This window comes from Nonomuraea sp. NPDC049784 (assembly GCF_040659615.1).
Classification (GTDB): Bacteria; Actinomycetota; Actinomycetes; order Streptosporangiales; family Streptosporangiaceae; genus Nonomuraea.
The window spans coordinates 1-48053 of the sequence record NZ_JBFAMX010000022.1 but is presented as its reverse complement, the minus strand read 5'-3'; the positions used below and the strand labels follow the sequence as shown (position 1 = coordinate 48053).

General features: G+C 69.6%; 49 protein-coding genes, 1 tRNA gene and 1 pseudogene. 17 read left to right on the top strand and 34 right to left on the bottom strand.

The genetic code is table 11. The features are described 5' to 3' along the window. Window positions 1-9: 9 nt before the first annotated feature. A complete protein-coding gene (locus AB0J09_RS08550; protein ID WP_360687262.1) occupies window positions 10-858 on the bottom strand; it encodes a universal stress protein in 849 nt (282 codons plus the stop codon). A 428-nt stretch (window positions 859-1286) separates the two neighbouring features. Between AB0J09_RS08550 and AB0J09_RS08545 the strand changes: the two genes are divergently transcribed. The 3 genes from AB0J09_RS08545 (at window position 1287) to AB0J09_RS08535 (ending at window position 2888) form a co-directional block, all read left to right on the top strand. Further along, window positions 1287-1895: a hypothetical protein gene (locus AB0J09_RS08545; protein WP_360687259.1), complete on the top strand. Its 609-nt coding sequence runs from the start codon at window positions 1287-1289 to the stop codon at window positions 1893-1895. Window positions 1896-1949: 54 nt separating this feature from the next. Continuing rightward, window positions 1950-2237 carry a hypothetical protein gene (locus AB0J09_RS08540; protein WP_360687256.1) on the top strand — a complete coding sequence of 96 codons (288 nt, stop codon included), beginning with the start codon at window positions 1950-1952 and terminating at the stop codon, window positions 2235-2237. 234 nt (window positions 2238-2471) lie between these two features. Then, window positions 2472-2888: an Hsp20/alpha crystallin family protein gene (locus tag AB0J09_RS08535; RefSeq protein WP_360687253.1), complete on the top strand. Its 417-nt coding sequence runs from the start codon at window positions 2472-2474 to the stop codon at window positions 2886-2888. A 264-nt stretch (window positions 2889-3152) separates the two neighbouring features. Here the strand turns inward: AB0J09_RS08535 and AB0J09_RS08530 are convergent, their stop codons facing one another. From AB0J09_RS08530 to AB0J09_RS08475, 12 genes and pseudogenes are all read right to left on the bottom strand, one after another. Further along, entirely contained in the window at window positions 3153-3827 is a 675-nt protein-coding gene (locus tag AB0J09_RS08530; protein ID WP_360687250.1) for a recombinase family protein, read from the bottom strand. Beyond that, a complete protein-coding gene (locus AB0J09_RS08525) occupies window positions 3824-4174 on the bottom strand; it encodes a DUF6225 family protein (RefSeq protein ID WP_360687247.1) in 351 nt (116 codons plus the stop codon). Before AB0J09_RS08525 ends, AB0J09_RS08530 begins: the two co-directional genes overlap by 4 nt. Then, entirely contained in the window at window positions 4171-4386 is a 216-nt protein-coding gene (locus tag AB0J09_RS08520) for a hypothetical protein (protein ID WP_360687244.1), read from the bottom strand. Before AB0J09_RS08520 ends, AB0J09_RS08525 begins: the two co-directional genes overlap by 4 nt. Before the next feature lie 64 nt (window positions 4387-4450). After that, complete coding sequence (locus AB0J09_RS08515; RefSeq protein ID WP_360687241.1) at window positions 4451-4600, bottom strand: hypothetical protein; 150 nt, start codon at window positions 4598-4600, stop codon at window positions 4451-4453. 251 nt (window positions 4601-4851) lie between these two features. Then, window positions 4852-6390: a hypothetical protein gene (locus AB0J09_RS08510; RefSeq protein ID WP_360687238.1), complete on the bottom strand. Its 1539-nt coding sequence runs from the start codon at window positions 6388-6390 to the stop codon at window positions 4852-4854. Beyond that, complete coding sequence (locus AB0J09_RS08505) at window positions 6387-8306, bottom strand: hypothetical protein (protein ID WP_360687235.1); 1920 nt, start codon at window positions 8304-8306, stop codon at window positions 6387-6389. The genes AB0J09_RS08510 and AB0J09_RS08505 overlap by 4 nt, the downstream gene beginning before the upstream one ends. Further along, window positions 8303-11287, bottom strand: a complete 2985-nt coding sequence (locus AB0J09_RS08500; RefSeq protein WP_360687232.1) for a Tn3 family transposase — start codon at window positions 11285-11287, stop codon at window positions 8303-8305. Before AB0J09_RS08500 ends, AB0J09_RS08505 begins: the two co-directional genes overlap by 4 nt. 407 nt (window positions 11288-11694) lie before the next feature. Further along, window positions 11695-13128 (bottom strand): annotated as a pseudogene (locus AB0J09_RS08495) (NF041680 family putative transposase). 145 nt (window positions 13129-13273) lie between these two features. Next, window positions 13274-13456 carry a hypothetical protein gene (locus AB0J09_RS08490; RefSeq protein WP_360687229.1) on the bottom strand — a complete coding sequence of 61 codons (183 nt, stop codon included), beginning with the start codon at window positions 13454-13456 and terminating at the stop codon, window positions 13274-13276. A 654-nt stretch (window positions 13457-14110) separates the two neighbouring features. Further along, a complete protein-coding gene (locus AB0J09_RS08485; protein ID WP_360687226.1) occupies window positions 14111-14566 on the bottom strand; it encodes an SRPBCC family protein in 456 nt (151 codons plus the stop codon). 76 nt (window positions 14567-14642) lie between these two features. After that, window positions 14643-15014 (bottom strand): nuclear transport factor 2 family protein, encoded by a 372-nt coding sequence (locus AB0J09_RS08480; RefSeq protein ID WP_360687223.1) that lies wholly within the window; start codon window positions 15012-15014, stop codon window positions 14643-14645. Between the two features lie 213 nt (window positions 15015-15227). Beyond that, window positions 15228-16388: an FAD-dependent monooxygenase gene (locus AB0J09_RS08475; protein ID WP_360687221.1), complete on the bottom strand. Its 1161-nt coding sequence runs from the start codon at window positions 16386-16388 to the stop codon at window positions 15228-15230. 94 nt (window positions 16389-16482) lie between these two features. Between AB0J09_RS08475 and AB0J09_RS08470 the strand changes: the two genes are divergently transcribed. Beyond that, on the top strand, window positions 16483-17073 hold the full coding sequence (locus tag AB0J09_RS08470) for a TetR family transcriptional regulator (RefSeq protein ID WP_360687218.1): 591 nt from the start codon (window positions 16483-16485) through the stop codon (window positions 17071-17073). A gap of 164 nt (window positions 17074-17237) precedes the next feature. On the opposite strand, the gene AB0J09_RS08465 is transcribed toward AB0J09_RS08470, so the two are convergent. Further along, window positions 17238-17672 carry a MerR family transcriptional regulator gene (locus AB0J09_RS08465; protein ID WP_360687215.1) on the bottom strand — a complete coding sequence of 145 codons (435 nt, stop codon included), beginning with the start codon at window positions 17670-17672 and terminating at the stop codon, window positions 17238-17240. A 55-nt stretch (window positions 17673-17727) separates the two neighbouring features. Here AB0J09_RS08465 and AB0J09_RS08460 point away from each other — a divergent pair, with 55 nt between their 5' ends. From AB0J09_RS08460 to AB0J09_RS08450, 3 genes are all read left to right on the top strand, one after another. Next, the gene (locus AB0J09_RS08460) at window positions 17728-18657 is read left to right on the top strand and encodes an oxidoreductase (RefSeq protein WP_360687212.1); all 930 of its coding nucleotides are present in this window, start codon (window positions 17728-17730) and stop codon (window positions 18655-18657) included. Window positions 18658-19002: 345 nt separating this feature from the next. After that, entirely contained in the window at window positions 19003-19800 is a 798-nt protein-coding gene (locus AB0J09_RS08455; RefSeq protein WP_360687209.1) for a family 43 glycosylhydrolase, read from the top strand. A gap of 2 nt (window positions 19801-19802) precedes the next feature. After that, window positions 19803-20123, top strand: coding sequence for a hypothetical protein (locus tag AB0J09_RS08450; protein ID WP_360687206.1), 321 nt, complete (start codon window positions 19803-19805; stop codon window positions 20121-20123). Window positions 20124-20257: 134 nt separating this feature from the next. On the opposite strand, the gene AB0J09_RS08445 is transcribed toward AB0J09_RS08450, so the two are convergent. Both AB0J09_RS08445 and AB0J09_RS08440 read right to left on the bottom strand, forming a co-directional pair. Further along, window positions 20258-22684: a phosphoketolase family protein gene (locus tag AB0J09_RS08445; RefSeq protein WP_360687203.1), complete on the bottom strand. Its 2427-nt coding sequence runs from the start codon at window positions 22682-22684 to the stop codon at window positions 20258-20260. Between the two features lie 152 nt (window positions 22685-22836). Continuing rightward, window positions 22837-23004, bottom strand: coding sequence for a hypothetical protein (locus tag AB0J09_RS08440; RefSeq protein WP_360687200.1), 168 nt, complete (start codon window positions 23002-23004; stop codon window positions 22837-22839). A 137-nt stretch (window positions 23005-23141) separates the two neighbouring features. Here AB0J09_RS08440 and AB0J09_RS08435 point away from each other — a divergent pair, with 137 nt between their 5' ends. Both AB0J09_RS08435 and AB0J09_RS08430 read left to right on the top strand, forming a co-directional pair. Then, window positions 23142-24932, top strand: coding sequence for an AMP-binding protein (locus AB0J09_RS08435; protein WP_360687197.1), 1791 nt, complete (start codon window positions 23142-23144; stop codon window positions 24930-24932). 59 nt (window positions 24933-24991) lie between these two features. Beyond that, window positions 24992-25549 (top strand): acyltransferase, encoded by a 558-nt coding sequence (locus AB0J09_RS08430; RefSeq protein WP_360687194.1) that lies wholly within the window; start codon window positions 24992-24994, stop codon window positions 25547-25549. Here AB0J09_RS08430 and AB0J09_RS08425 read toward each other — a convergent pair. From AB0J09_RS08425 to AB0J09_RS08400, 6 genes are all read right to left on the bottom strand, one after another. Continuing rightward, window positions 25441-26670, bottom strand: a complete 1230-nt coding sequence (locus tag AB0J09_RS08425) for an FGGY family carbohydrate kinase (RefSeq protein ID WP_360687191.1) — start codon at window positions 26668-26670, stop codon at window positions 25441-25443. The genes AB0J09_RS08430 and AB0J09_RS08425 overlap by 109 nt on opposite strands. Before the next feature lie 138 nt (window positions 26671-26808). Then, window positions 26809-28287 (bottom strand): FGGY-family carbohydrate kinase, encoded by a 1479-nt coding sequence (locus tag AB0J09_RS08420; RefSeq protein ID WP_360687188.1) that lies wholly within the window; start codon window positions 28285-28287, stop codon window positions 26809-26811. After that, window positions 28287-29519: a sugar ABC transporter permease gene (locus AB0J09_RS08415; protein WP_360687185.1), complete on the bottom strand. Its 1233-nt coding sequence runs from the start codon at window positions 29517-29519 to the stop codon at window positions 28287-28289. Before AB0J09_RS08415 ends, AB0J09_RS08420 begins: the two co-directional genes overlap by 1 nt. Next, window positions 29516-30277, bottom strand: a complete 762-nt coding sequence (locus tag AB0J09_RS08410; protein WP_360687182.1) for an ATP-binding cassette domain-containing protein — start codon at window positions 30275-30277, stop codon at window positions 29516-29518. Before AB0J09_RS08410 ends, AB0J09_RS08415 begins: the two co-directional genes overlap by 4 nt. A gap of 10 nt (window positions 30278-30287) precedes the next feature. Then, window positions 30288-31382, bottom strand: coding sequence for a sugar ABC transporter substrate-binding protein (locus tag AB0J09_RS08405; RefSeq protein WP_360687179.1), 1095 nt, complete (start codon window positions 31380-31382; stop codon window positions 30288-30290). Between the two features lie 135 nt (window positions 31383-31517). After that, entirely contained in the window at window positions 31518-32483 is a 966-nt protein-coding gene (locus AB0J09_RS08400) for a sugar-binding domain-containing protein (RefSeq protein WP_360687176.1), read from the bottom strand. Window positions 32484-32663: 180 nt separating this feature from the next. On the opposite strand from AB0J09_RS08400, the gene AB0J09_RS08395 reads away from it, so the two are divergent. Beyond that, a complete protein-coding gene (locus AB0J09_RS08395; RefSeq protein ID WP_360687173.1) occupies window positions 32664-32984 on the top strand; it encodes a hypothetical protein in 321 nt (106 codons plus the stop codon). A gap of 4 nt (window positions 32985-32988) precedes the next feature. Here AB0J09_RS08395 and AB0J09_RS08390 read toward each other — a convergent pair whose 3' ends face one another. Beyond that, window positions 32989-33960 carry a LacI family DNA-binding transcriptional regulator gene (locus AB0J09_RS08390; RefSeq protein ID WP_360687265.1) on the bottom strand — a complete coding sequence of 324 codons (972 nt, stop codon included), beginning with the start codon at window positions 33958-33960 and terminating at the stop codon, window positions 32989-32991. An 80-nt stretch (window positions 33961-34040) separates the two neighbouring features. Between AB0J09_RS08390 and AB0J09_RS08385 the strand changes: the two genes are divergently transcribed. Together AB0J09_RS08385 and AB0J09_RS08380 are read left to right on the top strand one after the other, a co-directional pair. Continuing rightward, window positions 34041-35213: an MFS transporter gene (locus AB0J09_RS08385; protein ID WP_360687170.1), complete on the top strand. Its 1173-nt coding sequence runs from the start codon at window positions 34041-34043 to the stop codon at window positions 35211-35213. Window positions 35214-35225: 12 nt separating this feature from the next. Continuing rightward, complete coding sequence (locus AB0J09_RS08380; RefSeq protein WP_360687167.1) at window positions 35226-35894, top strand: (2Fe-2S)-binding protein; 669 nt, start codon at window positions 35226-35228, stop codon at window positions 35892-35894. Here the strand turns inward: AB0J09_RS08380 and AB0J09_RS08375 are convergent. After that, on the bottom strand, window positions 35863-36396 hold the full coding sequence (locus tag AB0J09_RS08375; RefSeq protein ID WP_360687165.1) for a cysteine dioxygenase family protein: 534 nt from the start codon (window positions 36394-36396) through the stop codon (window positions 35863-35865). The two genes, AB0J09_RS08380 and AB0J09_RS08375, sit on opposite strands and share 32 nt — an antisense overlap. Then, window positions 36393-37247, bottom strand: a complete 855-nt coding sequence (locus tag AB0J09_RS08370; protein WP_360687162.1) for an amidohydrolase — start codon at window positions 37245-37247, stop codon at window positions 36393-36395. The genes AB0J09_RS08375 and AB0J09_RS08370 overlap by 4 nt, the downstream gene beginning before the upstream one ends. A gap of 234 nt (window positions 37248-37481) precedes the next feature. Between AB0J09_RS08370 and AB0J09_RS08365 the strand changes: the two genes are divergently transcribed. Continuing rightward, window positions 37482-38471, top strand: a complete 990-nt coding sequence (locus AB0J09_RS08365) for a LacI family DNA-binding transcriptional regulator (RefSeq protein WP_360687159.1) — start codon at window positions 37482-37484, stop codon at window positions 38469-38471. Between the two features lie 355 nt (window positions 38472-38826). Here AB0J09_RS08365 and AB0J09_RS08360 read toward each other — a convergent pair whose 3' ends face one another. Together AB0J09_RS08360 and AB0J09_RS08355 are read right to left on the bottom strand one after the other, a co-directional pair. After that, window positions 38827-40161, bottom strand: coding sequence for an aromatic amino acid lyase (locus AB0J09_RS08360; protein WP_360687156.1), 1335 nt, complete (start codon window positions 40159-40161; stop codon window positions 38827-38829). 7 nt (window positions 40162-40168) lie between these two features. Then, the gene (locus AB0J09_RS08355) at window positions 40169-40549 is read right to left on the bottom strand and encodes a phage holin family protein (protein ID WP_360687153.1); all 381 of its coding nucleotides are present in this window, start codon (window positions 40547-40549) and stop codon (window positions 40169-40171) included. 134 nt (window positions 40550-40683) lie between these two features. On the opposite strand from AB0J09_RS08355, the gene AB0J09_RS08350 reads away from it, so the two are divergent. Then, entirely contained in the window at window positions 40684-40959 is a 276-nt protein-coding gene (locus AB0J09_RS08350) for a hypothetical protein (RefSeq protein ID WP_360687150.1), read from the top strand. Window positions 40960-41091: 132 nt separating this feature from the next. Here AB0J09_RS08350 and AB0J09_RS08345 read toward each other — a convergent pair whose 3' ends face one another. After that, the gene (locus AB0J09_RS08345) at window positions 41092-41868 is read right to left on the bottom strand and encodes an FAD:protein FMN transferase (protein WP_360687147.1); all 777 of its coding nucleotides are present in this window, start codon (window positions 41866-41868) and stop codon (window positions 41092-41094) included. Window positions 41869-41918: 50 nt separating this feature from the next. Further along, window positions 41919-42620: a hypothetical protein gene (locus AB0J09_RS08340; protein ID WP_360687144.1), complete on the bottom strand. Its 702-nt coding sequence runs from the start codon at window positions 42618-42620 to the stop codon at window positions 41919-41921. Between the two features lie 51 nt (window positions 42621-42671). Here AB0J09_RS08340 and AB0J09_RS08335 point away from each other — a divergent pair, with 51 nt between their 5' ends. The 3 genes from AB0J09_RS08335 (at window position 42672) to AB0J09_RS08325 (ending at window position 44342) form a co-directional block, all read left to right on the top strand. Beyond that, on the top strand, window positions 42672-43073 hold the full coding sequence (locus tag AB0J09_RS08335; RefSeq protein WP_360687141.1) for an OsmC family protein: 402 nt from the start codon (window positions 42672-42674) through the stop codon (window positions 43071-43073). A gap of 230 nt (window positions 43074-43303) precedes the next feature. Further along, window positions 43304-44227: a nucleoside hydrolase gene (locus tag AB0J09_RS08330; protein ID WP_360687138.1), complete on the top strand. Its 924-nt coding sequence runs from the start codon at window positions 43304-43306 to the stop codon at window positions 44225-44227. A gap of 41 nt (window positions 44228-44268) precedes the next feature. After that, window positions 44269-44342 (top strand) — tRNA-Lys (locus tag AB0J09_RS08325). On the opposite strand, the gene AB0J09_RS08320 is transcribed toward AB0J09_RS08325, so the two are convergent. The 5 genes from AB0J09_RS08320 to AB0J09_RS08300 all read right to left on the bottom strand — a co-directional run. After that, a complete protein-coding gene (locus tag AB0J09_RS08320; protein ID WP_360687135.1) occupies window positions 44308-45012 on the bottom strand; it encodes a hypothetical protein in 705 nt (234 codons plus the stop codon). The genes AB0J09_RS08325 and AB0J09_RS08320 overlap by 35 nt on opposite strands. A 19-nt stretch (window positions 45013-45031) precedes the next feature. Next, complete coding sequence (locus AB0J09_RS08315; protein ID WP_360687132.1) at window positions 45032-45661, bottom strand: response regulator transcription factor; 630 nt, start codon at window positions 45659-45661, stop codon at window positions 45032-45034. 3 nt (window positions 45662-45664) lie between these two features. Further along, window positions 45665-46855, bottom strand: coding sequence for a sensor histidine kinase (locus AB0J09_RS08310; RefSeq protein WP_360687129.1), 1191 nt, complete (start codon window positions 46853-46855; stop codon window positions 45665-45667). Continuing rightward, window positions 46852-47574 (bottom strand): ABC transporter permease, encoded by a 723-nt coding sequence (locus AB0J09_RS08305; RefSeq protein WP_360687126.1) that lies wholly within the window; start codon window positions 47572-47574, stop codon window positions 46852-46854. Before AB0J09_RS08305 ends, AB0J09_RS08310 begins: the two co-directional genes overlap by 4 nt. Then, window positions 47571-48053, bottom strand: a 483-nt coding sequence (locus tag AB0J09_RS08300) for an ABC transporter ATP-binding protein (protein WP_360687123.1), incomplete at its 5' end; no start/stop codon positions are given. The genes AB0J09_RS08305 and AB0J09_RS08300, both read right to left, overlap by 4 nt.

Genomic DNA, 48053 nt, shown 5'->3' with positions numbered 1-48053 from the left:
CGAGGAAGTTCATCGTGCGCCTCGGCGGCGGACAACGGCGACCGGGCAGTGAGCGTAGTGCAGCACGCCGTGGCTGACGGAGCCCAGCACCGCGGACACCATGCCGCCGTGCCCCCGGTTGCCCACCACGACCAGGTCCGCGTCCCTGGACGCCTCAGTTAGCGCCGCCACCGGATGAACGGAGGTGATGTCCTCGATCACGTTGACCTCGGGGTGCTTGGCCCGCCAAGGGACGAGTCGATCGCGAAGGAACTCGTACTGGGCTCGTTGTAGCCGGTCCAAGTTGAGCGAGACCGCATGAACGGGAACAGCGTAGGCGTAGACGGCGCGCAGGGCTGCTCGGCGCAGGGAAGCCTCGGCGAAGGCATGGGCCAGGGCGGGCTCGGAGGAATCGGTCTCGTCCACGCCTACCACGAGCTGTCCGCGTTCGGCCGCCCCCGCCCGTACCACGACGACCGTGCCGTGCGCGTGGCCCGCCACTCCCAGGCTCACCGAGCCGAGCAACGCGCTCGCGAACCCGCCCCGGCCGCGCGAGCCGACCACCAGCTCGGCGGCCGACTCCGCCCGCGCCCGCAGGTCCGCCACCGCCGATCCGGCCACCACCCTGGTGGCGACCTCGACGCCGGGCCATCCGGCCATGACAGTCTGAACCTTCTCCTCCAGCATCACCTCGGCGGCCTCTCCGAGCGTCTCCAGCAGGCCAGGGACCGGATAACGCGGAAGGTCGTAGGTGCCGCGTTCGATCACGTGCACGAGCTCAAGCCGGAGCCCCTTGCGTGCCGCGTCGTCGGCTGCCCACGCGAGGGCGGCGTCGGCGCCCGGCGAACCGTCAGTTCCCACGACGATGACGTCGTTCATGGTTGCGCCTTTCGCTAGCCGTCGAGAACCCTCCCGTGCCAACCTCCTGCCCGAAACGCGGCAAAGCCACGGCCAAGGCCCTCGAGACTGCGCTGTGGTCACGCCCTGATCAGCACCCTTTACCAAGAGCCTGGCCAAGCGAACTGGTGTCGAGGCACCTCTTGGAAGGAAGTGCCAAGCGCTCGTCCCGCAACACCTCGTCGACGGACTCCTCTTCGGCCAGGATCATGGCGAGCCGGTCGAGCGCGCCACGCTGGGCGGGCAGCAGGCTGATCGCGCGCTGCTCTCCGCCCGGCCCCAGCAGGCGGACGACCTCTTCGTCCGAGACGATCGCCCCGCGAGAATAGGTCCAAGGCCCCAGAGCGGCTGGGCCATATGCCCCTGTCGTGCCCGCTGTCGTCGCCGCAGAGTGATGAGGAGGGAGGTGCATGATGGGACTCGCGACTCAGTGGGTGGCACTTCGCATGCGACGGTACTGGCTGGGGCGGAATCCACTGCGCCGTCGCTCCGACCGGCTGGAGGCGGCAGGCGTGGCCGTCTCGTTGATTCTGCTGCTGTTCAGCGTCTGGCCCGCTGTCGTCATGGGGCGGCTGGCCTACGAGAACGGCCTGCAGGCCGAGCGAGCCGGTCCCGGCATCCGCCAGCAGGTGACAGCGACCCTCGTGCAGGACGCGCTGGACACCGTTCTTGTCGGGGGCAAAGACGATGGCGCGGCGCCAGAATCACACGCTGCCGCGCGGTGGGTGACACCGTCCGGCGAGCAGAAGATTGGCCGGGTGGCGGTGCCCACCGGCGCGAAAGCGGGTACGGCCGTGAAGGTGTGGATCGACGGCCGGGGCGAGCTGACCAGACCGCCGACGAGTCACGCGGAAACACTGGCGGGCGCTGTGACCACGACGCTCCTGGTCATCGCGGGAGCGGCCGCCACGCTGATGTTGGGCTTCCGGTGCTTCAGGTGGTTGCTGGACAGAGGACGGTACGCCGCGTGGGACGCCTCCTGGGCCGAGGCGTGCGGGCGGTGGCGACGCTTGTCGTAGACCGCCCCGCCGCTCCAGCTGCATGAGCTGGCTCATGGGCACATCCGTGGAATCGTGACCCGCCTGGCCTCCGCCCTGGAAACCACGGTCGAGGACATGCTGGGTGGTGGACGCGATCGTCTTCAGCACCCCCACGGCGGACCCATGGACCAGGATCTGAGCACCGGCCTTGCCTGGGGCCCCTCACGTATCCCGGTCACGATGGTGCCCGGCTCACCGTTGGTGACGACCACAGCGGCGGCTTCCCTGGCGACGTCGGTGCCCTCCTCCCCCGCCATCGACCGGGTGTCAGCGTCGAAGGGCCTGGTGGCCAGCCGCGGCTCGTCCGGCCGTACCTCGTGATCGGCGAGGCACTGGCTGGGTGGGCCGGTAGGAGCCTCGATCCGATGGCCGTTCAGGTGCTGGACGGTGACGGCAACGCCTTGCCGACCACGATCGAATCAATGCGCATCTCTGACATGTCAGAGGCCTCGAGATGGACGAAGGTCCTCGCTAGGAAGGGAATTACGCCTCTTCATCCCCGGATTAGGTAGAGGTGAGCTGGATGGGAAGGAAACATCCGACACGCAGGAGGTCATGATGGGTGCTTTGGAGCGCTGGGGGTCACGCACCCTGTTCCCCGACCTGTTCGAGTTGCTGGAGTCGCCCTGGGGCATGCTGCGGACAGCGGAAGGCACCATCCGAATCGAGGACTACATCGACAACGGTAAATACGTCATCCGCGCCGAACTGCCCGGCATGGACCCCGAAAAGGACGTCGAGATCACCGTCTCCGGCGGTGTGCTGTGCCTGCACGCCGAACGGCACGAGGAACGGAAGGAGGCGCACCACTCGGAGTTCCGTTACGGCTCGCTGTCCCGGTCGCTGACCCTGCCCGAAGGCGTCACGGCCGACGACATCAAGGCGACCTACGACAAGGGCATCCTGACCATCACGGTCCCGATGCCCGAGAGCGCCAAGAAGGAGGCCAAGCGGATCGCCATCGAGAAGTAACCGACCATGACGTCGGCGGCACCGGCCCCGTGGGGGTCGGCGCCGGGGCGTGAGCAGATCTACCGATCCCATGAGCCGGTGCGCATGAAGCGCAGCCAGATCATCACCGCCGCCCAGCGCACCGGCCCGGGCCTCACGAGAGGTTGCGCTCATGGAGCGATGGCGCCCTCGCGTTCGGCGGCGGCGACGTTGGCCTTGACCGCGAAGAAGGGGTGCCGTTAACCAACGTGACACCAGCCGCCATATAGGCCCTGACTTGGTAACTCAGCTTCCCGCTTCCAGTTCGGCTCGCGCCGTTGGCTGTTCGACGGCCCGGCCTGTCGCGAGCTCGGGGACATACTTGTAGATGGTCGAGCGGCTGACGCCGAGCAGCCGGGCGATGGAGGAGACGGTATTCTCCGGCCGGGTGAGCAGGTCGCGGGCGTGCCGGATCTGCTCGGCGGTCATCGCCGGCGGGCGTCCCAGACGCTGGCCGCGGGCGCGGGCGGCGGCCAGGCCCTCGTGGGTGCCTTCCACGATGAGCTCGCGGATGAACTCGGCGAGCGCGGCGAAGACGTGGAAGACGAGCCGGCCGCCAGCGGTGGTGGTGTCGAGCGCCTCGTGCAGGGAGCGGAAGCCGACGCCGCGTTCGCGTAGCCCGGCCACGATGGCGATGAGGTCCTGCAGGGAGCGGCCCAGCCGATCCAACGAGGGCACCACGAGGGTGTCGCCGGGGCGCAGGTAGTCCAGCGCCTTCTCAAGTTCCTCGCGTTCGGCGTTCTTGCCGGACTTCTTGTCGGCGAAGATGCGGACGCAGCCCGCCGCGGTGAGGGCGGCGAGCTGGCGGTCCAGGAGTTGGCCGGCGGTGGAGACGCGAGCGTAGCCGACCAGCGCGCCGGTCAGCGCCGTGGGTTCGGCGGAGAGGAAGTCGTCCGCAGCGGGGGTGAGGCCAGTGCTCATGCTGAGGTGCTGGACTGGTCTCCCTGCCGGCCCCGCAGGTTGGGACGGTCCGGCCGGATGTGCAGGACGTCGGTGGTGTGCCAGGCGCATTCCAGCGCGAATAGCGGATCGCGATCCATGCCATACCCGTCGCCCCAGCCGATCCGCCCGTGGCCCGCGTCCACGATGATCTGGTCGTCGGCCACGCCCTCCTCATCGGTGGCCACGTGCACCACGATCGGGTCATCGTCGGCCAGGTGCGCGATGGCCGCCCGGAGCTGCCCAGCGGTCCAGGCACGGCGGCCCTTCGTGTCGGCCACGGTCTCCCACGGCACGGTCGTCGTGCGCGGCACGTCGTGATCGCTCATGCTTGCGGCTCCTGGCTGTCGTAGGCCATCTGCCAGCCGGTCAGGATGTCGTCGCCGGTGTGCCGCAGGGTGTAGCCCGGGAACAACCGGGTGGCGTTGCGCGCGTTGCGGCGCATCGAGGCCAGGAACGTCGTCGTCTCCCCGTCCTTGGGGCCACCCACGAAGGTGGCGGTGAAGTTGCGCTCCTCGATGGGACGCTCGAACGTGCCCACGTGCTTGTAGATCCACTCACCATCGCGGCGTTCGAGCTGGTACCGCTCGATGACGTCGGGCGCATCAGGGCTTGATCACGGCGGGCGTGAAGTCGAACGTCGACTCGTTCTCGACCATCTCCCGTACGTCGTCCTCGTGGTAGTCGTACTGGTTGATGTCGCCGTCGAGGGGGCCGCCCTTGTAGCGCACCGGTACGGGTCTTCCGTAGCTCACAGGGGCGATCCTTTCGACAGGGGTGGGGGCATGGCTGCCGGGACGCTCCGAGCGTACGGAAAACGGGTCACCTCAAGTTGTTGAACGCCAAGATCTTCCAACACGTTTTTTCGACAGACTTCAAGATCGCTAGGCCGGGGCGGGCAACTTTGTTGATCATGTCCAGTAAACGTTCGATTTACAACATGGCGCCATCCGAGTATCGAGGCCGCTGGCATCGCCGTGGTCACTCGCAGAACTGCTTGGGCCATTTACGGGCGGTTGAATGTTCGCGCAGCGGCCGCGGCGATTGTGGTAGCGAGGATCCATCCCGCAACTGTGAGCACCAGAGCGACGATCTTCGCCGGGCCGACAGGGTCCCAAGCGGTGTCATGTCCCAGACTCACCACCGGGATGAGCAAGTCCAACGCGTACAAGAAGGGATCCCACATCGGATGTTCATCGCGCTTCACCGGGCAGAGGCCCTCGGTCCTGGATGCGGCGGCGTCACACCCGACTGTGGAGAAGTACAGCGTGCCGAGCGTGAGCAGGACGGCGACGCCGATGGCCGCGCGCCACGGCTGGTAGCCGTACCCGAGGACGAGATCCTGGACTCGCCCCCACGCCCGCTGGGCGAGGCCTCGCCCAGCGGCGGCCTGGCGGAGCTTTTCGCGTAGTACCCGGCCGGCTTCCCGGTCCAGACCGGAGCTTCGGTAGGCGGAGGCGAGTTGCTCGTACGGATGAGGCGTGTAGAGGTCGCAGCCGCGCCGCAGCCAGACCAGCCGCGTCCGGGCCGAATGAGGTGGCAGCGGCTGAAGGCGTTCGTAGACGGCGCCGTCGAGCTCCGTTCTCGGTCCGTGCTCCGACAGGTCCTGCAGTGTCCCGATCCTGGCATTGCGGAGTGACACCACGCCTACGCTGCCCGCAGCGGGCGTGAGGACGGCTTTGCCCGCCTGGGCATCTGACAGGTCGATCATCACCTCGTCCGGAGATCCCGCCCGTACCAGCGTTCCCGCCAGGTCGAGTTCGCCCGTGACCGTACTGCCTTGCATGCCGAAGCGGCCGGTCACCGTGGAGGAAGCGGCGCACAGGTGCCCGACCGTGGCCCGCTGTAGCCAGATTCCCTCGCCGACCTGGGCGGCGAACAGGTCGATTCCGCTCACCTGGGCGCTGGCGAGGTTGAGGGAGCCTCCGACGATGAGCCCTGGACCTGGTCGTTCGTCATGTCTGGGCCAGTTGCGGCCGTTGAAATCGCCTCCGATGACCACCAGGTTGGCGTTGAGCAATCCGCCGACTCGGGTCCGATCCAGATCGACGTCCAGGTCGATGCGGCTTCCCTGGATCCACACATTCCCTTCGACGTGGGCGTCGCGCATCATGAACGTCCGCGCCCGCAGCACCTCGGGCGACAGCTCGGGTAACTGGCACTCGTTCAGGCCCAGACTTTCAACCGAGGCCAGCGTGAGGTCGAGTTCGTCCTCGAAGGAGCATCCGGTCATGTCGAGGCCGCAGTCGATCACCGCGCCGCGCAGGTCGAGTCTGCCCGTCACGCGGGCGCCGGTGAGCCGCAGTGAACGCACGCGGCCCGTGGCCGCGGCGGGTCCGTTCAGCAGCAGGGTGGCGATGACCTCCGCACGGATTCGCCGCCTCGCAGACCACGAAGGACCGCTCGTGGGATCATCCTCGGCGGGGACACCGGTGCGGAGGTTGAGCTCCTGCCCTTCCCGGAAGACCTGCCACAACCGCCGCTCGGCAGGGTTCCAGCGCCGGGGAGGGCGCTCTGAGCGAGCCTGCTGCCACGTCCCGGTCATGGGCGGTTCAGGGCTCGGGCCGCTGCGGCCGCCACGGTGGTCACGAGGACCCACCCTGCCACGATCAGTATCAGGGAGACGATCTTGGACCAGCCCGTAGGGTCCCAGGTGGTGTCGTGGCCCAGGCTGATCAACGGCACCAGCAGGTCCAGGCAGTACATGAACGGGTCCCAGGCCGGATGCTCGTCGGTCTTGATCGGGCACAGGCCCGCTGCGGGCCCGCACGTCGCGCGGGAGAAGAAGGCGGTGCCGGCCAGCAGCAGGCCCAGGACACCGGCGACGGCCCGTCCGGGCTGGTATCCGTAGCCGACGGTGATGTCCTGCAACAGCCCCCATGCCTGCCAGATCCGGCCGCGCGCGCGTGCGGTGCGGCGGAGCTTCTCTCGCAGCACCCGGCCGGCTTCGCGCTCCAGACCGGCGGCTCTCAGGCAGGCGGCGAGCTGGTTGTAGGGGCCGGGCTCGGCATGGGGGGTGCCGACGGCGAGCCAGGCGAGGCGTTCCTGGACGGTCATGTCACTGACCAGCGACTGGTAGGCGAACTGATCAAGTGAGAAGTGGCCGCTACGAGTGGGCCATGACGCCCCGCGGTCGGCCAGGACCGTGACAGTGCTGTGGTCCAGCTCGACCCGGCCAGGCGGGCGTGCCGGGCGGAAGTTCAGGCGGCGCGCGGTCATCCCACGGGCGCGCAGGGATGTCCCGTCCTCGTGGCCGAGCACGGTGCCGTCGAGGTGGAGATCGCCCTGGAGCATGGCCGAGCTCGCGTCCATGCGGCCGGACAGCACGCTGCCGCGCAGGTCCAGGTCGCCTGAGATGCTCGCCCCGACGGCGGTGAGCGAGCCGTCGTCGTGGAGTTCGGTGGACGTCAGGTCCACCCCACCGGCGATCCGGGCCATGGTCAGGTCCACGGGACCGGACCATTGTGCCGAGCGCATGGTCAGGCCACCTTGGACGACTGTACGGGTCAGCCGCAACGCGCCCTCCGGTCCGGGGGCGGTCAAGCGGCTTTCGCTCAGTTCGACGGCACCGGAGATTTCTGCCCCCGCCAGGTCGACGGTGCCTTCGAAGACGGCGCCGGGTGAGGCGCGCAGATCACCCGTCAGCCGGATCCCGATCCCGGTGAACGCCTTGCCCCCGGCGCTGATCAGGGCCGCGTTGTCGAAGGTGATCGGGCCGCCCACGGTGGAGAACGCGAGATTGACCGTGCCTTCGCAGCGGAAGCCGTTACGAGCGTAGAAGCCGCCGTTGCCGATGGTCATCTGGGGGGCCTGGATGAAGGCGTGCTCGCCGACTATCTGTGCCTCGTCGAGGAAGATGCCGCCGGTCACGGTCGAGTTGAGATACCAGCAGCCCTCACATCGCAGCCCGCGCGCTCCGATCGCTGCGATGGTGGCGTCTTCGGCGTCGATCGCGATCCGACCCACCGGGGTGATCTTCGCCCACCTCAGATTCAATAGTCCGCCGATCTTGGCGGTTACCAGGTTCAGCTCTCCTGTCAGATGGCTCGATCGCAGTTCCATGTCGCCGTCGGTTGTCACGCCCTCGGCGGACAGTCCCGGCAGGACACAGTTCTCGAGTCGGATGCTGGGAAGCTTGGCATGGTCGAGTATGGGCGTGGCCTCGAAGAGGCAGTCCTGGAAGTGCACGGGAATGGCGATGTCGGTTCCGGCGAGGTCCAGCTCGCCAGAAATCCGTACGCCCCTGGCCCGCAGGTGAAGCATCTGCCCGTCGATCGGTGGCGGTGGGGTGAGCAGCAGATGGCGGATCACCTGGCCCCGAACGGTCACCTCGTCCTCGAAGCAGTCGCCGTCGCGTATCGCGCGCCACAGGCGCCGCTCGACCGCCGACCATTCCCGTGGGGCGGTTGGCCGATCCGTGGCGCTGCCGGCGTCCCGTCGTCTCCGGCCAGGCAGGATCATGCACCTGCTCCCAGGGTGGCGAGGGAACCGATACTCAGCCGGGCGTTCAGGTCCAGACGAACCTCACCGTACGGGCGCACGTGCAACCAGAACAGCGGGGTCAGGCCGCGCCGGTCGACCGGGGTAAGCAGCGCGGCCCACTCGGGTTCGGCGAGGACGTCTTGAAGCATCAGGACATTCACCATGACGAGCGAGGCTTGCAAGATTCGAAGACACAGGGTCGTCATCTCCACCTCGTCGCGCCGGTTGGTGGAGATCTCGCCGCCGCGGCCGTAGCAGATCACCGAGTTCGCGCGGTTCCACGCCTCGACCACGTTCAGCCCCTCCTCGATCTCTCGCTGCAGGTCACGGTCGTATAAGTAGCGGGCGACGAACGTGGTGCGCGCCGCCCGGCCGATCTCCAGCATCGCCTGGTAGGCCGGGTGCGAGGCGGTACGGGTGAAGCGCGACAAGATGGCCTCGGTGGAGGCGGTGCGGGTGCGGATCGCGGTGGCGTACTTGACGACCTGGTCGTAATTCTTGGCGATGATGTCCCAGCGGACCGGCCGGGTCATCGCCGGCGCCAGGCTCGCATACCGGGCCAGGTCTCCATAATCGGTTTGGTGGAGCTTGACCCGGTTGATCTGCTTGATGCGCGGCAGCAGGTCCACGTTCAGCAGTCGGGTGATGCCGAAGCCAGGTTCTGACTCCCCGTGGGAATCCACGTAGTTGCCCTCGACCTTCATGGTGGTGCCGTGCCGGATGGCGCCCTCCACCATCGCGGCGACCTCGGAGGCCGACGCCTTGAGTGTCTGGGAGTGCACGACCACCGACCCGCGTTCGACGTGCCAGTACACCAAGATTCCCCGGCCGCCGTAGCGGGAGTGCCATTCGGTGAACAGGTTCTGATCCCACGCGCGAAAGTGGGTGGAGTCGGAGCCGACCGCGGTGGAGCCCTGCCCCCACAGCCCGGTGTCGCGGGCGGCGAAGGTGGCGTTGGCGATCTCGACCGCGATGGTACGGGCCACCTCCGGGGTCAGGTAGCGCCGGCGGACGTAGCGCAGGTCCTCCTCGCTGTGGGGGTGCGCCCCGGAGATCATCTGCCGGATGCCGCAGTTGGTGCCGTAGGCGTAGATGACCAGCATCAGCCGTTCGGCGAGCACCTCGGGGCTCATGTGGCCGGTGCCGGTGGCCGCGGTCACCTTGGCCAGGCAGCCGGTGCGCAGGATTGCTTCCTTGAGGATGTCGATCAGTGGGACGGCGCTCCAGCGGCGGGCGACCTCGTTCTTGATCCGGCGCAGGTTGCGCGGCTCGGGGGCGGCCTCGACCGGCGTCAGCTTGATCGCTCCCGCTTTGCGGTCGCTGATCTGGACCCAGTCCAGGCTCGGCAGCGCGTTGTTCAGCATCTCCAGGGCGCTGGTCATCTCCTCGCGCAGGCTGTCGCAGAACTCGGTCGGGTCCAGGGGCTTGCGCAGTTCGCGGTAGTGCTCGGCGCGGCGGGACTCGAAGTCGGTGGGCAGGTCTTCGTCCGGGTTGCGCCACCGGTCGGCGCCGACGACCCAGATCTCCTTGCAGCGCAGCTGCTCACGCAGGGTTTGGAAGGTGGCCACCTCGTACACCATGCGCGATACCCGGCGCCGGCCGCGGGCGTCGGTGCGATGGACCAGGTCGGCCCAGTCCTTGAGGGTGCCCTTGTGCTCGGGCGTGGTCTCGCCGAGCGGGTAGTAGGTGGTGTTGCCGGCCTTGGCGTAGCGCTGGACCAGCTTGAGGGCGTCGATGACGGGCTGGTGGGTGGTGTTGTTGGAGCGGAACTCCAGCACCTCCAGCAGCTCGATCAGGCCGCGCCGATAGTGGTTGGTGTAGGAGGCCTTCAGCGTGGTCTGCACGGTGCGCCGGTAGACCGGGCCCTTGGTCTTGAACTCGTGCACCAGCTCGCGCAGCGTCTGCTCGCCGCCCCGCACCGCGGGGAAGACCACCTCGCGCACCGTGCCGTCCGGCGCGGCCAGCGAAGCGTCGGCGATGGTGAACAGGAGATTCTCCTTGCCTGAGACCCGCTTGAAGGCGTTGATGAGTTCCTCGGTGACCTTGCGCTCGGCGCGAGCGCCCACCCGGTGCACCGTGGCGATCAGCAGGTCGACCAGGGCGTCGGTGACTTCCCGCTCCCGCTCCACCAGCAGCGCGGCGAGCAGGGTGACCGTGGCCTCCGTCGCGTTGCGGGCCCGCCGGCGCAGGTGCGAGGGAGACTCCACCGCAGCGCGGAAGCGCCACCCGCCCAGCACCTTCGGCGCCACGTCGGCGAACAACCCGGCCGGCAGCTCGATGGCCCTGATCGCGTTCAGCTTGCGGATCTCCGTCAGCATCGAGTCCAGGCTCACGTTGCCCGGCATCGCCTTGATCAGCGACAGGACCGAGCCCTCATCCTCGTCCAGATCGTCATCGCTCTCCTCGGTCTCCACCGCGGTGTTGTCGGCGGCCACCAGGGCGAGCACCCGGGCCACCGTCTCGGCATCCAGCCGCGCCGCGATCCGGTGAAACCAGGTTTGCTCCGCGTTGTGCAGTGCCGACCGTACGATCCGAGTGATCCGCCCCGGCGAGGGCGGCTCGATCCGTTCGGCCCGGCACTGCTTGAGCAGTTCCTCGCGGACCCGGTCGGACTGTCGTTCGGCGTTCGCGACGTTCACGGCCAGCCAGTCGGTCAGCTTGTCGGCGTCGGCGACCGAGCAATCCCGGAAGCCGAGATGATCGCGGATCTCACTGCGATGACGCTCGATCGTCCGGCCTGACCAGTCGTACAGTCCCAAGCTGCTGGCCGACGTCTTGGTCTGCTTCGCGACGTAGTCGACCACCTCGTCAGGAAACTCCGCCCGCCCGCGCGGGAAGCACCCGTGCTGCGTGAAGTACTTCAGCAACAGCGCAAAGGCCAGACGCGTGCCCTCCTGCTTCGCACTGACCAGGCCCACCTCATCGCTCAGCACAGTCCAGTGCTCGATGAGCTCATCCATGCCAAGCGGCGGACGTTCCATACCCAGAGATCCGCGCCAGACGCTTGGGCATTACAGAGGTCAGGCTAGGGATCTTCGAGGTTTGGCGGCCCATGGCACATCGGTTAACGGCACCCCAACCAGGTGCGGGCGTACGACCTGCTGCGGATGTTCGGCCGGGAGGGGCGGCGATGGTTATCTTGGGTTCTCGGCCTCTTCTCGCAGGTCAGAGCGAGATGATCTTGTCTGGCACGTAAGGCATGTAGACGTCCCGCTCACAGCATGTTGAGCGGGGACCTGGCGCGTGTCTCGACGGCAGGGCCCACTCCAGTTGCCTTAAGGGCGTTGCTGGGTTGCGAGCACGTCCCTGAGGAGCTCGGGGAGGTTGGTGATGATGCCGTTGATGCCGAGGCGGACTAGCTTGATCTTTAACCTGTGCGTCGAGGACGTGGGTTCGCGGATTTCTTCGTCGTCGGTTTCCGGGCCGGGGTCTTCGTGGTGATCAGGCCGGTGGCAGTGTAGACGTCGTGGCGTGGGGCGGGTTGGTTGTTGCGGCGCCCTGATGGCCGTCCCGGTCCTGGCCGGGAAGGTTTCGGTGCCTGGGCCGGACTGAGCGTCTTGGCGCGCAGGTGCCGAAACCCTCGACGAACGCGAGCGGGCGACAGATGCTGTGGGGATGCAGGCTCCTCCCAAGGACGGCGTAGGTCGGCGGCCAAGGGACGGGCCAGCCGGAGTTGGGTGTAGACGGCCAGGATCAGCCAGGTCCAACGATCAGCCGCCCGCGGATCGCGGATCTTGGGACAGGTCCAGCCGAGGGTCTGTTTGAGCAGGCGGAAGGTGTGCTCGATGTCGAAGCGGCGCAGGAACGCCTGCCACATTCGGTCCACCTCGACTGCGGTGGCGTCCACCTGGGACCACCACAGCCACACCGGCTTCGGAATCGCCCCGCTGGGCAGATGGTCCACCTCCAGACGGATCACGGTGCCCTCGATCATCGGCAGCTCAGCCGAATCGACCCAGGCCGCACGGCGGGTCAACCGCGGGTGCAGCCGATCCCAAGCCCAGGCGGTGGCGCGCCCATACAGGCGGGTCTCAGCTTCGGTGGCCACGTCAGGCTCGCCCCAACTGCCCCGGTCACCGAAGATGAACTCGCCCCCATGACGCGGCGGCCGGCCGTTGGTCCCCGGCACCCGCGCCGGGGCCGCACGGCGCAGCACCCGATCCGAACGCATCCTGGCCAGGATCTGGATAGGCAGATCACGCAACAACCATGCCAAGCGCGGCCCGTCATAACCCGCATCGGCCACGATCAGGATGTCGGGGTCACCGCACTGCCAATGCCCGGCCGCCACGAGCCGCTCGACCACCTCGCGCAACTGGGCGGCGGTCACCGCGGCCAGATCATCCCCCGGCGCCAGCCGGAGCGCATCCAGCGGCGCCGTCTACGAGCTGCGGCCCGTCTCCAACGCCACCACGAACGAGTAGGGCCAGCCCGGGATCATGACGTGCTGGTCCTTGCCCCGCCCATAGGTGTGGCACAAGATCCGCTCCGGCGAGGTGTGAGCGTCCGGCCGCAGCCAGCACGTGACATCCACCGCCAGCACCAACCGCCCGTCTGCCGCTCTGGGCAGGGGCACTGTGCTCAACGCCCGACGCAGCCGCCCCACGTCGAGCCGGCCCCGATCCAACGCCGCATACAGCGACCCATGACCTCGACGGTGCTCACCGACCAGGGACAACTCCACCAGCGAACGCACTGGTCCATCACTGCATAACACCGCCTCGGCCAGCTCGAATGTCGCATCGGCCCGCGCGGTCAGACAGCCGTAGAACTCAGCCCGGAACCGCGTCAGCTCCCCCATGCATCAACCGGACATAGATCAGGCACACTAGTCATCACGACAGCCCTTGGTTATGGATCTTCTTCCCTCGACAAGAAGAATGATCACCCAAGGGCTGTCTTGTTGAGAAATCTGGCGCGGCCTCACCAGCCACCAAGGTTAAAGATCAAGCTAGCGCATACGCGGGGACGAGCTGCCAACGCGCGCCCTCCATCAGCACCTGCACGATCATCGCGAGTATCGGCACGAGCGCCACACGTCCGAACCGGCTGCGCCGCGCTGAGCTCATGAGGAGGGCGAGCGCGACCGCGTCGGCGATCAGCAACACGACCTCGAACGCTCGCATCATCCTCCAAGGTCTCGGGGGTGGGGCAGCCCCGCTCCACGCGTTCAACACGCCGGAAACTGGCGGCGTACGCAACGGCCGCCCGCCAGCGGCGTCTCCCCTCACGGATCGGGAGGGCGGCGCCGTGGTGCGAAGCGCGTTCTCCCAGGTGAAAACCATCCGCAACACCGCTACCAGGGTTGTCTCCGAACGGAGCGGGTCCACGGACCCTAGATACCCACCGTACCTTGGCCATAGCAACACCAGGCCCCTTCACCCCCACCAGGGCGCGCCGCGGCTCAACCGGGACACCGCTAGCACTCGGGCGTCGGGGTTTGAACCACGCACCGGCGCCCGCCAGCCCGTAGTGGCGTGGGGGTCAGATCGGCAACCCGAGGACGTCGCGGAGGCATCGAGACGTACGGCGCCTGGGCGGGTCGCGAGTCAAGTGCCAAGCTGCTCGTATCGGCGCGGCCCGGCGCGCTGCTGGTGAGGCGGGCACTCGAGTTCGCTTGCACCTGGCCGAACCAGCGGGAGGTCACCGTGGCGGGCACCCACAATGTGCAGGAGGACTCACCGCACGAGATCGGTGCCGCCCTGAGCGACTTCCTGCGAAATCCCAGCCAGACACGGCGTGGACAGAGTACCCAAGTTTTGCCGTCGGGCGTGGCAAGTAGGTCAGGTGCTCTCCATGGCCTGCTTCAACCGCAGCAGCGTCAGCCGCATCGTTTCCCGGTTGTGCGAGGCTCGATCCCGGATGCCGGAGATCAGGGCGCTCAACCGGCGCCGGACGGGTCCGCGCCGGTCCCACCAGGATTGGATCACCTCGGTACGCGTGCCGTCCGGCGACTGGATCAGGTCGAAGCGCCACGAGGCGATGCGTCCGCCCAGCGACACGTCGAAGGCGAAACACCTCGGCGGGTCTGCGACTGTGACCGTGCACCGGGTGGTCCACGTCCGTGACCGGCCGATCCGGTTGTGGCCGGTGAACCGCGTTCCCACCACCGCTTCGGCGTCGGGGTTCACGAGGGTGGCGCCCACGCACTCCGGGCTCCACTCGCCCATCCGCCGGACGTCGCTGACCGCCGTGTACACCGCTGCGACGGCGGCGCTGACGGTGATGCGCTCCTGCACGTCGGGCGGCCCGCTCGGAGTAGGTGGCCGGCGCCGCGGCCGGAAATCCCCACGCCGGTGTTGGGCAGCGCTTCGGTCATGACCAGAAGTCGTCCACCGCACACTGGTCGGCATTGAAGATCGTGATCGCGGTGACACGGTTCTCCTCGACGGTGATCAGATGCACCGTGTGGTTGTTCAGGGGTGGGCGGCCGGGGCGGTTGGCGCGAGAGACGCCGTACACGGCCACGTGCCGCTCGCCGGCCATGATGTCGATGACGTCGGTGCGTGCGCCGCCAGGTGCGAGGGCGGCGGCCGCCCGGGTGAACCGCGCCAGACCACTGGTGCCGTGGTACGACCCGGATATCGGATTGGCGCCCGGTACCCGCAGGTCCGCTTCCGGGGCGATGAGTTCGTTGATGGTTGCGGTGTCGCCGCGCGAGATGGCGGCGTAGAACCGCTCCGCCACCTCACTTGGCGTGATGCCGCCGGGCCTCGCATGGGGGGTGCTGTTCACGACTCTCCTCGGTCAGGCCATCTCGGTTTCCCCGCGGGGCGACGCCGGAGCGGGGTCGTCCCGGAGCCGGTCACTGTGGTGGTGGTTCGCCGGCCACGTTCAGGGTCAAGCCGAACGCCACCCCGACGAGCGCGGCTCACGATCTGGCAAGGTGCCCTGCGGGGTTCACCTGTGGTGCATGCGGAGCCGGTTTCCCAGCCAGTGAGTGACGGGGGGAAGGGCGCTCAGGCGTAGGGGCAGATCCCGTTTCAGCAGGTCGAGTCGGCTCGCGGGGGCATGGGTGCCGCTGTTGCGGCGGCCCATGGCCTGGCGTTCCTCCGCCTCAGGACGTAGCTCGGCCTCCCACTCGCGCAGGGCGGCGGGCAGATCGCCTGAGTGCCGCTCGAGGGCCGTACCGAGCTGGTACGCCCCGGCGACGGCCAGCGAGGAGCCGTACCCGGCGAAGAGGGTTACGCACCAGGCGGCATCGCCGACCAGCACCACCCGGCCTTCGCTCCAGCGGTCGGCGACGATCTGGCTGACGCTGTCGAAATAGACGCCGTCAGCGGGCAGGCTCCTGATCACCTCGGGAGCGACCCAGGGGATGTCACGGTAGATCGGCTCCAGCGCTTGGCGCGGGTCCTTGGCCAGTTCGGCGGCCGGGTCCGGGGTGCCATAGGTGAAGAAGGCGGCGGTCCTGCCGGGGCCGAGGTTGGCGATCGTGAACAGGTGACCGATCCGGGTGACGGTGGTGAAGGCGCGTTCGGGCGCGCCGCCGGGAAGATGGTCCAGGGTCGTGGCGGCGATGATGTGGCCGAGGTCGCGGCGAAAGCGGTCCTCGGGGCCGAAGACGAGCTCGCGTACCTTCGAGTGCAGCCCGTCGGCCCCCACCAGCAGGTCGGCCTCGACCGCGGTGCCGTCGTCGAGTTCGACTCGCACGCCGTCCGTGTGCTGTTTCACGGCGGTGAGCGTGGTGCCGAAGTGGATCGGGACCACACCGTCCACCTGCTCGAACAGCGCCGCTTCGATGTCGCCGCGCATCAGCGTCAGCCCGCGCTCCCCGAGCAGGGTTCGCACCGTGCGGCGCGGGACGGTGAAGCGGTGCCGCCCGTCGGGCTTGAGGTAGGCCATCTCGACTGCGCCGAAGTGGCGCGCGCGCAGCGCGGGCAGGATGCCCATGCGTTCGGCGGCGTCGTAGCCGCGCCCGAAAAACGCCACGACGTACCCGCCGGTTCTGCGCGCGCGGGCCTGCTCGATCAGCATCGGCTCCCAGCCGATCTGGCGTAACCGTAGCGCGGTGGCCAGCCCGGCGATCCCAGCACCGACGATGACGGCTTTGCGTGCCATGGTCCTTCCCCTCCACCATGTATGAGCATGTGCTCATACACTATGAGCACATGCTCATACATTTGTAAAGACGGATCAGATAGGTTGGCTGGTCATGTCACCGCGTGGCGTTGCGATCCCCGACCTACGACAGCAGCTCTTCGACGCCGCCGAACGCGTGCTGCTGCGCGAGGGCCCGGCCAGCCTGACCGGACGCGCCATCACCAAGGAGGCCAAGTGCGCTACTGGCCTGCTCTATAACCACTTCGGCGACCTGGACGGCTTCCTGGCCGCGCTGCTGCTCGACCGCGCCGCCAGGACGGGCACGGGCATGGCCCGCCTGCCCAGGCTGGCGGGCACGGGGAACGTGGTCGACAACCTCACCGACGCCGCCGAGACACTGTTCGCGGGCAACCTGCTCGCTCTCGCCGGGCTCGTCATGACCAGGCCGTCCCTCATCCCACGGCTGGGCGAGGCACTCACCGACGGCACCTTGCACGTGGATGCCGGCGAGCGCGCCATCGCCGCCTACCTGCGCGCCGAACAGGAACACGGCCGCATCCAGGCAGAGGCTGATGTCGACTCGCTCGCCCTCGCCCTGGTAGGCGCCGCGCACCAGCTCGTGTTCACCCACGCTCCGGACCTGCGCGAGCGCATGCGCAAGGTGGCCACGGCCCTGATCTCAGGCGTTGAACCGAGGGATTAGGGCCTGTATCGAAGTTCGGCCAGAGCTAATTTGCTGATCGTGGCGACGAGGGTTGTGGCTTCGTAGCGCACGACGAGTTCGATGCCCAATGGGGCTCCGCTGAAGCCCGCGGCCGACTCGGCTGCGGGCACGGCCCCTGCCCTCAGCCGGCTGCGTGTGCGGGGTCAGGGGGTCGAGGTCACGGCGCCTGGCCTCGGCTGCTGTTGCCAGGGCTCTCCGGTGCCGTTGGCGGCGAGGTGTCGTTCGTAGGCGGTCACTTTGCTGTTGATGAGGTCGAGACAGTCGTGCAGCTGTGAGAGTTGCGCGGTGATGTGGCGCTGGTGCTCGCGCAGCACCTCGAGCCGTTCCGCTTCGTTGCCGCTGCCTTCGCGGACGAGCCGGGCCAGCCGGCTGATCGTCGCCAGTGGCATGCCGGAGGCCCGGAACTTCACGCAGTTGCCCAGCCACTCGACGTCCCAGGTGCTGTACACCCGCCGGCCGGTCTCGTCGCGCAGCACCTCGCCGGCGAGGAGCCCCGCACGCTCGTACAGCCGCAGCGTGTGCACGCTCAACCCGGTGCGCCTGGCCACCTCGCCGATACGCAGAACTTCAGCTCTCATCGGCTGATCGTAGCCGGTTGACCTAGACCTCGGTCTAGCACCTAGCGTCTGCGACATGACCAGCGACACGACCAGTGGCACAGGGCGGAGCGCATTCGGCACGGGCAGTGCCGCCAGCGAGGTCCTCGCCGGGATCGACCTCACCGGCAGGACCGCGGTTGTCACCGGTGGCTACTCCGGCCTGGGTCTCGCGGCCACCCGCGCGCTCGCCGGCGCCGGGGCGAGAGTCGTCGTCCCGGCTCGTCGGCCCGAGTCGGCGCAACAGGCACTCGCCGATACTCAAAGGGTAGAGGTTGACCGGCTCGACCTCGCCGACTTGAACTCCGTACGAGCGTTCGCCGAGCGGTTCCGGCGCCGGCACGCCACCCTCGACATCCTGATCGCCAACGCCGGGATCATGGCCTGCCCCGAAACTCGGGTGGGGCCCGGCTGGGAGGCGCAGTTGGCCATCAACCACCTCGGCCACTACGCGCTGACACAGCTGGTGTGGCCTACCCTCACGGCCGCCGGTGCGGCCCGCGTCGTTTCGGTCTCCTCCGGGTACAGTGTGGACTCGCGCATCCGGTGGGACGACCTGCAGTTCAGCCGCGGCTATGACAAGTGGGCCGCTTACGCCCAGTCCAAGCTCGCTAATATCTTGTTCGCCCGCCACCTGGATCGACTGGGCGGGCCGTACGGGGTCCGCGCCTTCTCGGTCAACCCCGGCTGGATCCTCACTCCGCTGCAGCGACACCTCACGGTCGATGAGATGGTCGCCGCCGGCTGGATCGACGCTGAGGGCAACCCGGCGCCCGGCCTGTTCACGACACCCGAGCAAGGGGCGGCGACACTGGTCTGGGCCGCCACATCGCGAGAGCTCGACGGGCGCGGCGGCGACTACTGCGCTGACTGTCGCATCACCGACGGCGGCCCGGCAGACGATGGCGAGGCAGCCCGTCTCTGGGCGCTCTCGGCCAACCTGACGGGCCTCGACCTCGTCCACTGAGCCCCGGGCAGCGAGTGACCTCCGGCCGGGCGCGCAGCGGACGGTGGTCGACCCGAGCCGACCACCGGCGGCGGCCGGTAGGCGATCTGCCATGGCGTGACAACTATCGCCAACCCCCGCACCGAGCACCACGGCAGGCACCCTCGCCCGCACTGACCCGCCCGGCCGTCGGCACCCAGGACGACGCGGCTGCTATGGCCGGCATCCCGGCCGCGTCGTCCTGGATGCCGACAACATCGAGGCCACCCCGGTGACGACGCCCACCGACGGCGGTCGCGGCGGAATGCCGTCCAGCCGCCCGATGGTGTCCACCCGGAAACCAACCAAGACAGAGAGGACACCGCGATGGTCGTCAACCCGGTCATCCCTGGATTCCATCCCGACCCGAGCGTCTACCGGGTCGGTGACGACTACTTCCTGGCCTGCTCCAGCTTCGAGTACTACCCAGGCGTTCCAATCTTCCACAGCCGCGATCTGACGGCATGGAGCCAGATCGGCAACGCGCTCGACCGGCCGTCCCAGTTGAACCTGGTCACCGCGCCATCCTCCGGCGGGATCTACGCGCCCACGCTGCGCCACCACGACGGCCTGTTTCTGCTGATCACGACCAATGTCTCCGACCGGGGCCACTTCATCGTGACCGCCCAAGACCCGGCCGGACCCTGGTCGGATCCGATCGTGATCGATGGCCTGCCCGGTGTCGATCCAGACCTCGCTTGGGATGAGACCGGGGCCTGCTGGTGCACCTATGCCACCTTCGGCGCCGAGGCCGGCACCATCATGCAGGTGCCCCTAGACCCGCTGCGGGGGAAGATCCTCGACGAGCCCCGTCCCCTGTGGTCCGGCACCGGCCTGGCCGCACCGGAAGCGCCGCACCTGTACCGGATCGACGGGAACTGCTTGGTCAGGTGCTCCTCGATGCGCTGGTCGAAGCGGTCGGGGTGGATGCCGCGCCGGGAGAGGCTGGGCAGCGTCGCCGACCCCTCAGCGGACCCGTCCGCGGTCGCCAGCTTGAAGATGACCGGCTCCAGCTCGTCGGCCAGGCCGTACCGGCAGTCGAACAGCCTCACGCCGTCACGCCCCACCCGGGCCACCCCGGCGGGCCTGTCGGCCTGCACAGCGGTGACGAGCGGTAGCAGATAAGCGTGCTCCCTGAGGGTGGCGAGGTCACCCACCGGGAGCTGAAGCCACTCGCTGCGTACCTCGTCACCGGCCACCTGCGCGAACAGGGCACGCCCGAGACCGGGACCGGCCGGGTCGAGCAGCTCGTCGATCCGCGGCTCCAGCAGGTCGAGGCGGAGGCCCACGAGCCTGGCCCGCTCCTGGTCGGGGCCTGCGGCCAGCTCCTGACGCAACGCGGCGATCTCGTTGCGCAGCCGGGTCCGCCCGGCCTGCGTGCCCGGCTCCACCGTGGTGTAGAGCGACAGCACACCGACCTCGTCGCCGAAGGCCGCCAGCTCGCGTAGATCTGTCTGGTCGAACACCATGCCGCGCTCACCTCCATAGGCAGGAGCCCCCTTTGCGCGGGCCCCAGCGGTGGAGTGGCTTCATTTTAACCGAGCTGCCCATCGTCCCTGGTCAGCGGCCTTCAGGAGCGCCCTCAACCCTGCTCTGCCCAGTCGCCAAGCGACCAGTCCTGCACTTCCGGCATGTCCTGCAGGTGCTCGACCACGTACTGCTCGTGGCGGAGGAGCTGCTGCTCGCACCACGCCTTCAGCTCGCTCGCCCCGGTCGGGGTCCGCCGCGCGGCGTTCAGCGCGTCGATCACCAGGTGGTACCGGGATGCCCGGTTGCGCACCACCATGTCGAATGGGGTCGTGGTCGTGCCCTCCTCGACGAACCCGCGCACGTGGAACCTGTCCGGGTCCGGCCGGCCGTGCACCAGCTGGTGGATCGCGCCCGGGTAGCCGTGGAAGGCGAACAGCACGTCGACGTGGTCGGTGAACAGCTCCCGGAACAGGATGTCGTCCATGCCGTTCGGGTGGACCGTGCGCAGTGGCAACGTCATCAGGTTGACCACGTTGACCACTCTGGTGGCGAAGTGCGGCAGCCGCTCGCGCAGGATGTTCGCCGCCGCGACGGTCTCCATGGTGACCACGTCCCCGGCGCACGCGAGCACGATGTCGGGGTCCGACCGCCCGTGCTCGGTGCCTGCCCAGGGCCACACCCCGGCGCCCCGGGTGCAGTGAGCCACCGCTTCATCCATGGTCAGCCACTGCAGCTGTGGCTGTTTGTCGATGACGACGAGGTTCACGTGCGACCGCGACCGCATGCAGTGGTCGGCCACCGACAGCAGCGTGTTCGCGTCCGGTGGCAGGTAGACCCGGCTGATCGTGCCGCGGTGGGTGATCATGTTCTGGATCAGGCCGGGCCCCTGGTGACTGAAACCGTTGTGGTCCTGGCGCCAGGCGGTCGAGGTCAGGAGGATGTTCAGGCTCGGCACCGGCGCCCGCCACGCCAGATGGTGCGCCTCCTGCAGCCACTTCGCATGCTGCACGGTCTGCGAGGCCGACACCATGGCGAACGCCTCGTAGGTGGCGAACCAGCCGTGCCGGCCGGTCAGCGTGTACCCCTCAAGCCAGCCGTGGCAGGCATGCTCCGAGAGGACCTCCATCACCCGGCCGTCCCGCGATATCGCGACATCTTCCTCGGTCACGTGCTCCGCGAACGCCCGGTCGGACACCTCGAACACCGCCCCGAGCCGGTTGCTGTTGGTCTCGTCGGGGCAGAAGAGCCGGAACCGGTCCGGGTTGCGTTTGTAGGTGTCGCGCATGAGCTCGCCGAGCTTGCGGGTCGACTCGAGCCGGTCCCGGCCCGGCGCCTTCACCGGCTCCGCGTAGTCGCGGAAGTCGGGCAGGTCCAGGTCGACGGTGAGCAGGCCCCCGTTGGCGTGCGGGTTGCCGCTCATCCGCAGCTCTCCCTCGGGGTTGATCGACAGCACCGGCGCCTGGGGCGCGCCGTGGTCGTCGAAGAGATCCTCGGGCCGGTAGGAGCGCATCCAGTCCTCAAGGATCCGCAGGTGTTCCTTGTTGCCCTTGATTCCGGCCAGTGGCACCTGGTGAGAGCGCCATGTGCCCGACACCTGCACCCCGTCCACCACGTCGGGTCCGGTCCAGCCCTTCGGCGTTCGCAGTACGATCATCGGCCACCGGGGCCGGGTGCCGTCCCAGTCGCCGCCGCGGGCCGCCACCTGGATCGCCTTGATCGACGCCCATGCCCGCGTCAGCGCGTCGGCGAACCGGTGGTGCATGCCGGGCAGGTCGTCACCCTCGACCTCGATCACGTCATACCCGTGCCCAGTCAGCAGGGACCGGACCTCGTCCCGGTCCTTGCGGGCCAGCAGGGTCGGTCCGGCGATCTTCGCGCCGTTCAAGTGGAGAACCGGCAGCACCGCGCCGTCGCGGATCGGGTTCAGGAAGGAGATCCCGTTCCATGATCCCTCCAGCGGGCCGGTCTCCGCCTCCCCGTCGCCGACCACCGCCAGGGCGATGAGATCCGGGTTGTCCATCACCGCGCCGAACGCGTGCAGCAGCACGTAGCCGAGCTCGCCCCCCTCGTGGATCGAGCCCGGGGTCGGCACCGACGCGTGGCTGGGGATCCCACCGGGCGTGGAGAACTGCCGGAACAGCCGCAGCAGCCCCTCCTCGTCCATGGTGATGTGCGGGTAGATCTCGGTGTAGGTGCCCTCCAGGTAGCCGGCCGCGACCAGCGTCGGGCCGCCGTGCCCGGGACCGGCCAGGTAGATCATCTGCTGCCCGGTGTGCTGGATCAGCCGGGACGCGTGCGCGTACACCAGCGCCAGGCCAGGGCTGGTGCCCCAGTGTCCGAGCAGTCGCGGCTTGATGTGCTCGTCGGCCAGCGGCTCGCGCAGCAGTGGGTTGGCCATCAGGTAGATTTGGCCGACGGTCAGGTAGTTGTTGGCGCGCCACCACGCGTCGACCGCGGCGATGTCGGCGTCGGTGGGATGGGCGAGCCGGTTCACCACGTCCACGCTGGCGGTGCGGCGCTCGGTTTTGGTGGTTGCCACAAGAGACTCCATCCACCAGGATGTCGGTGCTTACGTTGTTCCCCAGGGGCTCTGATCAGGTAATTCCCCAGGTCGTGGGCGTTTTGTCAGTCTCCTTGCCGCTTGTTTCCCGGTTGGCGAGGGACTCTTGTCCGGGCGGTAGCTCGGCCCCGTCATGGTGATGAGCCCGTAGAGGTCGTCGGCCTGGGCGCGGTGAGCTCGCGCATGCAGAAGTCGTCCAGGAGAACCAGGACCAGGACGGCCGGGCGGGTGAGCGTGGCGAGCCGCCTGCCCCAGGCGCGGTCGGCCCGGCCACCGGCGAGGAGCCTGCTGGTCGTCATGAACCGGGCTGCGCCGTCGTACGGCCTTCCCCGTTTGTGCCTGATGACCTGGGGAAATAACACAATTGGCTGCCATACACGCGGCGCCCGGTGCCCCTGTCTGCCTGGTTGGCCTTTTCCTCACAGGGAGATGGACGATGCGTACCTATGCAGTCCCGGCCCCGATAACCGTTGCGCCCGACGCCCAGCTCGCCGACGTGGTGTTCGCGGACGACCGAGTGAACAGCGACATGGTCCTGTTCCAGCGCCGGTCGGCAGGCAGCTGGCGTCCGGTGACGGCCAGGCAGTTCGCGGCCGACGTCCGCAGCCTGGCGGCCGGCTTCCTCGCCGCCGGGATCCAGCCCGGCGATCGGGTCGCGCTGCTGGCCGCCACCAGCTACGAGTGGACGCTGCTGGACTATGCCCTGTGGACGGTGGCGGCGCTGCCGGTCCCGATCTATGAGACCTCCTCGGCCGAGCAGGTCCGCTGGGTGCTGGAGGACGCCGGCCCGGTCGCGGTGGTGGTCGAGCGCGAGACGCATCGCCGCTTGGTCGAGGGCGTGGCCGAGGGCCTGTCCGGGCCGCTGCAGGTGTGGCAGATCGGCGGCGGCGGGCTGGACCGTCTCCGCGAGGGCGGGCTGGACGTGGACGACGCTCAGCTGCGGGAGCGCCGCCGGATGGTGTCGGCCGACGACCTGGCGACGATCATCTACACCTCGGGCACCACCGGCCGCCCGAAGGGCTGCATGCTGAGTCACGGTAACCTGCTGCACGAGGCTCGCGTTGCGATCGACAGCCTGGAGCAGATCTTCGGTCGGCACGCCTCGACGCTGCTGTTCCTCCCGCTGGCGCACGTCTTCGCGCGGGTGATCCAGGTGGCCTGCGTGGAGCGGGGGATGTGCCTGGCGCACAACGCCGACCGGGGCAGGCTGACCGAGGACCTGGCCGCCCTGCGACCGTCGTTCCTGCTGGCGGTGCCCAGAGTTTTCGAGCGGGTCTACAACGCTGCCCAGCAGCGGGCCAGGGCTCAGGGCAAGGGGAGGATCTTCGACTGGGCCGAGCGGACCGCCGTGGCCTACAGCCAGGCGCTGGACGACGGGCGGCCAGGCCGGCGCCTGCGCCTGGCACATCGCCTGGCCGACCGGCTGGTGTACCGGCGGCTGCGGGCCGCGCTCGGTGGCCGGGTGCGCTACGCCATCTCCGGCGGAGCGCCGCTGGGCGTGCGGCTGGGCCACTTCTTCCGAGGGGTCGGCATCACCGTGCTGGAAGGCTACGGGCTGACCGAGACCAGTGCCGCCGCGACCGTGAACCTGCCCCACGCGCTGAAGATCGGCACGGTGGGGCCGCCCCTGCCCGGGGTCGACATCCGCATCGCCGACGACGGTGAGATCCTGATCAGAGGCCCGATCGTGTTCCAGGGTTACTGGCGCAACGAGCAGGTGACCAGGCAGAGCCTGACCGCCGACGGCTGGCTGCACACCGGCGACGTCGGCACCGTGGACGAGGACGGGTTCCTGACGATCTCGGGCCGCAAGAAGGAGATCATCGTCACCGCCGGCGGCAAGAACCTCGCCCCGGAGCCGCTCGAGGACCGCCTGCGCACCCACCCGCTCATCAGCCAGGCGGTAGTCGTCGGCGACCGGCGGCCGTACACCGCCGCGCTGATCACCCTGGACGCCGGCGCGCTGGCGTCATGGAAGCGGGCCACCGGCAGGCCCGAGCAGGCCGGCCCGGCCGAGCTTCGCGACGACCCGGATCTGCTGGCCAGGCTGCAGACGGCCGTGGACGAGGCCAACACGACGGTGAGCCGGGCCGAGTCGATCCGCAGGTTCCGCATCCTTCCGGTGGACCTGACCGAGCAGAACGGATATCTGACCCCGACACTGAAGGTCAAGCGTGCCTTGGTCCACAAGGACTTCGCGGCCGACATCGAGGAACTGTACCGCTGAGCGGCGGACGATCGGCACTTGACCGGCTGGTCGCGGCCACGCCCGCGTCCCGCGACCGCGTGATTGACGCCGCCCGGGCGCTGTGCATCGTGGTCGTCACCCTCTGGCACTGGACGTTGTCGGTCACCCACCGCACCGCCGACGGCAGCCTGGCCATGCCCAACCCGATCCATGCCGTGCCCGGTGGCTGGCTGGCCACCTGGGTGCTGCAGATCATGCCGGTGTTCTTTCTGGTCGGTGGGTACGCCAACCTGGTCGGCTGGCAGCGGGCTCAGGCGCGCGGGACGACCGCCGGCCGGTTCGTCCGGGGCCGGCTGCGCCGGCTGCTCTGGCCCACTGCCGTTTGGGCCCTGGTCTGGCTCGCCGGCGAGCTGATCGCGGCCGCCCTGCCCGGCCCGCACCGATGGATGTGGGAGTGGTTCCCCGGCTACCTGACGCCGCTGTGGTTCCTGGGCGTGTACGGCCTGCTGATCGCCGCGGTGCCGATCACCACGAGCCTGAACGCCCGCTACGGAGCCAGGGTCCGCGCCCGGAGCTGCGTCCAGTACGCGCTGCGGGTGGCACCGCCGGTCAGGATGACCTCGCCGTCCACGGGGGCGCCGAGCAGGTCGAGGTAGTCGAAGCAGAGGCGCTCGACGAAGGCCGCGCCGAGCAGGATCGCCGCGTAGCGCTCGACGTCGTCGGCCGGGCTGCCGAGCGTGAACCCCTCGGCCCCCGGCGCGTCGAACGGGAAGCGCTCACCACGCGACACCAGCGGGTACGTCACGGGCCAGCCGGCGGTGCCGTCGCCGTTGAGCCCGCGGGCCGCCGCCTGGGCGCTCAGCGCGTCGAGATCGCGGCCCGGCAGGTCGCGCGTCAGGACGCCCGCACCGGTGCTCGACGCGCCGCCCGGCAGCCACGAGCCGTCCGGCGCGCGGTGCGAGTAGACGACGCCGAGCGGGTCGTGGATCAGCTCCTTCGTCACGCCCTTGAGCACCAGCGTCGTGCCGAGCACCGAGTTCCAGCTGCCCACCTGGTTGGCGCCCGCGCCCAGCTGGGCCGCGCACCCGTCGGTGGTCCCGGCGATCACGGGCGTGCCCGCGGGGATGCCGGTCTCCTCGGCGGCCTCGGCGCAGACCACGCCGAGCCGGGTGCCGGGGCGTACGACCTCGGGAAGGATCTCCGAGGGCACCCCCAGCGCGTCCATCACCTCGATGGGCCAGCGCTCCTCGATGAGGTCGACGCCGGTCTTCAGCGCGTTGCTCAGGTCCGTGGCCACCTCGTGCCCGACCAGCCGCCTGGTGACGAAGTCGCTCTGATGCGCCAGCCGGGCACCCTCGGGCGCCTCGTCGAGCAGCCAGAGCAGCTTCGGCAGCGCCCAGTTGGGCTGCATGCGCCGGTAGCCGAGCCGCTCCCAGACGGGAGCGCCTGCCTCGTTGGCGCGCGCGGCGTCGGCGCGCCGGTCGTCGTACATGAGCGCGGGCGTCACAACCCTGCCGGAGACGTCCGTGAGCAGGATCGTTCCAGATGTCGCGTCGACGGCCACGCCGGCCACCTCTGACGCGGGCACGTCCCGCAGGGCCTCGCGGGCGGCGCCGGCCAGCTCGCGCCACCACTGCTCGGGGTCCTGTTCGTGGCGGGGTCCGTCGCGGTGGCTGGTGAGGGCCCGGCTGGCCGTCCCGAGCACCTGGCCGTCCCCGGCCACAGCCATCACCCGTACGCTCTGCGTCCCCAGGTCGACGCCGATCCACACGTTCATGCGCCCTCCTTCGTCGGTCGCATGAACGTGACACGGCTGCGTCTGATTGTTCGCTCGCTGTGCTCGCTCATGCGCCCTCCTTCGTCGGTCGCATGAACGTGACACGGCTGCGTCTGATTGTTCGCTCGCTGCGCTCGCTCATGCCCGCCCCCTCATCTCGGCCAGCAGCGGCCAGGAGACCGCGTTCGCCCCGCGCAGGGTCAGGAAGTCGTCGAACCGCCGCGTGTACAGTGCCCGGCGAGAGGGGGCGGGCTCGACCGCGTCGCGCAGCCGTACATGCTCCGAGGCCGCCGCGGCGATGGACGGAGCGGCGCCGGTGGCGGCCAGTCCCACCAGGTACGCACCCCGCGCGCCCACCTCGGCGTCCGCCGGGCGGCGCACGGGCAGCCCGGTGATGTCGGCGATCAGCTGGAGCCAGACGGTGCTGTTCGAGCCGCCGCCGCACACGCGCAGCTCCGTCGGCTCGGCGCCGGTGGCGGCCAGGCAGTCGCGGATGACCATCGTCAGCCCCTCGAGCACCGCCCGCGCCACGTCCTCGCGGCCGTGCTCGAACGACATGCCCAGCAGCGACCCCCTGGCCAGCGGGTCGGAGAACGGCGCCCGCTCACCGGCGGGCGACATGTATGGCAGGAACGTCAGCCCGCGCGCGCCCGGCTCGCTCAGCAGCGCCAGGTCGCCCAGCTCGGCCGGGCCGTGCAGGCCCAGCATGCGGCACGTCCACTGCACCACTTCCGTGCCCGCGAACGTCGGGAAGGCCCGCAGGTAGCCGCCCGGGATCGCGATCGTGATCCCGATCGGCTCGCCCTCCAGGTCGGCGGAGTCGACGATGACCTCGGTGCACAGCGTGGTGCCGAGGATGCCGCACGCCTGCCCGGTCCGCACCGCGCCCGCGCCCAGTGCCGTGGCGGCGATGTCGTACGGGGCCATCGCGACCGGCGTCCCGGCGGGGAGGCCGAGCGCCGAGGCCGCCTCCCGGGACAGCTCGGCGACGTGGCTGGAGCGGATCGGGGGCAGCAGCCGTTCGGCCCACTCCAGGCCGAACATGGCAAGCAGGGAAGGGGAGTAGGCACGCGCCCGCAGGTCCATGAACGGCGCGGAGGCGTCGGACTCGTCGGCCGCCAGCTCCCCGGTCAGCCTCGCGAAGATCCAGCCCCCGCAGGTCAGCATGGCGCTTGACCGGTCGAGCCGTTCGGGGTCGTTCGCGCGCAGCCAGGTCAGGATCGCGTGCGGCAGCCCGGACGCGGCCGAGGAGCCGTTCAGGCGGAAGGCCTCGGCCGCGATCCCGGAGCGGGTCCAGGCGTCCACGGCCGAGGCCGCCCTGGCGTCGTTCCACAGGATCGCGGGCCCGGTCGGCTCGCCCTTCGCGTCGACCAGCCAGCAGCCGTCGCCCTGCGCTGTCACCGCCACGAAGTCGACCTTCTGGTCCACCTGGGCGGCGACCTCGCGCACGGTGGCGACGACCGCGTCCCAGACGGCGCCCATGTCCTGCTCGGTATGGCCGGGCGCGGGCCTGGAGACCGTGGTCTCCCTGCGGGCGACGAACGCCTCCGCGCCCTCGGCGTCGTACCCGACGGCCTTGATGACCGTGGTCCCCGCGTCCACGCAGATGATCGCCATCAGGCCCTGCCGTGAGAGGTCCTCGACCGCCGCGACACAGAGTCGACGATCACCGCGAGCAGCAGCACCGCACCGGTGACCACGAACCTGATCGACGAGTCGAGGTTGAGCAGGGTCAGGCCGCTGGAGATCGACTGGATCACGATGATGCCGAGCAGCGCGCCGAACGCCGTGCCGCGCCCGCCGAACAGGCTCGTCCCGCCGATCACGGCCGCCGCGATGGCGTTGAGGTTGACGTCGCCCGCGCCGCTGGACTGGTTGGCCGCCGCGAGCCTGGCCGCGGCCAGGATGCCGCCGACGGCCGCGAACGTCGAGCAGAGCACGAACACCGAGGTGTAGATGGCCTTGACGTTGATGCCGGCGCGGCGCGCGGCCTCCACGTTGCCGCCCACGGCGTAGACGGCCCTGCCCCACTTCGTCCGCGACAGCAGGTAGTGCATGATCAGCACGAGTGCCACGAAGAAGACGAACATCCAGCCCACGCCGCGGGTCTGGCCGAGGTACCAGACCACGAACGCCAGCACCACCAGCAGCGCCACGCTCCTGATGGCCAGCGCCGACACGCTCCTGGCCGACAGCCCGGCCTTGCGCCGCTCCCTGGCGTGCAGGTACCCGCTGGCGAACAGCCACACGGCCGCGATGACCGCGAACGTGTACGACAGCCAGGCCGGCACGAAGTCGAGCTGCGCGAAGTTCACCAGGCCCGAGTCGAAGGGCAGGTTGATCGAGCCCTTGGTGCCCAGCACGTACAGCTGGAGCCCGAGGAAGGCCAGCAGGCCGGCCAGCGTGATCACGAAGCTCGGCACGCCGAACCTGTTGAACAGCTGCCCGTACACCCAGCCGATGACCGCACCCATGATCACCGAGGCCAGGATGGCCAGCCAGACCGGCAGCCCCTGACTCACGAACAGCACCGCGAGCACCGCGCCCGACAGCCCGCTGACCGAGCCCACGGACAGGTCGATCTGGCCCACGAGCAGCACGCACACGATGCCGAGCGCGATGATCCCGACGGCGGCGGACTCCAGCGTGAGGTTCACCAGGTTCGCGCTGGACAGGAAGATCGGGTTCAGGATCTGCAGCACCGTCCAGATGACCACGAGCCCGACCACGACGGGGATGACGCCCAGGTCGCCGCCGCGGGCCCGCTCGAGCACGTCGGCGAGCGCGCCGCGCAGCCCGTCGCGGTCCTGAAGCCGCTCGTCCTGGCGGTCTGTCGTCAATGTGCTCACGACTTGAGTCCCTTCTGCGCCCGCCTGGACACCACGTTGTCCGTGGCGCCGGTGATGGCGGCGATGATGTCCTCGGTGGAGACCTCGGCCACGTCGAACACTCCGTTGTTGCGGCCGAGCCGCAGCACCGCGACGGTGTCGGCGACGGCCTTCACGTCCGCCATGTTGTGGCTGATCATGATGACGCCCAGGCCGTTCTCGCGCAGCCGCTCGACCAGGTTGAGCACCTCGGCCGTCTGAGCCACGCCGAGCGCGGCGGTGGGCTCGTCGAGGATGATGACCTTCGGGTCGCCGAGCAGCGACCTGGCGATGGCGACCGTCTGCCGCTGGCCGCCCGACAGCGCCGCCACGGGCACCCGCACGCTCGGGATCTTGGCGGAGAGCTGGCGGAGCAGCTCCCACGAACGGGTCTCCATGGCCACGTCGTTGAGGCGCAGCGGACGGATCTCCTGGCCGAGGAACAGGTTCTGGATCACGTTGAGGTTCTCGCAGAGCGCCAGGTCCTGGAAGACCGTGGCGATGCCGAGCTTGTGGGCGGCGGCCGGGGCGGGGATCTCGACCTCGTTCCCCTCGAACGTGATCGTGCCCGCGTCCGGCGGGTGCACGCCGGAGAGGATCTTGACCAGCGTCGACTTGCCCGCGCCGTTGTCGCCCACGACGGCGACGACCTGGCCGGCCGCGACGTCGAGCTCGATGTCGGTGAGCGCGGCCACCGCGCCGAAGGTCTTGCTGATCCCGCGCAGGGACAGGACGGTCATCGGCGTTCTCCTACTTGATGCCGAGCTCTTCGCAGCCCTTGGCGTACTCGCCGGTGCAGACGTCGGCGGCCTTCATGATGCCGCTGTCGAACAGCACCTCCTTGACGTTCTCCTTGGTCACGACCGTGGGGACGAACAGCTCGGAGGGGGTGTTGTAGAGCGTGGTCTTTCCTGCGGGCTTCTTGCCCTGCATGAACTCCCAGGCCGTGTTCGCCGCGGCCTCGGCCACGATCTTGATCGGCTTGGAGATGGTGTTGTACTGGTCGCCCTTGATGATGCGCTGCGCGGCGGCGACCTCGGCGTCGTTGCCGGTGATCGGGGGCACCTTCACGCCGGCGGCCTTGAACGCGGCGATCGAACCGCCGCCGGTGCCGTCGTTGGCCGCGACGACGCCCACGATCTGGTCCTTGAACTGCGTGATCTGGCCGCTGACCCAGGTCTGCGCCTTCTCCGGCTGCCAGTCGGGCGTGTCGTACTCGGCCAGCAGCTTGAAGCCACTCGGGTCGACCGCGCTGTGGATGCCCTTCTTGATCAGACCGGCCGCCGCGTCCGTGGGGGAGCCGTTGACCTGGAGGATCCCGCCCTGGGCGTTCTCCTTCTTGAGGTGGTCGACCAGGGACTGGGCGATCATCTGGCCGATCTTCTCGTTGTCGAACGAGATGTAGTAGTCGGCGGGCGTGGCCGGGACCGGCCGGTCGTAGGCGATGACCGGCACCTGCTGCGACTGCGCCGACTTGACGATGGTGGCCGCGGCGGCGGAGTCGACCGGGTCGATCACGATGGCCTTGACACCCTGGGCGAGCGCGGAGTTGGCCTGCTGCTGCTGCTTGGCGGCGTCGGAGTCGGCGTTCTGGTAGATGACCTGGCAGGTCGGGCAGAGCTGCTTCATCTTGGCCTCGAACAGCGGCTTGTCCTGCAGCTCGTACCGGGTGGAGGCCAGGTCGGGCATGAGGAAGGCCACCTTGGCGTTCTCGACGGCGCCGCCACCACCGGTGTTCCCGCCGCTGGAGCCGGAGCTGGAGCCGGAGCCGCACGCGGCCAGCACCGAGCCTGCGAGCACTGCCACTGCGGCGAACGCGGAGGTCCGCATCTTCGCTCTGTTCACGGGTTTGTTCCTCACTTGCCTACCGGGATTCATGACGCACTGCCCCCGAAACAGGACATGGCCCTCACAAAGGGACACATCCTGTAGTGCGGCTCACGGTAGCGCGCCTTCTGAAACTTTGTCCAGCAAAGATGTTCAGAGTTGGCGTGCGGCCGCCACCAGGCCCTCTGCCGTGGGGACATCGGTGACGAGCTGGTTGAAGTAGCCGCCCTTGGCGCCCGCGACGATGGACAGCACCTTCTCGGCGCCCACCGCGACCGCGATGGTGGCCGGGATGCGGCGCAGCTCCTCCGGCTGGGTGGCGACCAGGCGCTCGCTGCCGGGGTACGTGACCGGCTCTCCGTCGCGGCCGTAGACGCGCATGCACACGTCGCCCACGGCCTGGCGCAGGCTGTCGGCGTCGCGCGGCATGAGCGCGGGCGTCATCTGCCGCATCAGCGGCGCCGAGCCGACGCCGACGATGGCGCACTTGGCGTGCGCCCACAGGTCCATGACCCGGCGTACGGACGGCTCGTGCTGGAGCGAGTAGAACAGCTCGGGGCCGGGCAGCGCGGGCGCGTAGAGGTAGGCGGGCACGCCGCCGACGCGTTCGGCCAGGATGCGGGTGGTCTCGTTGGTCTGGAACCAGGGCTGCGGCTCCTCCTGACCGCCCACCGCGGGGGCGATCGTGACCCCGGGATAGTGGCCGAGCCCCTCGCGGGCGCACTCGTAGACCGTGGTGCCCGACGAGACGAGTACGACGTCGCCGGACTCCAGCCCGACCGCCGCCAGCGCGCGGGTCACGGCGGGGGCCAGCCACGGGCCCAGAGCGGGGCCGCTGACCTTGGGGACCAGGTAGACGCGCTGCAGCCGGAGCGCCTCCGCCACCTCGGCGGCCAGCGGGCCGTCCTCGAGCGCGGCCGGCCGGTGCACCTTGATCTCGACGATGCCCTGCTTGCGGGCCTCGGTGAGCAGCCGGCTCACCGTCGCCCTGGACACGCCCAGCCGCTTGGCGATGTCGCCCTGAGTGGCCTCTTCCATGTAGTACTGCTGGGCCGCCGCGTACATCAGCTCCAGGGGGAACCTGGCCTGCGTCTCGGGTGCGACGTCGGCGGCATTCATGAGCGCACTCCTGAACATCTTTGCTGAACCGATGCGCAAACGACTATACGGGGATGCTGTCTTGAAGGAGAAGGCCAGCCCCCGCTTGTCCGTCCGGGAAGGTTCTCTAGGCGGGATGGAAACTCTCCGCTTACGATTGAATGCGTAAAGTAGTGTCCGGCCATCGGTGCGGGAGGGGCAATGTCCAAAGGGATGTTGATCGCGGCGGCCATCGGGCTCGTGGCCGCGGGCATGGCGCCGTCCGCTCCCGCGGCGGCCACGGTCCTCAAGTGCGACACCCTCGTGCACGCGCAGAGCGACGACCTCGGCATCGCCGCGTGCAGCAACCCCACGGACGAGACCTGGATGTTCCGGGCCGTGGTGGTCTGCAGCCGAGCGCTCGACGTCCTGGGCGAGTGGGAGACGCTGCCGCCCGGCGCGTACGGGCAGTCCCGGGGATCCTGCGGCAACACCCTCACCGGCGTCGCCGGCGTGGTGGGCGTGGAGGAGCGGCTCGCCTGAGAGGCTAGCCCGGCGGTAGCTCGCCGGAGCCGCGGGCGATGAGCCGTACCGGCAGCTCGATGTGCTCCGGCGGTCCTGCGTCACCGCGCAGGCGGCGGAACAGCAGCTCTGCCGCCACCCGACCCATCCACGCCGGGTCCTGCGCCACCACGGTCACCCGTGGATCCAGCAGGTCGGACAGCTCGAAGTCGTCGAACCCCACCAGCGCGACCCGTCGCCCGTCGAGCGCGCGCAGGGCTGTCACGGTGTAGCGGCCGTTGCCGGTGAACAGCGCGGACGGCGGGTCGTCCAGCGCGAACATGCGGGCCAGGTCAGCGCGCACCGTCTCCATCGAGGGCGGCCGCATCGACACCAGGCGCTCGTCGAACAGCTCCCCGAGCACCTCGCGGTAGCCCTTGAGCCGCTCGGCGGCGGTGAAGATCCCGGGGTCGTCCCCGAGGAAGGCGATCCTGCGGTGGCCGTGGCCCATGAGATGGCGGATCGCCTCTCTGGCTCCGCCCACGTTGTCGGCGAGCACCGTGTCCACGTCGATCCCCGCCCCCGGCGGCCGGTCCGCGAACACCATCGGTGTGCCGGCCTCCAGCTCGGGACGCAGGTACGTGTGGTCCTCACCGGCGGGCACCATGATCAGCCCGTCCACCCGGCGCGCGCAGAACGTCTCGACCAGCTCCCGCTCCCTGCCGGGCTCCTCGCCGGACGAGCCGCTCAGCAGCAGGCAGCCGTGCTCGATGACGACGTCCTCGACGGCCCGGCTCAGACCCGAGTAGAACGGGTCCGCCACGTCCTCGATGACCAGCCCGATCGTGGCGGTCCTACCCCTGCGCAGCACCCGCGCGCTCTCGTTGCGGCTGTAGCCCAGCCGGTCGATGGCCGCGCGCACCCGCTCGGCCGTGGCCGGGTGGACGCCGGGCTCGCCGTTCACGACGCGCGAGACTGTCTTGAGCGCCACGCCCGCGGCCGAGGCGACGTCCTTCATCGTCGGTCTCACGCCAGGATCATTTCTCACTCTGACCAGGTAGACAACGTTGTCAGAGGGTTATGCGAGAGTAGTCCCCTATGTCGCTGAGATCTGCCGTGCTGGTGGCCGGTTTCGTGCTGGCCGCGCTCAACCTGCGCCCCGCCATCGCGGGCGTCTCCCCGCTCCTCGACGAGATCATGAAAGATGTGGGCCTCTCGCCCGCCGGCGGCGGTGCGGTCACCACGGTCATGGTGGTCTGCCTGGGCGTGTTCGGGCCGGTCACGCCGCTGCTCGCGCGGCGCTTGGGGCTGGATCGCACGCTGCTGGCCGGTCTGCTCGTCATCGCGGCGGGCGTGGCCCTGCGCGGCCTCGACGGCGCGCCCGTGCTCTACCTCGGCTCCGCCCTCGCCGCCACCGCGATAGCCGTCATGAACGTCTCCATGCCCGCCGTCGTCAAGCAGCACTTCCCGACCCGGGTCAACCTCCTGACCGGCGTCTACGTCTCCTCGGTGGTGGCCGGCGCCACCCTCGCCTCCGGGCTGGTCATCCCCATCGAGCACGCCACCGGGTACGGCTGGCGCGGCGTCTCCGCGCTGCTCGCCGTGCCGGCGCTGCTGGCCGCGCTGCTCTGGCTCCCTCAGGCGCTGCGCAACCGGAGCGGGGCGCAGAACGGGCCCAGGCCTTTCGGCGCGGTGCTCAGGAGCCGCGTGACCTGGTACGTGACCGCGCTCATGGGCCTGCAGTCGCTGACCTTCTACGTCATGCTGGCCTGGTTGCCGACGATCTTCCTGGAGGCCGGACTGCCCGCCGACCAGGCGGGATACCTGCTCAGCCTGACGAACCTGGTCCAGGTGGCCACCTCGCTCGCGGTCCCCGTGCTGGCCGGCAGGCGGGAGTCGCAGGTGCCGTACGTGGTGGGCGCCGGGGTGCTGACCGTGCTGGGCTACCTGGGCATGCTGCTGGCCCCGACCGCCGCGCCGTGGGTATGGATGATTGTGCTGGGGATCGGCCAGGGGGCCTCGTTCGCGCTGGCGCTGCTGATCATCGCGTTGCGGCCCGCCGATCCGGCCGCCGTGACCGCGTTGTCGGCCGTGGCGCAGTCCGTGGGGTACGTGATCGCGGCCCTGGGGCCGTTGCTGTTCGGGTTCCTCAGGCAGGTCTCCGGCGGCTGGTCGGTGCCGCTGATGGCGGGGCTGGGGGTGCTCGTGGTCCAGATCGTGGCTGGGTGGTTCGCGGGACGGCCTGCTACCTTAGGTAAGGCTAACCTATAGGGAGGTTCCAGCGTGCTGACCGAGGTGCTCCAGCGTCTTGCCGACGGGCGGGGCGGGGTGATCGGGGTCGATCCGGGTCTGGTCATCGAGCCCGACGAGAGCTGGACGCCGGTCATCGAGCTGCTGCGGGAGCCGTACCGGCTGCTCATCGAGCTGATCGACGAGACGGCCGCGCGCTGGAACGCGCCACGCCATGTCGGCGCGGCGCTGTTCTGGAAGACCTACAGCTACTGGCACACGCTGCCCATGGCGCTCGGGTGGGCGCTGGACGGGCGGGTGCCGATCATGCGGCTGGCGGACACGTACTTCAAGGTGTCGGACGCGGGGGTGACGGTCGCGGCGACGCGCGTGAGCTGGGGCTCCGGGGCCGGCGTGGTCGGCGAGGCGCTCGCAGAGTCGCAGCGGCCGCTGGTCTCGTTGATCGGCTCCATCGCGAAGGTGGGGGAGCGCACGCTGTGGGGTTCCACGGCGGAGGCGTTCGCCCACCCGCTGACGTCGATCGTGCCCGGCGACTACATGCGGCTGCTGAAGGAGATCGGCGCACCGGTCGACGGGCTGATCGAACCCGCCGGTGACGGTTACTTCCGCAGGACCTGCTGTCTGTGGATCACACTGCCCGATGTCGAGCCCTGCGGAAGCTGCTGCGTGCTCAGGCCACCACGGCGTCATCCAGCGGCCTGAGCTCGTCGGCGTAGCTCACCGAGACGCGGCGCATGACGCCGGTGTCGTCGATCGAGTACTGGCCGAGCCGCCACAGCGGCGGCGAGTAGGCGTGGATGGAGACGCTGTTGTCGACCGCGCCGTTGAGCCGGTGGATGTGGTCGGGCCCGAACGAGAACGACTGGCCCTCCGACACCACGGTCTCCAGGTGCTCGCCGCCGATGCGGGGGTTGCACTCCAGCAGCGCGCCCTGCACCACGTGGACGGCTCCCGAGGAGATGTCGTGGTCGTGCCAGCCCGTGTCGTCCTCGGGGCGCCAGCACAGGAGCCACACGTCCACGTACGCGTCGCGGTAGAGCGAGGCGTAGTGCCTTCCGCCCTCTTCCGGGAACTCCACCTGGTCGCGCCACTCCTCGGGGTTGGCGGCCAGTTCGTTCACCAGCTCGCGCAGCTCGCGGCGGTCGAGTGTGCGCTCGGGAAGCCGGGCACAGGTGCCCCCGTCCTGGATCTGGTTCGTGCTCACGTACGAGTCTCCCTTCTGGAAAGTAGACGACGGGGGTTGACGACCCGGATGGCGTGGCCGGCGGCCGCGCCGAGCCCGGGCTCGGGTGCTTTGGCGTAGGGGGCGTCGGAGCCGTTGACCACGACGTCGATGCCCAGCTCGCGAACGATCGCGTCGATCGCGCGCGGGCCGTAGGAGGAGGTCTCCACGAAGAAGCCCGGATCGACCAGGCCGCGGGTGCCGCCGCCTCTGGCGATCAGGCGTTCCGAGTGCAGCGGGGCCAGCCCCGCGAGCGCCGCGAAGCAGACGCGCAGCCGCGGGTGCCTGGGCCGGACGACGGCGTGGAAGTAGTGCCACGCGGCGTGCAGCTGCTGCACGTACGGCACCACGGCCGGCCACCACGGCGGAGTGCCGGGGGCCGGCGCGGCGGGGCCAGGGTGGACGAAGAGCGGCAGGTCCCTGTGGGTCAGCACCTCGAGCAGCCGGTCGTCCGGGACGGCCGTCGCGGGGATCTGCAGCCCGGCGAAGCCGCGGTCGAGGTCCTTGGCCAGACGGGCGGGGTCGGGCTCGCTGAGGCACGTGGACGCCCAGGCCCCGAACGGCTCGCCCAGCGCGAGTGCGCCGTCGTGGTAGGCGTCTATCAGCGGCCACGACTCCTCGGGCGGCAGGGACTCGACGCCGAGTGGGCTCGACATCGACACCAGCGCCAGCTCCAGGCCGGTGGTGTCCCTGTGGTCCTCGGAGTCGATCTCGTACGGGGGCTCGCCGTCGAGGATCAACGTCCAGCCGTCGACGTAAGGCGGGGAAGTCCGGGCGCGCAGGGCATCGACGAACGGATGGGTCCACACATGCTGATGGACGTCGACGCTCACGGCTTCCTCCTCCCTCTATTTCCTACTCACATTACATGTTAACGCGCCGTACTGGGTTGTCGCTACCGTGAAGCGTTTCAGTGATACGTTTCAGTGAACCGCTTCACCTACGGACTTGTCAACGGCTCGGCGGCCACACATGTACTGCGGCCTCGGGCGCGCCGAGCGGGCGTGGATCGGCAATCCTGGCGCGGAAACTGCGGTTCTGTCGGTACTACCGAATAGGCTGACTGAATGCCTCGCAAGAGAGCCACGATCCGGGAGGTGGCCCAGGCCACGGGCCTGTCACCCGCGGCCGTCTCCTACGCGCTGCGCGGCCTCCAGGTGTCCGAGGAGACCATGGAGCGAGTGCGCGCCGCGGCAGCCGAGCTCGGCTACGAGGCCGACCCCATCGCCAGGGCCCTGGCCAGCGGGCGCACCGGCATGATCGGCCTGCTGTGCGGCTCGCTGGAGGACCTGTGGCAGCAGTCCTTGGCGGTCGGCATCAGCCGGGGTCTGCGGGAGAAAGACCGTTATTCCCTGATCCTCGACGCGGTCGGCGACCCCGCCCGCGAGCGTGCCTTCGCCCAGCGGCTCCGCGACCAGCGCGTTGACGGCCTGATCGTCCAGCCGATCGACCCGGCGGCGGCGTTCTGGGCCGAGCTGTGCGAGTCGCTGCCGGTGGTCGCGATCGGCGACTCGATCGCGGGCACGGCGGGGGAGGTCGTCTTCGACAACCGGCGTGGCGTGACGATGGCCCTGGAGCACCTGCGCGACCTCGGCCACCGCCACGTCGCGGTCCTCACCCCGACCAGGGCCAGCACGCCCGACCGGCCCGCCGACCTCCACGTCACGGCGGAGGCCGACCGGCTGGGCCTGGACATCGAGGTCACCACCGCCCCTCACGGACTCGCCGGCGCCACCTCGGCCGCCCGCGACCTCCTGACCGCCCGGGGGCCGAGCGCGGTGTTCTGCTTCGCCGACTCGATCGCTTACGGGGTTTACGCGGCTGCTCAGGAGCTGGGGCTGTCCGTTCCCGGTGACGTGTCGGTCATGGGCTATGACGACCACCCGATGTCGGGGCTGCTCACGCCTGGGCTCACTACTGTCGATTGGGACATCGACGGGATCGTTCGGGCGGCGGTGCGGCTCATTTCGGCGGCGACCGACGGCGGCACACGGCGACGCCGGGTCGTCCAGGCGCCCACGCTCAGGGAGCGGGGGTCGGTCGCGCGGGTGGTGTGACCGGGGCCCGCAGGATTCGACGCCGTCTCGAAGACGCACCCGCCACGCGCCTTGGGTTCGCCGTACGTGCTGCGTCGCCCCGCCGCGTGTGTGCGCCGGGCGCCGCTGCACGTCGTCTCGCCGCACCGGCGCTGAAAGGCGGGCGGAGGGGGCGTCATCCGGCACCGTTACCTCCAGCGCGCGTTGCGCCGGGGTCCCGCGAGACGTGCCGCCCGACAACCATCTCAGCTATGTCCCGCCCGGCACGGCGTTCGGCCGGGCACGCCGCCGCAGGACGTCCCCCTGGGCGCGCCCGCCGGACGCCCCACGGCGCCGTGCAAGCGTCGAAGCAGCCGGCGGCCCCCCGAAGACGGGGTCAGGTGGGTGGGTGGAGGGTCAGGGCGTGGCGGGAGGCGGCGAGGTCGGTGGTGAGGGGGCGGTCGGGGGTGGGGCCGTGGAGGGCGCTGGTGGCGGCCGTGTGCTCGCAGGCCAGGACGATCTCCAGGGGTTCCAGGCAGCGCAGTGCGTGGCGGGCGGCCTGGGTGGCGAAGCCCGCGTGGTCCTCCGTGCCCAGGGAGATCACCGCCGTGCCCGTCGTCACCGGGTTGGCGAGGTGGCGGAGGTCGGCCAGGGCGTCTTGTGCCACATATTCCAGGATCAGCAGCCCCGAGGCGCCCGGGCGGTCGGCGAGGAACGGGTGGCGGCCGGTGTAGGCAGGATCCATGAGGTTGGCCAGGCGGGCGGCGCTGAGCTGGGCCGTCTGTACGAGCGCGGTACGCAGCGCGTCGAGTGCCAGGGACACCGGGGCAGAGTGGAAGTTGCCGTTGTGCCAGGCCAGGGAGCCGGACATGAGCGGGTTCTCGGTGGCGGCGTTGAGGTCGGTCTCGATGGCGGCGGTCGCTCGGTCGAGGGCGTCCATGGCGGCGCCGTGCACCTGGGCGAAGGCGCGGTACCCGTACGGGTCCTGCACGCGGGTCCCGAGCTCCTGGCTGAGCAGGCCGCGCAGGCGTGCGGCCACGGCGGCCTGGCCGGGGTGGGGGCGGGCCTCCTGTACGGCTGCGGCCAGCGGTTCCGCCGAGGCGTGCACGGCGGTGAACGACATCGCGGCGACGTCGATGGCGGCTTCCAGGAGGTGGCGGAGCCGTTGGCAGGCGATGGCCGCGTCGGCGAGCGTGGCGGCACCCGAGCTGATGAACGGCAGCGCGTCCCCGGAGGCGAGCGGGAAGCGGGGCTGGTCGGGAGGGGATGGTGAGCGTTCGTGGTGCCAGGGGAGTTCGCCCAGCAGGCACAGGGCAGCGGTGGAGAGCGCCGTGAGGTCGCCGGTGCCGATGGCCCCGTACGTCTGGATCGGCGGGGTGAAGCCGCCGTTGATCGCGTCGGCCAGCACCGGGAGCACGCCCGGGTCGATGCCGGAGCCGCCCGCGAGGAGCTGGTTGAGGCGGACCACGAGCATGGCCCTGGCGCGGGCGGGCGGGATCAGGGGGCCGGCGCCACACACATGGCTGCGGAGCAGGTCGAGGCCGCGCTCTTCGACGAGTACGCCCCTGTTGGCGCCCACGCCGGTGCTCCGCCCGTACACAGGACCCTTGAACTCCTGAGCGGTGGCCCACGCGGCCCGGGCCCGATCCAGGGAAGCGATCGTGACCCGGGCCCCGCCGTACGCGGCCTCGTGAACCTGCGCGCAGGTCAGGCCGGCGCCGTCGAGCTCCACGTGGGGTTCAGTCGCCGTCGGGAAGGACCAGGCCCAGCAGCCAGCTCACGACGCTGACGATGATCGCGCCCCAGAACGCGGCCGGGTAGAAGTTGTCGACGTGGAAGGGGATGGAGAGCTGCCCGGCGATCCAGCCCGTGAGCAGCAGCATGGCCGCGTTGATCACGAGGAGGAACAGGCCTAGTGTCAGCACGACGATCGCGCACCCCAGTGCCTTGACGATGGGCTTGACGATCGCGTTCACGAGGCCGAAGATCAACGCCACGATCAGCAGCACGCCCCAGTATTTGGCCGAGCTGGCCGGGGCGCTGACCCCGATGCCGGGGACGAGCTGAATGGCCACCCATAGGGCCACCGCCGCCGCAATGGTTCTGATGATGAATCTCACGCTGGTTGATCCTCCCACTTGGGATCGGCAATTCGATAGTGGCGCAGTCTCTACGATTCCCAGCGATTACTCTGGGTAGTCGCCGGTTATGGTCGGCCCAACCCGGGCAGGGGGCGTCGAGGGGAGGGAGCGAGATGGACGCGAACGGGCTCGAGTCGTTGCCGGCCGACGAGTTGCACGATCGGGCGGTGCGTTACGCCGTACGCCACGGGGACCTGGGGTTTCTCTGGGACCTGCTGAAGGTGATCCCGGCCGCGGAGGCCGCCAGCGGTCATGATTCCGAGACCGCCAACGACCTCAGCAGGGTCTCCGCGTTGCTCAGCGATGCCATCGCCTCCGGCGAGGGGCGGCTGGGCGAGGCGCTGCGCCCGATCTACATAGAGTATTTGCGTAAGCATCCCGATGCCTGATCGTTAGCGAAGGCCAAGGACGCGAAACGATGCCGCTTTGCGCGCCACCCTGCGTAGCCACTCGAGTGCGACCGGCTCACGCGAGGGCCGGCGGGCCGCGGAGGGAGGGCGGCCCGCCGTGCGCAGGGGTGGTCAGCCGGCCATGCGGGCTTCCGCGCCGCTGTAGTCGGCGAAGCCGGGCGTGCTGATCTCCTGCCCGTCGCGCGCGATGATCATCGTCTGGTACGGCCCCGCCGCCGCCACCTCGGCCGCGAAGCGTCTGGCCAGGATGGGTCCCATGGCGTAGATGGCGGTGGCGTACGCGTCGGCCACGCCGAGGTCGGGGCCGATCACGGTGACCGAGCCGAGGCCCTCCTCGACCCTCCCCGTGCGCGGGTTGACCACGGGGGCGCCGCCCGAAGTGGCGATGCCCAGGTCGTGGGCGAAGACGACCTTGCGCATCACGTCCTTGCGCGGGTCGCGGATGCCGACCCGCCAGCGCTTGCCGGGTGCGGCCGAGCCGCGCACCCTGATGTCCTCGCCCGCGCTGATGCGGTGGTCGCCCGCGCCCGCATTGACCAGGGCGCGGGACAGCCGCTCGAGCGCCCAGCCCTTGATGTAGCCGGACGGGTCGATGACGCCGTTGATGCGGGCCTCGAAATAGCCGTCCGTGGCCTGGCTGAGCTCGTCGCAGCGGTGGAGGACCTCGATGAGCTCGGGGATCTGCCTGATCGTCTGGCCGCGGTTGAGCCGGCCGATCTGGCTGTCCTCCTTGACCGGGCTGAAGGTGTCATCCACCCACCTCAGCCAGGCGAACGCGTCATCCAGCAGGGGGGTCAGCTCGCGTGCCGGGAGAGCGGTGCGGATGTCCACACTGACCGGCATGCCCATGACCATCTCGACACGGGCGCTTCCGGGGAAAGTCGTCACCTTGCCTCCTTGTCCGCAGCCCACCGTTGCAGATGAGGCGTAATGTGGAGCTAAACCTTTTGCCGTGATTTGAAATGAATCTGTGATCTCGGCACAGCAAGGCGTGACAACGCCCCGCGTACGTACCTCTTGAACTGCCGCGGACCGGCCACCACCACATCGCGCTCGGCGATGTCGGGAATCTCGCGGCTCAGGCCCGAGGCGCTCAGGCGCTCCTTGGCCCGCGGGTCGTGCTCCGCCCCCTCGACGAGGATGAGGCCGTGGCGGGCCTCCAGGTCGCGCAGCTCGTCGGTGGCGCGCTCGATCCTGTAGACGGCCACGGTGTCGCTCGCGCCCTCCAGGCGAGCTCGAAGGGCGGCCGGGTCGAGGCCGGTGGCGATCAGCAGGGTAGGCCTGGGCGTGCCGGCGACGTGGTGGCTGCGGACCGCCATGACGGCCGCCATCGCGTACAGGATGAGCGAGCCCGCACGGCTCAGCCCGGTCACGTACGCTGTGGAGCTGAACTCGTGGGCCACCAGCAGCGCGCCGGCCAGGTAGCCGCCGAGCCGCAGCCGCTGCCTGGCCTCCTCGGTGCGCAGGTAGTCGGCGGCCTTGACGGTGACAAAGCCGAGCGCGACCAGCAGCGCCGCCGCGGCATAGGCGGTCGGCCGCCACGGGTAGCCGAAACCCGGTTGGATCGCACCGAACTCGGCCACCGCGACACCGCACCAGAAGAGGACGGGACCTGGGTTCGCTTTCGCCTCGCTAGCCATGGCTTCACGATGCTGAATGAACATTAAAGGTTTCTGAGTAGTGTCTGAAACATGGCTAACGTGCGTGTCGAACGAACTGAGGACGGCGGATTCCGGGCCACGAACGCCCGCGGCGCCGAGGTACGGATGGGTGGCGGCGACGAGGACGGCGTGTTCACCCCGGTGGAGTTGCTGCTGGCGGCGGTAGGCGGATGCAACATCGTGACCGTCGAGCCGCTCACCGCCAAACGTGGCCACCGCCTGGTGCGCCTGGCGATGACCGTGCAGGCGGAGAAGGTCGAGCCGAGCAAGCTCGGCCCCGTGACCGTCACATATGACGTGGAGCTGCCCTCGGAGGAGGCCGGCGAGGTGTTCAGGGCGGTGGCGGAGCGGGTGCACGAGAAGTACTGCACGGTGAGCAGATCGTTGCAGGAAGGTACAGAGGTTCGGCTGGAGGTTCCAGAGTCGGATTAAACAGATATTCGACCCCGTTATGACGCGACCGTTGCATTCGTCTCGGTAGCGTTGTAGCAGGTCAACAGACCAGTGAACCTTCACCGAAGCGGACGCGGAGGGGGACCGCGGTTCGCTAGTGCGGGACCGCCGGCGTTTTTGGGGGAAGATGCCGGCCTGGACCGCCGCCGATCGGGCCGGGCAGCTTTGGGGGAACTGCCCGGCCCGATCTATGCGTATCCTCCGTTTTCGTGAAAAAGGTTCTGATTGACTGTGATCCCGGTATCGACGACGCGCTCGCTCTGGCCCTGGCGGCCGGATCCCCTTCCCTCGACGTGGTGGGCATCACCACGGTGGGCGGCAACGTCGACCTCCCCCTGACCACGGCGAACGCGCTGGCGCTGCGAGAGTTCCTGGAGCTGGGCGACGTCCCGGTGACGCCGGGCAGCGCCGGCGCCCTGCTGCGCGAGACCGTGCGCGCCACCCGCGTGCACGGGACCACGGGCCTGGGCGGCGTGGTCCTGCCCGCGCCCCAGCTGGGCCCATCGGACGGGCATGCGGTCGACTTCATCGTGGACACCCTGAAGGCCGCCCCGGGCGAGATCACGCTGGTGGCCGTGGGGCCGCTGACGAACATCGCCCTCGCCGTACGCCGCGAGCCCCGCGTCGTGGAGTGGGCCCGCGAGCTGGTCATCATGGGCGGCTCGTTCACGCGCGGCAACCACAATCCGGCCGCCGAGTTCAACATGCTCGCCGACCCCGAGGCGGCCGCCATTGTCTTCGGCGCCGGGTGGACGGTGAAGATGCTGGGCCTGGACGTGACGCTGACCGCCGTGGTGACTTCCGACGTACTCGACCGGATGCGTCCCCTCGGAAAGCTGGCCGAACTGCTGGTGCCCGCCGCGCAGTTCTACGGGGTGGTGACGGCCGACGGCGGCCCGGCCATCCACGACGCGTGCGCGGTGGCGTACGTGCTGGACCCCTCCCTGTTCACCTGCGTGCCCGCTGTGGTGAACGTCGAGACGGCCGGGCGATACACGCGGGGGATGACCGTGACGGACTTCAAGGTGAGCTCCCAGGACTCGAACGCTCTGGTGGCTACCTCGATGGACGTGAAGGGGTTCTGGGACCTGGTTCTGGGGGCGTACGAGGGGTTGGCGGGGCGGCTCGGATGATGTGCGGGCAGTGCTCAGCGGCTGATACAGTTACATCTGTTGCGCCGCTAGCTCAGTTGGTCAGAGCAGCTGACTCTTAATCAGCGGGTCCGGGGTTCGAGTCCCTGGCGGCGCACCCCGGCAAAGCCCAGGTCATGCAATGGTGACCTGGGCTTTTGCGTGTCCGCTCCACCCCAGGACGGCGATATTCGATAGATCCGCTTTCCTGGCCACTTGTACAGTGAGGCCGCCGCAGGCTTATGGGGGAGGGGATCATGCGCGTGCACTATCCACGCACCCCTCACCTGCCCTGGTCGCCGGGGGTGGCCCTGCACGGCCGGCGCCTCGGGCGCGGTGTAGGCGGCGATGCTCGGATCACGGGCATCGGTGACGTAGACGGGACCCTTACGCCATTGCCCGCCCGGTTTGCGCATGGTGTGGCGGTGGCCCTGGAGCATCCAGTGGAGCGCGTTGAGGAAGCCTGCGCTGTAGCGGAAGTCTTCGACGTCGTGAAGAGTCTGGATGTAGGTCATCATCCGTTGGTAGGCGAGGGTCTCTTCGCGGTTCTCCTCCGAGACATCCACGTCCCGCTCGCCCTCCATCAGGTCTTCTACGTCGATCGTCGAAACCTTGAAGCCTTCGATGGAGTTGGAGGCGGCGACCGCGTCGGCGGTCAGGAACTTCCGAAGCCCTGCAGTCCGCTTGGCGGGTGTGGCGCCAACCTGATGACGCAACGCGTGTCGCGCTGCCTCGATCTCCTCGAGAACCCGGCTGTCCTCCGCAGTTAGGGACGGCGTGGCATACAACGAACTATCACCTTGCAATTCAGGTGCTCGGGCGCAGCAGGCCGGTCTCGTAGGCGGTGGCGACGGCGGCGGCTCGGTCGTTCACCTCGAGCTTGGCGAAGATGTGCAGCAGGTGCGTCTTCACGGTGGCCTCGGTGATGAACAGCTTCTTGGCGACCTCGCGATTGGTGGCGCCCCGGGAAATGAGCGAGAGGACCTCGAGCTCGCGAGGGCTGAGCGACTGCTGCTGCGGCGCGCGTATCTTCTGGGTCAGCACGCCCGCCACGGAGGGGGACAGCACGGTCTCGCCGCGGGCCGCGGCCTGGACGGCGCGGCGCAGCTCGGCGCGCGGAGTGTCCTTGAGCAGGTAGCCGGTCGCGCCCTCCTCGATGGCGGGCAGCACGTCGACGTCGTTGTCGTACGTGGTCAGGACCAGCACGCGGACGCCGGGGGACTGCTCGCGGAGGCGGCGGATGAGCTCGGCGCCGTTCATCCTGGGCATGCGCAGGTCGGTGAGCACGACGTCGGGGTTGGTGCGGTCGACCACGGCGAGTGCCTCGAGGCCGTCGCCCGCCTCTCCGACCACCTCGAACGCGTCGTCGGTGAAGATCCCGCGCAGCCCGTCGCGTACGACTGGGTGATCGTCCACGATGATCAGGCGAATCGGCATGGCTCACTCCGCCGGGATGGCGGGGACGGTGGCGGAGATGCCGGTGCCCTCGCCGGGGGCCGACTCGATCTGGAAGTCGCCGGCCAGCCTGGTCACGCGCTGGCGCATCGAGATGAGGCCGAAGCCGCTCGCCTCCCCGGACGGGGTGAAACCGGCCCCGTCGTCACGTACATCCAGCACCACGACATCTTCCATGTACGACAGGGTGAGGGCAACCCGTCCGGCCGAGGCGTGCTTGGCGACGTTGGCCAGCGCCTCCTGCGCCACCCGCAGCAGGGTGGCCTCCACCTCCGGGTGCAGCGGCCGGGCGTCGCCGGTGACCGACAGCGGGGCCGGCACGCCGGTGGCCCGCGTCCACTTGTCGGCGACGTCCTGGACGGCGGCGGGCAGCTGCGACCCGGCCAGCGGCGCCGGGCGCAAGGCCTGTACCGAACGACGGGCCTCCTTCAGGCTGTCCCTGGCCAGGGTGCGTACCGTGTCGAGGCGGGCCCGGGCGGCGGCCACGTCGTCGAGCTCCTCTTCCGCGGCCTCGATCTGGGTCACGATGGCGGTCAGCCCCTGGGCGATCGTGTCGTGGATCTCCCTGGCCATGCGCTGCCGCTCATCCAGCACCCCGGCCGCACGGGACTGGGTCAGCAGCTGGGCCTGCAAGTTCGCGTTCTCCTCCGCGAGCGCGGCCAGCTTGGCGCCGGTCTCCTGGAGCTGCGCGATCATCATTCTGCGGCTCTCGTTCTGGTTGGAGATGGTCTGTACGACGAAGCCGATGGCGGAGGCGACCAGCACGGCCACCAGGAACGAGTAGAGCAGCTGGCCGGGAGACCGCCCGGGCTCGGACCGCATGGAGACCAGCACGCCGGCGGTCGCCATCACCCCGGCGTACGCCCACCACCGGGGCAGCACCGCGAAGGACTGGATGAAGGCCGCCGGCCCGGCCACCGTGAACAGCGAGTCGATGCTGACCAGCGCCCCGATGGCGGCGAGCAGGACCACGAAGTAGACGACCGCCACTGCAGGCTTCCTGACCCACCCGGTGGCGACCATGCCCCAGTGCCAGCCCACGGCGAACAGGGTCAGCGCGAGCGTGTCGAGCCGCCAGTGCTGCAGCAGCGAGGCGCCGGCCGGGAGCAGGATGAACAGGTACGGGAGCACGGGCCAGACCCGGTCCCAGCGACTGGGACCGGGTCCGTTGCTCACCAACGGAACGCCTTCACGGCGACGCCGCCGGCGACGAGGCAGATCGCGATCATGACGATCAGCGACATGGGCGACAACGCGTGACCCTCCCAGCCGTCGCGGATCGCCTGGACGGCGGGGGCCATGGGGGTCAGGTCGCCGATGGCCCGCATCCCGCCGCCCATGGTCTCGCGGGGGATCACGGCGCCGGAGGTGAAGACCATCGGGAAGAACAGGCTCAGCCCGATCACGGTCGCGGTGCGGCCGGAGGGGACGACGGCCCCGAGCAGCAGCCCGATGCCGCTGAGGCTCAGCGCGGCCAGGATCCAGGCCACGACCACCGCGCTCACGTCGGCGGGTGCCGTCAGGCCGTAGGCGACGATGCCGATGACGATCAGCAGCGCAGTGCCGAGCACGGCCAGCAGCATGTGAGCGGCCAACTGGGCGCCGAACAACATGCCGGGCGAGGCGGGAGTGGCGCGCATCCGCTTGAGCACCCGGCGCTCGCGGTATTGCGCCAGGGTGGCCGGCAGGATGACCAGCGCGGCCAGGCCGATGACGAAGACACTCAGCATCGGCACCGTGGCGTCCACCGCCGGCAGCCCGCCGGGCAGGGGCTTGCCGCTGCGTAACTTGACCCAGAGCATGATCGCCGGGAAGGCCAGCGCGAAGAACGCCGACATCGGATCCCGCATGATGAGCTTGAGCTCGACCCCGATGACCTGTGTGATGCCTCTCATGCCGCCTGCCCTCCAGTCAGCGCGAAGTACGCGTTCTCCAGCGAATCGGTGCGGCCTTGGGCGATCAGCTCGCCCGGGGTGCCCTGGGTGATGACCCGGCCGTGATCGATGATCGCCATACGGTCGCACAGCGTCTGGGCCTCGTCCATGAAGTGGGTGACCAGCACGACGGTCACCCCGCGATCGCGGATGTCGCGGATCAGGCCCCACGTGGTGCGGCGGGCGGAGGGGTCGAGGCCGGTGGTGAGCTCGTCGAGGAAGACGACCTCGGGATCTCCGACCAGGGCCAGCGCGATGAACAGGCGCTGCTTCCAGCCGCCCGACAGGCTCGAGAAGCTGGAGCGCCGCCGGTCCGCCAGCCCCCACTCCTCCATGAGCGCCCGCCAGTCGGCGGGCTTGTCGTAGAAGGACGCGTACAGCTTCAGCGCCTCGCCGACCTTGATCGCGTCCGGCAGCGCCGCCTCCTGCAGCTGGACGCC

Bases quoted from the DNA above. Each gene is read 5' to 3' on its own strand.
- AB0J09_RS08550 (WP_360687262.1), bottom strand. From the start codon at position 858: ATGAACGACGTCATCGTCGTGGGAACTGACGGTTCGCCGGGCGCCGAC.
- AB0J09_RS08545 (WP_360687259.1), top strand. From the start codon at position 1,287: ATGATGGGACTCGCGACTCAGTGGGTGGCACTTCGCATGCGACGGTAC.
- AB0J09_RS08535 (WP_360687253.1), top strand. From the start codon at position 2,472: ATGATGGGTGCTTTGGAGCGCTGGGGGTCACGCACCCTGTTCCCCGAC.
- AB0J09_RS08530 (WP_360687250.1), bottom strand. From the start codon at position 3,827: ATGAGCACTGGCCTCACCCCCGCTGCGGACGACTTCCTCTCCGCCGAA.
- AB0J09_RS08525 (WP_360687247.1), bottom strand. From the start codon at position 4,174: ATGAGCGATCACGACGTGCCGCGCACGACGACCGTGCCGTGGGAGACC.
- AB0J09_RS08510 (WP_360687238.1), bottom strand. From the start codon at position 6,390: ATGACCGGGACGTGGCAGCAGGCTCGCTCAGAGCGCCCTCCCCGGCGC.
- AB0J09_RS08505 (WP_360687235.1), bottom strand. From the start codon at position 8,306: ATGATCCTGCCTGGCCGGAGACGACGGGACGCCGGCAGCGCCACGGAT.
- AB0J09_RS08500 (WP_360687232.1), bottom strand. From the start codon at position 11,287: ATGGATGAGCTCATCGAGCACTGGACTGTGCTGAGCGATGAGGTGGGC.
- AB0J09_RS08490 (WP_360687229.1), bottom strand. From the start codon at position 13,456: ATGATGCGAGCGTTCGAGGTCGTGTTGCTGATCGCCGACGCGGTCGCG.
- AB0J09_RS08475 (WP_360687221.1), bottom strand. From the start codon at position 16,388: ATGGCACGCAAAGCCGTCATCGTCGGTGCTGGGATCGCCGGGCTGGCC.
- AB0J09_RS08470 (WP_360687218.1), top strand. From the start codon at position 16,483: ATGTCACCGCGTGGCGTTGCGATCCCCGACCTACGACAGCAGCTCTTC.
- AB0J09_RS08465 (WP_360687215.1), bottom strand. From the start codon at position 17,672: ATGAGAGCTGAAGTTCTGCGTATCGGCGAGGTGGCCAGGCGCACCGGG.
- AB0J09_RS08460 (WP_360687212.1), top strand. From the start codon at position 17,728: ATGACCAGCGACACGACCAGTGGCACAGGGCGGAGCGCATTCGGCACG.
- AB0J09_RS08455 (WP_360687209.1), top strand. From the start codon at position 19,003: ATGGTCGTCAACCCGGTCATCCCTGGATTCCATCCCGACCCGAGCGTC.
- AB0J09_RS08440 (WP_360687200.1), bottom strand. From the start codon at position 23,004: ATGACGACCAGCAGGCTCCTCGCCGGTGGCCGGGCCGACCGCGCCTGG.
- AB0J09_RS08435 (WP_360687197.1), top strand. From the start codon at position 23,142: ATGCGTACCTATGCAGTCCCGGCCCCGATAACCGTTGCGCCCGACGCC.
- AB0J09_RS08425 (WP_360687191.1), bottom strand. From the start codon at position 26,670: ATGAACGTGTGGATCGGCGTCGACCTGGGGACGCAGAGCGTACGGGTG.
- AB0J09_RS08420 (WP_360687188.1), bottom strand. From the start codon at position 28,287: ATGGCGATCATCTGCGTGGACGCGGGGACCACGGTCATCAAGGCCGTC.
- AB0J09_RS08410 (WP_360687182.1), bottom strand. From the start codon at position 30,277: ATGACCGTCCTGTCCCTGCGCGGGATCAGCAAGACCTTCGGCGCGGTG.
- AB0J09_RS08400 (WP_360687176.1), bottom strand. From the start codon at position 32,483: ATGAATGCCGCCGACGTCGCACCCGAGACGCAGGCCAGGTTCCCCCTG.
- AB0J09_RS08395 (WP_360687173.1), top strand. From the start codon at position 32,664: ATGTCCAAAGGGATGTTGATCGCGGCGGCCATCGGGCTCGTGGCCGCG.
- AB0J09_RS08390 (WP_360687265.1), bottom strand. From the start codon at position 33,960: ATGAAGGACGTCGCCTCGGCCGCGGGCGTGGCGCTCAAGACAGTCTCG.
- AB0J09_RS08385 (WP_360687170.1), top strand. From the start codon at position 34,041: ATGTCGCTGAGATCTGCCGTGCTGGTGGCCGGTTTCGTGCTGGCCGCG.
- AB0J09_RS08365 (WP_360687159.1), top strand. From the start codon at position 37,482: ATGCCTCGCAAGAGAGCCACGATCCGGGAGGTGGCCCAGGCCACGGGC.
- AB0J09_RS08350 (WP_360687150.1), top strand. From the start codon at position 40,684: ATGGACGCGAACGGGCTCGAGTCGTTGCCGGCCGACGAGTTGCACGAT.
- AB0J09_RS08340 (WP_360687144.1), bottom strand. From the start codon at position 42,620: ATGGCTAGCGAGGCGAAAGCGAACCCAGGTCCCGTCCTCTTCTGGTGC.
- AB0J09_RS08335 (WP_360687141.1), top strand. From the start codon at position 42,672: ATGGCTAACGTGCGTGTCGAACGAACTGAGGACGGCGGATTCCGGGCC.
- AB0J09_RS08315 (WP_360687132.1), bottom strand. From the start codon at position 45,661: ATGCCGATTCGCCTGATCATCGTGGACGATCACCCAGTCGTACGCGAC.
- AB0J09_RS08305 (WP_360687126.1), bottom strand. From the start codon at position 47,574: ATGAGAGGCATCACACAGGTCATCGGGGTCGAGCTCAAGCTCATCATG.